The 45,943-nt window shown below is 54.0% G+C and carries 39 protein-coding genes and 1 pseudogene; 14 read left to right on the top strand and 26 right to left on the bottom strand.

The window, feature by feature from the left end; genetic code table 11:
• Positions 1-192: 192 nt before the first annotated feature.
• From FFS57_RS19840 to FFS57_RS19830, 3 genes are all read left to right on the top strand, one after another.
• Positions 193-774, top strand: a complete 582-nt coding sequence (locus tag FFS57_RS19840; protein WP_137939562.1) for a lysophospholipid acyltransferase family protein — start codon at positions 193-195, stop codon at positions 772-774.
• Positions 775-965: 191 nt separating this feature from the next.
• Positions 966-1,610: a Clp protease ClpP gene (locus tag FFS57_RS19835; protein ID WP_137939561.1), complete on the top strand. Its 645-nt coding sequence runs from the start codon at positions 966-968 to the stop codon at positions 1,608-1,610.
• 128 nt (positions 1,611-1,738) lie between these two features.
• Positions 1,739-2,599 carry a class I SAM-dependent methyltransferase gene (locus tag FFS57_RS19830; RefSeq protein ID WP_137939560.1) on the top strand — a complete coding sequence of 287 codons (861 nt, stop codon included), beginning with the start codon at positions 1,739-1,741 and terminating at the stop codon, positions 2,597-2,599.
• 53 nt (positions 2,600-2,652) lie between these two features.
• On the opposite strand, the gene tsaD is transcribed toward FFS57_RS19830, so the two are convergent.
• From tsaD to FFS57_RS19785, 9 genes are all read right to left on the bottom strand, one after another.
• Positions 2,653-3,678, bottom strand: coding sequence for a tRNA (adenosine(37)-N6)-threonylcarbamoyltransferase complex transferase subunit TsaD (gene tsaD / locus FFS57_RS19825; protein ID WP_137939559.1), 1,026 nt, complete (start codon positions 3,676-3,678; stop codon positions 2,653-2,655).
• 80 nt (positions 3,679-3,758) lie between these two features.
• Positions 3,759-4,073 carry a hypothetical protein gene (locus FFS57_RS19820; RefSeq protein WP_137939558.1) on the bottom strand — a complete coding sequence of 105 codons (315 nt, stop codon included), beginning with the start codon at positions 4,071-4,073 and terminating at the stop codon, positions 3,759-3,761.
• A 46-nt stretch (positions 4,074-4,119) separates the two neighbouring features.
• Positions 4,120-4,821 (bottom strand): substrate-binding periplasmic protein, encoded by a 702-nt coding sequence (locus FFS57_RS19815; protein WP_249384080.1) that lies wholly within the window; start codon positions 4,819-4,821, stop codon positions 4,120-4,122.
• Positions 4,822-5,168: 347 nt separating this feature from the next.
• Positions 5,169-7,859, bottom strand: coding sequence for a TonB-dependent receptor domain-containing protein (locus FFS57_RS19810; protein ID WP_137939557.1), 2,691 nt, complete (start codon positions 7,857-7,859; stop codon positions 5,169-5,171).
• Positions 7,860-8,119: 260 nt separating this feature from the next.
• Positions 8,120-8,443 carry a rhodanese-like domain-containing protein gene (locus FFS57_RS19805; RefSeq protein WP_171014087.1) on the bottom strand — a complete coding sequence of 108 codons (324 nt, stop codon included), beginning with the start codon at positions 8,441-8,443 and terminating at the stop codon, positions 8,120-8,122.
• A gap of 62 nt (positions 8,444-8,505) precedes the next feature.
• A complete protein-coding gene (locus FFS57_RS19800) occupies positions 8,506-9,777 on the bottom strand; it encodes an NAD(P)/FAD-dependent oxidoreductase (RefSeq protein WP_137939555.1) in 1,272 nt (423 codons plus the stop codon).
• Between the two features lie 269 nt (positions 9,778-10,046).
• Positions 10,047-10,256 carry a YgaP family membrane protein gene (locus FFS57_RS19795; protein WP_137939554.1) on the bottom strand — a complete coding sequence of 70 codons (210 nt, stop codon included), beginning with the start codon at positions 10,254-10,256 and terminating at the stop codon, positions 10,047-10,049.
• Positions 10,253-13,462 carry an efflux RND transporter permease subunit gene (locus FFS57_RS19790; protein WP_137939553.1) on the bottom strand — a complete coding sequence of 1,070 codons (3,210 nt, stop codon included), beginning with the start codon at positions 13,460-13,462 and terminating at the stop codon, positions 10,253-10,255. The genes FFS57_RS19795 and FFS57_RS19790 overlap by 4 nt, the downstream gene beginning before the upstream one ends.
• A 10-nt stretch (positions 13,463-13,472) precedes the next feature.
• Complete coding sequence (locus tag FFS57_RS19785; RefSeq protein ID WP_137939552.1) at positions 13,473-14,504, bottom strand: efflux RND transporter periplasmic adaptor subunit; 1,032 nt, start codon at positions 14,502-14,504, stop codon at positions 13,473-13,475.
• A 377-nt stretch (positions 14,505-14,881) separates the two neighbouring features.
• On the opposite strand from FFS57_RS19785, the gene FFS57_RS19780 reads away from it, so the two are divergent.
• Complete coding sequence (locus FFS57_RS19780; protein WP_137939563.1) at positions 14,882-15,229, top strand: ArsR/SmtB family transcription factor; 348 nt, start codon at positions 14,882-14,884, stop codon at positions 15,227-15,229.
• A gap of 148 nt (positions 15,230-15,377) precedes the next feature.
• On the opposite strand, the gene FFS57_RS19775 is transcribed toward FFS57_RS19780, so the two are convergent.
• Entirely contained in the window at positions 15,378-16,016 is a 639-nt protein-coding gene (locus tag FFS57_RS19775; protein WP_137939551.1) for a hypothetical protein, read from the bottom strand.
• A gap of 1,208 nt (positions 16,017-17,224) precedes the next feature.
• Here FFS57_RS19775 and FFS57_RS19770 point away from each other — a divergent pair.
• The 9 genes from FFS57_RS19770 to FFS57_RS19730 all read left to right on the top strand — a co-directional run bounded on the left by FFS57_RS19770 (position 17,225) and on the right by FFS57_RS19730 (position 29,374).
• Positions 17,225-17,824, top strand: a complete 600-nt coding sequence (locus FFS57_RS19770; protein ID WP_137939550.1) for an H-NS histone family protein — start codon at positions 17,225-17,227, stop codon at positions 17,822-17,824.
• Positions 17,825-18,762: 938 nt separating this feature from the next.
• On the top strand, positions 18,763-19,230 hold the full coding sequence (locus tag FFS57_RS19765; RefSeq protein WP_137939549.1) for a chemotaxis protein CheW: 468 nt from the start codon (positions 18,763-18,765) through the stop codon (positions 19,228-19,230).
• A complete protein-coding gene (locus tag FFS57_RS19760; protein WP_171014086.1) occupies positions 19,220-20,662 on the top strand; it encodes a CheR family methyltransferase in 1,443 nt (480 codons plus the stop codon). Before FFS57_RS19765 ends, FFS57_RS19760 begins: the two co-directional genes overlap by 11 nt.
• Positions 20,659-21,273, top strand: a complete 615-nt coding sequence (locus FFS57_RS19755) for a chemotaxis protein CheW (protein ID WP_137939547.1) — start codon at positions 20,659-20,661, stop codon at positions 21,271-21,273. The genes FFS57_RS19760 and FFS57_RS19755 overlap by 4 nt, the downstream gene beginning before the upstream one ends.
• 276 nt (positions 21,274-21,549) lie before the next feature.
• The gene (locus FFS57_RS19750) at positions 21,550-23,277 is read left to right on the top strand and encodes a methyl-accepting chemotaxis protein (RefSeq protein ID WP_137939546.1); all 1,728 of its coding nucleotides are present in this window, start codon (positions 21,550-21,552) and stop codon (positions 23,275-23,277) included.
• Between the two features lie 42 nt (positions 23,278-23,319).
• Positions 23,320-25,494: a hybrid sensor histidine kinase/response regulator gene (locus FFS57_RS19745; RefSeq protein WP_137939545.1), complete on the top strand. Its 2,175-nt coding sequence runs from the start codon at positions 23,320-23,322 to the stop codon at positions 25,492-25,494.
• Positions 25,491-26,573, top strand: coding sequence for a chemotaxis-specific protein-glutamate methyltransferase CheB (cheB, locus tag FFS57_RS19740; protein ID WP_137939544.1), 1,083 nt, complete (start codon positions 25,491-25,493; stop codon positions 26,571-26,573). The genes FFS57_RS19745 and cheB overlap by 4 nt, the downstream gene beginning before the upstream one ends.
• 5 nt (positions 26,574-26,578) lie before the next feature.
• Positions 26,579-28,321, top strand: a complete 1,743-nt coding sequence (locus FFS57_RS19735) for a response regulator (protein WP_137939543.1) — start codon at positions 26,579-26,581, stop codon at positions 28,319-28,321.
• Positions 28,322-28,564: 243 nt separating this feature from the next.
• Positions 28,565-29,374 carry a LysM peptidoglycan-binding domain-containing protein gene (locus FFS57_RS19730; protein ID WP_171014085.1) on the top strand — a complete coding sequence of 270 codons (810 nt, stop codon included), beginning with the start codon at positions 28,565-28,567 and terminating at the stop codon, positions 29,372-29,374.
• A gap of 91 nt (positions 29,375-29,465) precedes the next feature.
• Here the strand turns inward: FFS57_RS19730 and FFS57_RS19725 are convergent, their stop codons facing one another.
• From FFS57_RS19725 to FFS57_RS19715, 3 genes are all read right to left on the bottom strand, one after another.
• Positions 29,466-29,954: a hypothetical protein gene (locus tag FFS57_RS19725; protein ID WP_137939541.1), complete on the bottom strand. Its 489-nt coding sequence runs from the start codon at positions 29,952-29,954 to the stop codon at positions 29,466-29,468.
• The gene (locus tag FFS57_RS19720) at positions 29,951-30,955 is read right to left on the bottom strand and encodes a polysaccharide deacetylase family protein (protein WP_137939540.1); all 1,005 of its coding nucleotides are present in this window, start codon (positions 30,953-30,955) and stop codon (positions 29,951-29,953) included. The genes FFS57_RS19725 and FFS57_RS19720 overlap by 4 nt, the downstream gene beginning before the upstream one ends.
• 90 nt (positions 30,956-31,045) lie before the next feature.
• Complete coding sequence (locus FFS57_RS19715) at positions 31,046-32,785, bottom strand: serine/threonine-protein kinase (RefSeq protein WP_137939539.1); 1,740 nt, start codon at positions 32,783-32,785, stop codon at positions 31,046-31,048.
• Between the two features lie 617 nt (positions 32,786-33,402).
• Between FFS57_RS19715 and FFS57_RS19710 the strand changes: the two genes are divergently transcribed.
• The gene (locus tag FFS57_RS19710; RefSeq protein WP_137939538.1) at positions 33,403-33,687 is read left to right on the top strand and encodes a hypothetical protein; all 285 of its coding nucleotides are present in this window, start codon (positions 33,403-33,405) and stop codon (positions 33,685-33,687) included.
• Positions 33,688-33,777: 90 nt separating this feature from the next.
• Here the strand turns inward: FFS57_RS19710 and FFS57_RS19705 are convergent, their stop codons facing one another.
• The 13 genes and pseudogenes from FFS57_RS19705 to guaA form a co-directional block, all read right to left on the bottom strand.
• Positions 33,778-34,215 carry a hypothetical protein gene (locus FFS57_RS19705; RefSeq protein WP_137939537.1) on the bottom strand — a complete coding sequence of 146 codons (438 nt, stop codon included), beginning with the start codon at positions 34,213-34,215 and terminating at the stop codon, positions 33,778-33,780.
• Positions 34,216-34,706: 491 nt separating this feature from the next.
• Complete coding sequence (locus FFS57_RS19700) at positions 34,707-35,396, bottom strand: hypothetical protein (protein WP_249384079.1); 690 nt, start codon at positions 35,394-35,396, stop codon at positions 34,707-34,709.
• Between the two features lie 2 nt (positions 35,397-35,398).
• Positions 35,399-36,529 carry a hypothetical protein gene (locus FFS57_RS19695; RefSeq protein WP_137939535.1) on the bottom strand — a complete coding sequence of 377 codons (1,131 nt, stop codon included), beginning with the start codon at positions 36,527-36,529 and terminating at the stop codon, positions 35,399-35,401.
• A complete protein-coding gene (locus FFS57_RS19690; RefSeq protein ID WP_137939534.1) occupies positions 36,529-37,521 on the bottom strand; it encodes a PD-(D/E)XK nuclease domain-containing protein in 993 nt (330 codons plus the stop codon). Before FFS57_RS19690 ends, FFS57_RS19695 begins: the two co-directional genes overlap by 1 nt.
• A 165-nt stretch (positions 37,522-37,686) precedes the next feature.
• Entirely contained in the window at positions 37,687-38,427 is a 741-nt protein-coding gene (locus FFS57_RS19685) for a type-2 restriction endonuclease (protein ID WP_137939533.1), read from the bottom strand.
• Positions 38,428-40,188, bottom strand: coding sequence for an Eco57I restriction-modification methylase domain-containing protein (locus FFS57_RS19680; RefSeq protein ID WP_137939532.1), 1,761 nt, complete (start codon positions 40,186-40,188; stop codon positions 38,428-38,430).
• Positions 40,189-40,200: 12 nt separating this feature from the next.
• Positions 40,201-40,770, bottom strand: a complete 570-nt coding sequence (locus FFS57_RS19675) for a recombinase family protein (RefSeq protein ID WP_137939531.1) — start codon at positions 40,768-40,770, stop codon at positions 40,201-40,203.
• Positions 40,771-40,889: 119 nt separating this feature from the next.
• A complete protein-coding gene (locus FFS57_RS19670) occupies positions 40,890-42,119 on the bottom strand; it encodes a nitrilase-related carbon-nitrogen hydrolase (protein WP_137939530.1) in 1,230 nt (409 codons plus the stop codon).
• Entirely contained in the window at positions 42,116-42,409 is a 294-nt protein-coding gene (locus FFS57_RS19665; RefSeq protein ID WP_137939529.1) for a hypothetical protein, read from the bottom strand. The genes FFS57_RS19670 and FFS57_RS19665 overlap by 4 nt, the downstream gene beginning before the upstream one ends.
• A 63-nt stretch (positions 42,410-42,472) precedes the next feature.
• Positions 42,473-42,808 carry a hypothetical protein gene (locus FFS57_RS19660; RefSeq protein ID WP_137939528.1) on the bottom strand — a complete coding sequence of 112 codons (336 nt, stop codon included), beginning with the start codon at positions 42,806-42,808 and terminating at the stop codon, positions 42,473-42,475.
• Positions 42,809-42,840: 32 nt separating this feature from the next.
• A complete protein-coding gene (locus FFS57_RS25890) occupies positions 42,841-43,110 on the bottom strand; it encodes a topoisomerase DNA-binding C4 zinc finger domain-containing protein (RefSeq protein WP_137939527.1) in 270 nt (89 codons plus the stop codon).
• Between the two features lie 235 nt (positions 43,111-43,345).
• Positions 43,346-44,002: pseudogene (locus tag FFS57_RS25885) on the bottom strand (tyrosine-type recombinase/integrase); the annotation flags it as partial.
• A 348-nt stretch (positions 44,003-44,350) separates the two neighbouring features.
• A complete protein-coding gene (guaA, locus tag FFS57_RS19645) occupies positions 44,351-45,931 on the bottom strand; it encodes a glutamine-hydrolyzing GMP synthase (protein WP_137939525.1) in 1,581 nt (526 codons plus the stop codon).
• Positions 45,932-45,943 lie beyond the last annotated feature (12 nt).

Below are 45,943 nucleotides of genomic sequence, written 5' to 3'. Positions count from 1 at the left end.
ATGCTGGGAGGGTATGGGGTGGGCATTTACCCGCAAGGCAAATTCAGATATAGTCCAACCCCTTGATTTTTCTTTGATGTCTTCCTGAAAGCAGCCTGCTGGTGGCAACGTACATGTATCCGACATGTGATGTGGTCGCGGTCCTGCATGTTCTGGTCTGCATCCCACCCCACCCATACTGATCATCACAATATGCATTACACCATTTTCGATACGCCGATTATTCGTACGCTGTTTGCCTGGATCTCGATTGTCATGCTGAAGCTGGCGGGTTGGCGCCTGCAGGGCAAGTTCCCGGACCTGCCCAAATATGTGATGATTGCTGCGCCACATACCAGTAATTGGGATTTTCCGGTAACGCTGGGTTTGTGTTTTGCTTCCCACGCAAAAATCTACTGGATGGGCAAGAACAGCCTGTTCCGTGGGCCGCTGGGGCCGATCATGCGCTGGCTGGGTGGGATTGAGGTGGACCGTTCGAAATCCAATAATCTGGTCCAGCAGATCGTGGATGTCTATAACCGGTCAGACCGGCTGGTGGTGACGATTCCACCAGAAGGTACACGCAGCAAAGTTCGCTACTGGAAGACTGGCTTCTACCATATTGCGGTCGGGGCGCAAGTACCAATTGTGCTGGCATTTCTGGATTTCAAGGAGAAGGTTGGCGGATTCGGGCCAGTGTTCTATCCAACAGGGAATGTCGAAAAAGACATGGCAGAGATTCAGGCCTTCTACAAAGGCATTACAGGTAAAAATCCAGATTACCAGAGCGAGTGAGTGCTGGCTGACATGAATGCAGTGAGAATGGGGCGTTGGCCCCATTTTTCATGGTTGATCGGTACTGCGTTCCCATGCTGCCTGTTTGGCCGTACCGATGACAGCCTCCCTCGGTGATGAATAGATTTGCGTTGGCGCAAGTTCAAACGTGGTGTCACCGCCTATACTTCACATTGAAGGAGTAAATACGCATGAACAATATGACTGGCCCGGATGAAGGCACTGCGGTAGAAGAACAGTTGGTGGTGCCCTATGTCCGCTACGAAAATCAGGCGATCGTTCGTCAGATTTCTTATTACCTATTGGATGAAATCCTGCCGCCTATACATTACACAGAATTATTCAATACGCTGCGTAATGCCACCGAAAATGATCTGATCTATCTACATTTGAATACCCCGGGAGGGGATTTTGACACCGGTTTGCAATTGATCAATAACATGCACCTGTCAAAGGCCTGTGTAACGACAGTGCTGGAGGCCAAGGCCTATTCGATGGGCGCGCTGATCTTTCTGGCAGGGGACGAAATTGCGGTACACGATAATTGCCAGTTGATGTTTCATAACTATTCGAGCAGTTTTATCGGCAAGGGGAATGAGCAGCATGCCCAAGTGATGGCTGTTGGCAAATGGTTTGAGAAAGTCATGCACCGGGTATGCGAGCCTTTTCTGACGAGTGAGGAAATTGTCGCTATCTTGAAGGGAGAAGATATCTGGATGGATTCCGATGAAATCCGCAAACGCCTGCAGAAGATGCAAGCATCGCGGCCTAACAAACAGGATAGCTCGGCCATCCGTCGCAAGGCTGACAAGTTGGATGGTGTGTCAGGTACCTAGGCGATGATGATTCCGTTGTCATATGGACCTCACCGGAAGGCCGTGACTTGCGTGAATCTGCTGGCCTGATTATGCTGCAGCGCTCTTGCAAGCCCGTTACAGACGTGAATTTGATTTGATGTTGTGCCATGGACCAAAACGCCCCACAGTACCTCAGCCCTGAAGTTGACTGGGCCACGATTCAATTGCCTGATGCCTGGCCAGACCAGCTCAATTTTCACAATCCCCTGACTTGGTTACAGTTGGTAGCTCATACCTTCCGACGTCGGCAAAAGGTGGCTATTCCGGCTGATCTGCCGGGTGCTGAGGTGATTCCCAAATATGTGTTGCTGGAGTTTCACAACATGCCGAACGGAAACTACTCCAACCGTTTGTCGCATGGCTACCTGACTGGTTTCGACCTGTCGATGTTAAACCTGGTACAGCCGGTGCGGCACTGGGTGGCTGGTCAACTGTCGGGTTGTCAGTCGGTACTGGATCTGGGTTGTGCCGGTGGCAAAACTGCTGCAGCCATCCATCGGCAAGGTGTACCAGAGGTGCATGGACTGGATCCGTCCCCTTATCTGTTACGGCATGCAGCTTGTACGTTCCCGGAAATCAAGGTGCGGCAGGGGGTGATGGAGCGTCTACCCTATCCGGATGCGCGTTTTGATGGCATGTCCGCGGTATTTGTGTTTCACGAGGTGCCACCAAGCTATATCCGACAAGCATTGGCCGAAATCGCACGGGTACTCAAGCCCGGTGGTTTGTTGGTGCTGGCTGAGCCATCGCCGATTCAGTTACGGCAATCGGCATTGGCACTTTGGCGGTGCTATGGTTGGCGAGGGGTCTATTTCAGGCTGCTGGCTCATCGGGTATTCGAGCCCTTTGTTGAATCCTGGCATCAGTTTGATCTCAAACAGGAAGCCGCATTGCATGGCTTGCAGATGGAAGAGGCCATTGAGGGGATGCCGATTCGACGTTGGGTGTTGCGTCGCGTTGATTCGTAAGCGGTAGGGGAGGGCGGTGCCTTGGTCTCCCCGGTGATGGCATGTCTGTTTGATCAGGGTTGGACGGGCGTACCCAGGCTACCCAGGTCCCAACGTGGCTTCACGCCAAAACTACCGAGGCCAATCACGCCTTGAGCCAAACGTTGTGCACCGGCAAAGGCAATCATTGCCCCATTGTCGGTACAAAATTCCAGTGGTGGATAGAACACCTTGAATTTGCGCCGCTGTGCGGCTTCATCCAGTTTTTGCCGCAACTGTTTGTTGGCGCCCACGCCACCTGCAATCACCAGCTGTTTGTGACCGGTGGTTTTCAATGCTTTCAGTGATTTACCGACCAGCACTTCCACAATGGCTTCCTGAAAGGCAGCACAGATATCGGCACGGGTAACATTGTCCAGTTCACCTTGCCCTCGTACCAGTGTCAGCACGGCGGTCTTCAGGCCGGAAAAGCTGAAATCCAGATCCGGCGAGTGCAGCATGGGTCGGGGCAGGGTAAAGCGTTTGGGGTCACCCTGTTCCGCCAGCCGGGATAATGCGGGCCCACCAGGGTAACCTAATCCGAGTAGCTTGGCGGTCTTGTCGAAAGCCTCGCCGGCTGCATCGTCCAGCGTTTCACCCAGCAAGGCATATTGTCCGACACCGGTAACCTCCATCAACTGACTGTGCCCACCTGATACCAGCAAGGCAATGAAGGGGAAGGCTGGGGCTGGATCGGCCAGTAATGGCGACAGCAGATGACCTTCCAGATGATGGACCCCGATGACAGGTTTGTTCAGTGCGAAGGCCAGCGCGTTGGCCACACTGGCACCTACCAGCAGCGCGCCGGCCAGGCCCGGGCCTTCGGTGTAGGCGATGGCGTCAAGTTCCTGCAAGGTTTTACCAGCAGCTTTCAGGCATTCTTCAGTCAATGGCAACACCCGGCGGATGTGGTCTCGCGAGGCCAGTTCCGGCACAACACCACCATACTCGGCATGCATGGCCATCTGGGTGTGCAGGCGGTGTGCCAGCAAGCCTTGCTGCGTGTCATACAGTGCAATGCCGCTTTCATCACAGGATGTTTCAATACCAAGAACCAACATGTACCAACCACACTATCGTTATTGAATGCAGAACCAGTCATTTTACTGCGTCGAGGGGAGGGTGCACAAACAGGGTGTACTCAGTTGGTGAACTTGAACAGCATGTCGACCAGTTCAGGCTGGGAGGCGTCAGGATCTGGCCATTCGCCACAGGCCAGCATGAAGTCGCTGGGACGGGTGGCGGTTTGTGCTCGTCGAATGACAAGCAGGCTGGGTTGATTGGCGTGGTCTCGATATTGCCACACCCACAGTGTGGCGTGGTCGTTTTGGGCGCGGCAGACAAACTGCAGAGAGTCGGCCTGGTAGTCGGTATCTTCCGGGTCAAGGTAGCCATGGATCGCATCGGAGTCGAGCGGGCTGTCGTCGGATTGCTGGGTAAGGAGTGATGTCATCATTGTGCTGATACTGATACAGGGGTGGGGCAAAGCCCACCCCCGAGGTCTACTGGTATTTTTTGCCGATCTTGGCCACAGTACCGTCACTGACCATGGCTTTCAGTGCGTCATTGAGTTTGGTGACAACGGCATCGGGCACACCTTTGTTGCAAGCCAGATACATTTGAGTCTCCTTGAAGGTCAAGACCGGCTTGATGCCGGTGATGCCCTTCTGTTTGGCCAAGTGGGCGCCCAGTTGTTCTCCTGTGGCCCAATAGTCGATGCGGCCGGCCAATAGCTTTTCAGGGTTCTGGCTGTCATTGTTGGTTTCTTCAACTTTATACCCGCCTTCTTTCAAGAAGTTGGCAATGGCATCACCACGATAGCCACCAATCTTGGCGGCCTTGGTATCTTCCAGTTTGCCAACTGCTTTGGCATCTGCCTTTGCATACAGCACCCAGTTGTTGTTCACCAGTGGGCCAACCCACTTGAACAAGGATTCGCGCTGTGTCGTACGGGTGGTGGAGTAAACGCAGGTTTTGCCATCCTGCTGGGCCATATTGTAGGCCCGCTCCCACGGGTAAAGCGAAATGGCGATACCCACACCAGCCCGTTTGGCCATTTCCTCGACAGTTTCAGTCGAAATGCCGGAGATCTTGCCAGAGACCGTCATATTGAACGGTGGGTAGTCTTCAGTGGTGATCACCAGGTTTTCTGCAAAGGCGGGGGCGGTAATCAGGGCAAACAACAGCGGGAAGGATTTCATCATTATTCCTCAATCGAACAGGTCGAACCTTTGAGTGAATTAGTCGCCACCCCTTTGCCTGTTAGAACCTGTTCAATGTGTCATTGTACGACCGCGATCAGGTTCATGTGCTGCTCAAAATCCTCATGTATCACCCATACATTCCGATTTTTGCGCTGCGCTTCACCCCGCTGGCGGCCGCTCACGACAGATCTTAATCAGGTTTTAAGGCTGGGCAGCGCTCCCTTTTGACAGCAGTTTGAGCTTAGACGGCAGATGGCGGAGAGGCAAACTGGAAACGGTATATGGCCGTCGCTCGCTGGAGGAAGCCAGTCCACGAGTTGGCGTGGGCTGGCAGATATGTGGTTGTATCAAATGAAGTGGTAGTTCACCTCAAGCCATGCGGTCCGCCCATGAGGGCTGTAGCTGCCCACGGGGTAGTACGGCCAGCCTTCCGAAGGATCATGCTTGATGCGGTTGAACAGGTTGTTGACGATGACTGTGACACGGCTTTGTTTGTTGAACTGGTAACCCACGCTGAGGTTGGTCAGTGTCGTGCGCGACAGATATGCCGTCTCGCTGCCGTCGGGAATGCGGCCATAGCGCGTCAGTTGCACATTGGACGACCAATCCTTGTGTGACCAGCCCAGACCGGTGATCAGCTTGTCTGGCCAGTCGCTGTTGTCCATTGCATGCAGCTGATCCTGCTCGGCATCCGTTGGGAACTGCTTGTATTTGTGTGTCAGCACCTTGGTGTATTGAGTTTTCCAGGTCCAGCTGCCCAGATTGTCAAGCTTCCAGCGGACAGTACCGCCCAGATCGAATCCACTGGTGCTTTCCATGGCGGCGTTGATCGGGTTGTTCAGAATCTCGACAACCTCATTCGGCCCCTGCACGGCATTGGGTGGGTTGCGACGTACCCGGCGCAGGGTATCGATGCACAGGGCAGAGTCCGGTGATTCCACGCCAGTCCGGCAATCTGCTTCAGTTCGCAGGATACGATCGCTGTCCAGATTGGTCACCAGGTCGTCAATGGTGATGCGCCAGTAATCGGCAGTGACATCAAAGCTGTTGGTGGGTGACCAGACCAACCCAAGGCCCATTGATTTGCCGCTTTCCGATTTCAGTTCCTTGTTGCCGGTCTGAACATAATTGACTCCAGGGGAAACGTTGGCGAAGTCGCATTTGGCAATGGGCTGATTGGCCTGCTTGCAGCGATAGTGGTCGGTGGACGACGAATAATAGCCTTTTGTACTGGATTGATAGATATAGTTCATGTCCGGCGCGCGGAAACTGGTGGCGTAATTACCACGGAACAGTAAGGTATTGAGTGGTCGCAATTCCAGCCCGGCACTGTAGGTGAGCTTGTTGTCGCTGCGGTCGGCAAAACTGTAGTGATCGTAACGGCCGGCCAGTGTCGCCTTCAACGGCTTGGCAATGGGGATGTTGAGTTCGCCGGCGATGGCATAACGGGAACGTGTCCCGCCTACATCTTCAAACGGCCCTCGGTTATAGAACACCTTGTCGTTGTAACGTTTGTCCTGCCGATTGGTATAACCCTGATTACCCCATTCCACCACGCTGGCGGCAGAAATCGGGCCGGCAGGCAATTCCAGCAGGTCGCCATAGGCGCTCAGGCTCACATTCTGGGTCCAGGCGTTGTTCTTGGCGATCGCATGCGCATACCGTGCTGCAAATTCCTGCGGGGTGGCGGGCCGGTTGAATGTTGCGTCGTCCGGCGCATAGATGGCCACGCCACTGGCATCGGTGCCCAGCCGGAGCCCCAGGAAGTATTCGTCAATGCCATTCAGGATGATCGGCGCGCTGGCATAACTGGTATAGGCCGATGCGCTGTAGGCTGCTTCATAGTTCCAACTGCTTTGTCCCAGCCGGCCCTTTACGCCGAAGGATAGATTGCCCGCCGTATCGTCCCACTCACGATTGAATTTTTCGACGCCGCCGATTTCCTCCGGCGCAAAACTGCGCTTCCAAACCTCGTAATGCCCGGTGTTCTGGTTCAGAAAGTAACTCCCCTTGTCAGCCGCCGACACCCAACTGGGGCCGCGTGTATTGTTCTGCGTGTTGTTCAGGGCTAGGAAGGCATCCGCAAACAGTGTGGTGTCGTCGTTCAGGTCGTAGTAGAGGGCGCCATAGACGTTCTGGCTCTGGTTGCGGGTCTGGGTGGTCCAATAGGTCGGGCGGGCCTTGCCGCTGCCGCAATAGCTGCCGGTCCGGCTGTTGACTTGCACCACGCTGCCATCAAACTGATTGGCAAAGGCTGCGCAATTGTCCGTTGGCGCAATATAGCGCTTGGTGGTCAGGTCCTGCCGTGACCAGATGCTGGTTGGGGTTTCGCCATTCAATGTCGATGCGGCCATGAAGTCACGGTCTTTGGCCCAGATCTCGTTGGTACGACTCAATTCCACGCCAAACAAGACACGCAGCGGACCAGCACTGGTTCCACCACTGATCTGGAGGCGTCCGTTGCTGCCACCGCCACGTTGGGTGCCACCCACTTTGAGGTTCACATCTATCCCACGGGCTCGTTTCTTGATGACGGTATTGACCACACCGGCAATGGCATCCGAGCCGTAGATCGCCGCGCCCGAACCATTCAGGATCTCGATTCTGTCCACCAGCGCGGATGGGATATTGGCCAAATTGACGAAGTTGATTTTTCCTTCGTAGGCAACGGGGTATTCCGCCACCCGCCGACCATTGATCAGGATCAGTGTATGGTTGGGCCCCAATCCGCGCAGGCTGATGGTATTGGCTGCAGGGGTGAACGTATTGCCAAAATCCGCACCTTGCGTAAAGCCGGTGTTTTGCGTTTGCTGGTTCAGCGCATCGAATACGTTTTTGTAACCAAGGTTGTCCAGATCCTTGCTGCTGATGACGGTGACGCTGGTGGGGCCTTCCTGGGTGGCGCGGGGAATGCGCGAACCTGTGACCGCGATCCGTTCCGCGGGTTTGGCTGCGGACGGGGCATCAGCTGCAATCAGTGGTGGTGTACTCAGGGATAACCCCAGAATGCCCAGTTTCCAAGCAGTTTCAGTTCTCATTGATGGCCTTTGAGTAACGATACATCGATTGAGGAGCGACCAAGGAAAACCGAAGGCGGGATGGCTTGCCTTTTCCTGGTCACCTACCCACTGGTTTGGCTGCTGGTGGCGCTTTACCAAGCGGGATGTGGCGCAGGATAGCAGTGTTTTTTTATTGCTTAAAAATATGAATTTATATTTCTATATTCCAATATGGAATATATTGGGGCGGGTTGGCAAGGCTGCTGCGTGTGCAGCAGCCAAGTATTTGGGAGATGGATTTATTGACTGAATTGGGGCAGCCATTGCGCCAATTCCAGCATGCTGCCGCCGTTGTGAACATGCAAATAACCCATGCCTTGCAGGATGTGTTCGGCTCGCGCCGAGCGCAGGCCAGATTTGCAATACACCACAATTGGTGTGGTCTTGTCCGGATAGTGTTCACGGATCAGGTCACGTAAATCGTCGATTGGCAACGATACCGCATTTGGCAAGTGGCCAGCCTGGAATTCGCAACTGGCTCGAACATCAACCAGCATGGCCTGGGTAGGAAAACACGAACAGGCTGGCTGCATTTCTGATGGAAACTGGGTAAATCCATTCATTGTATTAGCCCTTTTGAGGTGAGCGACGAGACAGCCAGGTAGCCGTACCATCGCAGGAGAAATTAATGCTCCAACCGCTCAATGCCCAGCATCTTCAGCATGTATTTCTCGTATATCGGTTCTGATGTGCCGTGCTTCATCTTGTAGATGAAGTATTTCTCGAACGCGACTTTGGCGACATGCACCCATCTGCCGGTTTTGAACCAGTTCACATTGCGTGGTGGGATTTGTGGCAGTGCTACAAAGGCGGCACCGGTATTACCCAGGTCTGCCAAGCAAATGGCATTCCAGCTGCCCTTGGCACGGGCAGGCAGCCCGGCGAGTTCGGCTGCAATATTATGCGCAATGGCAGAAACCATGGTTTCGATCATGTAACCTGTCTTGGGAGCGCCAGTGGGTACCGGTGTGACCTCGACGGGTGGAATGGCAATGCAGACACCTGCTGCAAAAATATTGCGATAGGCCAGACTGCGTTGATACTCATCCACCAACACAAAACCACGTGGGTTGCAAAGACCTGTCACACCGGTGACGGCATCTACGCCTTTGAACGGTGGAAGCATCATGCTGAAGGCGAAGGGCAAGGCGTGCTCCCTGACAGCTTGGCCTTGTGGGTCGAGTTCGCTAAGGTGCATGACACCCGCTTCGACCCGCGTCACCTGGGCATTGGTGATCCATTTGATATCATGTTGACGGAAAGCGCTCTCCATCATGGTTTTGGAGTCTCCGACCCCACCCAGCCCTAGGTGTCCGATATAGGGTTCGCTGGTGACAAAAGTGATTGGCACATGTTTACGAAGTTTGCGTCGCTTCAGATCCATGTTGAGGATGAAAGCGAATTCGTAAGCCGGGCCAAAGCAGGAAGCCCCTGGTAACGCACCGATCACTACCGGCCCGGGTTGGGTGAGCAGTGTTAGATAATGGGCATAAGTCTGCTCAGCATGATCGACATGGCAGATAGACTGGGTGAACCCGGCCGGGCCACAGCCCGGGATGTCGTCAAACGCCAGCTTGGGACCGGTGGTGATGATGAGGTAGTCATAATGGACGTGCTGGCCATTGGCTAGTGTCAACGTATTCCGGGCTGCATCAATCTGGCTGACCGACTGTGCAATGAAATCAATGCCTTTATTGGCCAGATAAGGTCGAATAGGAAAGGTGATGTCGTTACGTTTGCGCCAGCCAATGGCCACCCAGGGGTTGGATGGAACAAACTGAAAGTAGTCCACAGCATTGACCACCGTAATGCGGTGTGAGAGGGTCAGCTTTTCCCGCAATTCATAGGCAGCCGGCATGCCGCCAGTACCAGCGCCGAGAATGACAATATGTGCCATGGTTGCCTCCTTTGTCATGAGGGATATGCGCACCATGGTCATATCGACAGATACATCGCATGGTGGTCGCGCTGCTGTCACGTGTATTGCAAATTGCAGCACTTGAGGAGCGAATACAGATCGCCGGCTGCTGGATACCTGACTACGTTGCGCCTTGGTGGAAGACCATGTCACTCAAATGGTCTGGGCGGACGCACACGATACGCTGATTGATCACGCTGGTCAGCAACGTGAGCCATTGCGCAAGCATGCATCCGTGCATGCGCCTTTCAGCAACCTGACTTCACCCCGATTTTGCGGAGTAATGTTTCCATCAGGCACCACTTGGTGACCCCGCTTTGCAGCAGGTTGAACCCGACGAAGGCGGTGAAGGCCAGCCACCACTGGCTGTGAAACAGCGGGCTGCCAGGTATGCCTAAGGACAGTGCTAGCAGGATGAAACTACCAGCAATGAGGCGAGTGATTTGCCAGGATGTCATGTTGATGTTCCTTCTGTCGGTTGAAAAGGCGGGTACGGGTGATAAGCCGCGAAATACAGCAGTGGGATGACCACCAACGTCAACAAGGTGGAAATCAGTATGCCGAAGATCAATGAAATTGCCAGGCCGTTGAAGATGGGGTCATCCAGAATGAAGAATCCGCCAAGCATGGCGGCCAGACCTGTCAACAAGATAGGTTTGGCACGGGTGATGGCAGCATTGACCACGGCACGCTTGAATGGCACCTGCTGCTGAAGTTGCAGATTGATGAAATCCACCAGCAAGATGGAATTGCGTACGATGATACCGGCCAGAGCAATCATCCCAATCATAGAGGTGGCGGTAAAGGGGGCGCCCAGCAACGCGTGCCCTGGCATGATGCCAATCAACGTTAGCGGAATGGGTGCCATGATCACAAATGGGGTTCGATAAGAACCGAACTGTGCTACGAGCAATAAATAGATCAGGATCAGTCCAACTGCATAGGCTGCACCCATATCTCGAAAGGTCTCATAGGTAACTTGCCACTCTCCATCCCACTTCAGGGAATAGCCACGGTAGGGATCATCCGGTTGACGGATGAAATACTCCTGAAGTGGCCCTCCTGGCACGTCGAGTGCATTCAGGCGGCTGCGCATGCTGAACATGCCATACAAAGGACTATCCAGCTTCCCGGCCATGTCGCCAGTGACATAGTGCACTGGCAACAGATCTTTGCGATATATGGGTTGTTCGCGTTGGCCATCAATGATGTCGACCAATTCCCGAATGGGTACCAGCCCGCCTTGCGCATTGCGTACCGACAATTTCAACAGTTCGTCCAGACTGCCGTGGCTGGACAGGGGTAAGCGCAGGGTCGCTGCGGCGGGATATTTGCTTTGATCGTGCAAAAAGCTGACGGTCTCGCCAGCCAGGCCCGCTTGTAAAGTCGTGATGATCGTTTGTTGTGAAATACCAAGTTGGGCCGCTTTGCGGCGATCCACCAATAGTATCTTGCGAGGTGCCATGCTGATACTGGTGTCATCAATGTCAACGACGTGATCGGTTTGTTCGAATACGCTCCGCACGGCCTTGGCGAATTGTTGCCGGCCGACGGCATCTGGCCCGTAGATTTCCGCCACAATGGGAGATTGCACAGGCGGGCCAGGTGGTACCTCCACCACTTTTACATTGGCGCCGAATTGCTGGCCAATTGCCTGCAACGCGGGACGAAGACGAGTGGCGATGGCATGGCTTTGTTCGTGACGATGGTGTTTGTCGGTCAGGTTGACTTGAATGTCGCCAACTTCGCCACTGTTACGCAGGTAGTATTGGCGCACCAGTCCGTTGAAGTTGATCGGTGCGGCAGTGCCAGCATAGGCTTGATAGGTGGTGACAGTGGGTTCGCTGGCGAGGTGAGAACCTAATTCGCGCAAGACGGCGGCGGTCTGTTCGACGGGGGTGCCAGCTGGCATATCCACGATCACCTGCAGTTCGGATTTGTTATCGAAGGGTAGCATTTTTAACTGGACCAGCCCGGCAACCGGTAGGGTCAGGGATAACCCGATCAGCGCCAGAACACCTAACCCCAGCTTGATGCGATTGCGATGGCCAAGCTGCATATCCAGAAACGGCATGAAGAGATGGGCTAGCCAGGTAGCCCAGGCAGGGGTGGTAGTGGCTGGGTGCGAAATGCTGGATTTCAGCCACAATCTTGCCAGCCAGGGGGTAACTATAAAAGCGATGGCCAGCGATAGCAGCATACCCAGGCTGGCATTGATCGGGATGGGGCTCATATACGGCCCCATCAACCCACTGACAAATGCCATTGGCAGCAGCGCGGCAATCACGGTCAGCGTGGCGAGGATCGTCGGACCGCCGACTTCATCCACCGCCTCGGGAATGATCGCGATTAAGGGTTTGCCTGGTTCAAGTTGCTGACGGCGATGGATGTTCTCGACCACAACGATCGCGTCATCGACCAGAATGCCAATTGAGAAGATCAGGGCAAACAGCGATACCCGGTTCAAGGTGAAACCCCATGCCCAGGATGCAAACAAGGTCACAGTCAGTGTCAGGATCACGGCTGTGCCAACAATGGCAGCTGATCGCCAGCCTAGGGTAAGCAATACCAATGCGACCACCGACACGGTCGCAAACAACAACTTCTGGATCAGTTTCTGTGCTTTGTCATTGGCTGTTTCACCGTAGTTGCGCGTTACTGCTACTTTTACATCAGCGGGAATGACCGTATTTTTCAACAACTCAACATTTGCCAGCACGGCATTGGCTACTTCAACGGCGTTTTCTCCGATTTTTTTTGTAATGGCCAAGGTCACGGCCGGATACTCATTGCCTTGTGCGCCGGCGATGCCGTGCCAGACATAACGGGTTGCGGGTGGGGGGCCATCATGGAGTGTGGCCACATCACGCAAGAATATCGGCCGCAGGTCTTTTACCCCGACGATCAGGTCGGCAAGTTCGTTGACATGGTCAAAAAATTGGCCAGCTTCCAACGCGATGGTCGTTTGGTTACCAAGTAGTTCGCCTATGGGTAGTCCAAGATTGGCTGACTGCAACGATTGCCGGAGATCAGCCACAGTCAGTCCAGCGCGGTGCAAAAGTGCGGGGTCGATTTCAATTTGAATGCTGCGCCCTGGGCCGCCAATACTGGTGACTTCGCGGGTGCCGGCGACTCTTTTCAATTCAACTTCCAGGCTATGTGCTACACGTTCTAGATCGTAAGGTCCTTGATCTGATCGGGTTGCATAAAGTGTGAGCGATAGAATAGGTACATCATCAATACCTTTAGGTTTAATGACGGGCGGGAGCACGCCAAGGCCCTCTGGCAGCCAGTCCTGATTGGAACGGATGGTATCGTGTAGTCTAACCAAGGCTTCAGTACGCGGCACCCCCACTTCGAATTGCACCGTGATGATGGCCAAGCCAGGACGTGATACCGACAGGACATGCTCAACCCCGACCATCTGGGACAGCACCTGTTCAGCTGGAATGGCCACCATTTGCTCTACATCCTTGACGGCAGCCCCGGGAAATGGGATCAGTACATTCGCCATGGTGACATTGATTTGTGGTTCTTCTTCACGTGGCGTGACCAATACCGCAAAGCCCCCCAGCAACAGCGCGACTAGCGCCAAAAGCGGCGTGATTTGCGCAGTCTGAAAAAAGGCGGCGATTCGGCCTGATAAACCTATGTGTGTCGACATGGTGGTTTTCTCAGCGGACACGTGCTGCAGCGAGTGGATCCAAGACAACACGCTCGCCAGCGGTGAGTCCGCTCAACACCGTGACGGAATCCCCGATCGGCTGCCCAAGTTTTACCTGTCTCAGCAAGGGCTGTTGTTTGAGATTCAATACATAGACTGCAGTCAGTTCCGCACGGCGTATTACGCTTCCAGATGGTACTGTCAAGGTGGGTGAGGTACGAGTTTGAATGGGAAGCGACACACGGGCGAACAGGCCCGGTGTCAGACCCGTTGAACTGGGTAGATCCAGCCAAATCCGACGAGTATGGGTCTGTACATCGGTACTGGGAAGCACAGTGACTTTGTTTGCTACTTGTCGCGCGGCAGCACCATTTACCGCAGGAATCTCGATGAAAAAGGGTTGCCGAGTTGCCAGATGTTCGGCAACGGCAGGCGGTATACTGAGACCGACCCGCAGCGTACGTGGGTCATACAACGTCATCAAGACTTGGCCAGGCATGGCCATATCCCCCACTGCGACAGGTATTTCTACCAGTGTGCCGGTAAAAGGGGCGGTCAGTTGATGAAAGCTGACTTGGGTATGGCTGAAGCTGGATTGTGCTTGCAAGGCGTCGACTTGTGCCTTTGAGGTTTTCAAGGCGGCTTCAGCTTGATCCAGAGCCGCCTGGCTGATGAACTGTTGCAGGAACAATTGTTTTTGTCGCGTAAATTCCTTTTCGGCAACATTTAGGCTTGCACGTGCAACCGCTAGTTGGGCTTGGCTGGCTACAGCAGTCTGTCCGGCTGCCCGGGCATCAATGCGTACCAACAACTGGCCAGCTTGAACCTGATCACCAATCTTGACTGGCAAAGCCACAATTGCACCTGCAACCTGAGTTGCCAGACGAGCTTGCTGTACCGCTTCCACAACACCGTCCGCGATATAGGTGGGTGGCATATGGTGGACCCCGACCGCGACAGTCGATAGTGACGAAGGTGGTGCGGCTGGTGATGATGTAACCAGACTCAGCAGCGTGAAATAGATCGCATAACGCAACTGCATGCTTGTATCTCCATGAAATCAATTGTTTGCACGATAAGATCTGCTGGTCCTGAATGAACTATTTGTTTATTATTTAGCTAATTAGTTAAATAGTCAATAATGGGTTGGCCCCCTCCATTCTGGCGACTGAAAGTGTTGTCAGGTGTCATTACCTTGGCGCTGGGATATGAGATCAAGTGGTTCAATGTGGGCAGTGCTAGGGTGCGTGGTGACCCATGTTGTCGATTGGACGGGATTGGCAGCATGTCCTGGTATGGCTGGCGTGGCGCACTTGGTCAACCGGCGCTGGATAGATGGCGAGAATCGTCAGCAGAACCTAGGCAAGTTTGCAGGGGCGAGGCATCATCATGACTTTGAAGCAGGGATGTTGCTGGAATATGGAAGACTTATCGGATCAAGCACTAGGGCAAGTGGCCGCGTATTTTCAGGCATTGGCCGAACCGACACGATTGAGAATTTTGAATCTATTGCGTGAGGGTGAGCGCAATGTTGGTGAGCTGGCACAAATTTGTGATTGCACCATGGCCAATATTTCTCGCCATTTGTCGTTACTGGCCAAGCATGGACTCGTGGCTCGACAAGGTAGGGGAACAAACGTGTATTACCGGATTGCCGATCCGACCATTTATGCCTTGTGTGATCTGGTGTGTGGCAATATCGCACGGCGCTTGGAAGAGCAGGCTGCGGTACAGCGTGCGTTTCATGACGGAAAGCAAACGCAATGATTCAAGCAACGTGATGGCTGGTCGACGCTGCGCAAGAATTAAGGGTGGGTGGTCAAATCAAAAAAATGGAACGGCCGGCATTGAATGTTCAGCATGACCGATTCAATCGACGATCTGATTGAATCGGCCTCATCTGCTTGATGAACGGTTACCAGTTCAAAATCTTCGTCCAGGGCTTTTCGCCAATCAGGAAAGTACATTTGTGCTGCTGACCGTTACGTCGGGGGACCGTACTCAGGCTGCCATCTTTGCTCATTCCGGCCAACCAGGTGATGTTTCTGGCGCCAGTCATATCGATCAGGGCAAATTCGGACTGTGGCCCGGTTATCGGGTTGGCGCAACGGCCAAATAACGTTGTGTCGGTCAATGCCGGTACGATCAATACATCTTTGACGCCGTAGCGAAATTGTCCACCACCCTGGCGCGATTCCTGTTGTGCGCTGATCAAATAATTCTCACCATTCTTGTCCAGTACCCAGAAGTCAAATTTGCCGGGTCTAGCCGGGGTGATCGAGAAAAATGGCCGCCAACCGTCCCCAATCTGTGAAGGTAATTTATTGCCGCGAATATAAGTCAGCCCTTTCAATTCTTCGGTGACCGAGCGCTTTTCCGAAATAGTGGAGCCAGACTCGCTACGTGCCGAAGTGACAGGTATGTTGGCTTCCTGATGGCTGGCTTGTGCTGTCGTGGGTTCAGGCGTCGAGACTTCACTGGCAGGTGGCTGGGTGGTGGTGCAAGCGGCCATTGCCAGCAATGCAACTGCGGCGAAAGATGTACGTTGCAACATGACTGCATTCCTTAATCGATATCGGGTGATGAGCTTTGTCTTGCACGGCATGATGGACCGATGTCTGTCCGGTGGCATGGCTGACGGGACTGGCATGTAAGTAATGCTGTCGCAGCCAGCGTCAACAACATGGTTGGCCAATGTGCATGACACTTGAAGCGCAACATTGAACCGCGTACGCCAAGCGACTGGCAAGTATTTTCTAGGATCGGATGGTGATGAGGCTGGCAGGATTTGCGCTTTTGCAACAGTAAATGTCGAATCCCATGTTTAATTGTTGTCATTGGCATGTTGGCTGCCCTCGGCGCAATCAAATGAGCATACGTCCATTTGGGGGCGAGATTGAAACATCTGTGAGTTGGTTGAGTGGGAGCAAGAGTGTGGAATACATTCCCACTGCAACCGAAATTTTGTATCGAACTCAGCCGTTGTCAATTGGTTGTATTTCATGTTTCGACCAGGTTGCCAATTTACCGCTTGGCATTTTTGCGTGGCGATCAAGCCGGTATTAGGTCGAGAATCATCCTTTCGTGTGAAGGTGATTGATAAAATAATCAGGCAGGGTGGCAGGGTTGGGCTTGATTGTCTGAATATATTTACAGTTATTGTGGCGGTAGAGTGGATTAGCATAAGCCGTCATTCATCCCCAAATATTCGTACATAGATTGATCTGAGCTGCTTGTGGATTTCCCTCATTGTATGGATGAGGTATTCAGTCAATTTCGAGGCTTTTGCAGTGGGCCGTCAATCAATTGAAATGATACCCTGGCCAAAGGTTCCCATTCTGGAAAAGTCAATTGAGACAAGCATTTTATGTTGATGGCCAAACAGTGTTACGTCCGATTTGGTAGTCATTTTTCTTTAGATATGAGTATGAGGAATTTGTATTCATCGGCCATGCACGCGATGTGATATCACTGAAGTTAGTCACATGATTCTGCTGATTACTGGTGGAAAGTTACCAATCTTCTGCATAATATAAAGATAGGCGTGTCTGTGTTGTTAGTTACCATACGAAGTGTGAATTAGATTTTTACAAGTTTTCCCACGAAAAATCCGGCATCGCAAAAAAACGATGCTAGAATCAGCGCAGAGTAATGAATCCAACAACTCGGCTCAGGTGAAACAGATCAGTCAAATGACTGCTTCACTTTCCCGTTAAAGTAACGATGTCAATGCGTCAATTCATCAGTGAAAAGGATGAAAGAATGGCAGATCAAGCCCAAAACAATACTGCAAATCAAACCGCTACCACCAAGAAAACTGCTGCAAAAGGTGCCAAGGCCCCCGCTGCCAAACCTGCGGTAAAAGCAGACAAGCCGGCTGCAAAAGTGGCACCGGCTGCCAAAAAGGCTGCACCTGCCGCCAAGCCGGAAAAGAATAGTGATGTTGCAGGTACGTTGGATAGCCTGCGTGCTAACCTGAAGTCATTGACGCAAGATAATGCAGCGGCATTGGCTGAACTGAAACAGCGCTCCATGGAAATTCAGAAGAGCATTGCAGAACATCAGAAGAATCTGCAGCGCACTGTGAAAACCTTCCTGGGTGAAGTAGTGCACGAATTTGGCCTGACCGTTGATGATGTTCAGAGTCTGGTACGTGGTGGTGGCAAGGGTACCAAGGCCAAGGCTGCGGTGAAGTTCTGCAATCCTGCCAACCCGGCTGAAGTGTGGACTGGCCGTGGCCGTCCGCCGCTGTGGGCGCTGGAGCGTGTTGCTCGCAAGGAAAAGGTTGTGATTCAGCCGACCAGCCCGGAATATGCAGATGACGCGGCTAAAACGGTTGCCCGTCTGATGGCAATGAAGTAATTCCGATCGGATTTGGTATGAAAAAGGGGAGCATGCTCCCCTTTCTCGCTGTTGGATCTGACGCCCCTCTGTTCTGTATGGATTGGGAAAGACGATTCAGTCATTAGTGATTGATTCTACTGGGTGCCATTGCTCGATTGATGATTCGTACCGCGATGCTCCGGTGCAGATTTGAATCTTGTTCAGTGCAGGCTTGCGATATCTTATCGTTAGTGGCCTGATGTTACCCCGCCAGTTTACCTACTTTGTAACCTGTTCAAGATCGGTCATGAGCCACCGCTTCGTGGCAGTGGTGGGTTTTTATACGATAACCGACAGGTATCAATCTCCCAGCAAATTCTGTTGAATCAGGTCGTGCCAATTGAGTGGTTACCCGGTCTCGATTTAACTTTCCACTGTTCGTTGATTTTCACCGGTTTGCTTTTCATACACCGTTCATTGCCTAGGCAGACCACCCGAGTGCTTTTGGTTGGTGTCAGGCACTTCGTCAGGGACGTGCCAATGCACGCTGTCCATGGCGCAATCCGTCGTATCTGACTCGTCATTCGGGCTTGCGAATTCCTTTTACACCCAAATGATCTGAAGCCACTGACCAGGTCAACCATTTTGCGGTGATAGGGCCATATTGGTTGTGTCCCGATGGGGGTGCAGGCTTGTTGGCTACTTGGCTAAAGATGGTTCCTGTATCAGGCATTGCTTGATCTTCGATACTTTCATGATTGCGAATATCTTAATATTAAAGTGTTTAAAAATTTAAATTCCAGTTAAGTTAATCACGGTGAAAACAGTATTTTTATCATGGTTATTGTTCTGGTTGGCGTTTTTACTAATTGATACTAATGGTTTTTTAATTAAAGAGTGGGATTTTGCTTGATCTGGGTGAAATTGACTATCAATGGTGCTAGAAAAGAAAGTAGCAGGGTGAATGCGGAGGACAAATGAACGACGTTTGGTCTGTGGTGGTCGTGCAATTGGATCAGCAACTGTACGCGTTGAAGCTTGAGGCGGTGGCACGGGTGCTGCCTGCGATATGGATTACGCCATTACCGGGTTCACCGGAGGTCATCATGGGCATTACCAATATTCGCGGTCAGGTGATACCTGTGCTGGACATGCGACGTCGTTGCGGCCTGCCAGCACGCGACTTATTACCCTCAGATCAACTAGTGATGGTGCATGCCGCGTCAAGAGACTGGTTACTGCCTGTGGATGCGGTAACCGGGACAGCTGTCTACCCGTGCAGTCAAGTGGTTGTCTCGCCGGAGCTGACACGGGGGGAGTGTGCGTTGTCAGGCGTGATCGTGCTGTCGGATGGGTTGATGTTGATCCATGATCTGGAAACGTTTCTGGACGCGGATGATTTACTGGTGCTGGATCATGCCCTGGATACGTTGTATGAAACCTGATTGCGTGGATTGGCTGGTAGATATCGAGATGAATAATCTAGCTCGTGAGCCATTGCCAGCATCGCAAGGACAAACCAGTCAAGACCGGCTGACCCAGTTTGCCGCTTGGGTAGCTGAACATTTGGGCCTGAGTTATGCACCCATGCGGTTGGCGGATCTGGACAGGGTGATGAAGCAGGTGGCAGTGACAATGGGCTATGCTGATTCTGCCATGTGCATGCAGTCTTTGATGGACAGCGCCCCCAGCAATGCACGGCTGACGTTGCTGGCCAGTCAACTGACCGTAGGCGAAACCTACTTCTTCCGTGAACCTGCGGTACTTGACGCGTTGAAGGAGTATGTCTTGCCGGCCTTGATTGCTGAACGGCAGGCATCTGGCCAACGCCACCTACGACTCTGGAGTGCCGCTTGTAGCACTGGCGAAGAACCCTATTCGCTGGCTATTCTGCTGACTCGCCTGTTACCGGTTCAGGCTGGCTGGCGGATCAGGCTGCTGGCGACCGACATCAATCCACAGTCGCTGCAGCAGGCGCGTTTGGCACGTTATTCGCGCTGGTCATTTCGCAATCCGCCGGATTGGTTGATTCCCGGTTATTTCACGCCCGATGGAAACCGGCATTTGCGCTTGGTGGATAGCATTCGCGACCGAGTGGAATTTGCCTGGCTGAATCTGGTGCAGCCCGAATTGCCTGTTGGTTTGGCTACGTTGGGTATGGATATCGTACTGTGCCGAAATGCCTTGATGTATTTCACCCAAGCGCAGGCCAAGCGGGTGGTCGATCGTTTCTATCAAGCCCTCAACCCAGGTGGCTGGCTGATTGTTGGGGCGGTGGAGGCGAACCCGACATGGTTTGTCAATTTCGAAAGGGTCAGGTTGGGCGAGGTCTGGCTTTATCGAAAGCCATCAGCAGAGCGAACGGTCTCCACGCACCAAGCCGAATTCCCACCCCTGGACTTGCCGAGTATCCGACCTTCACCTTCCGCTGATGTCCTGGTACCACCATTGCCACCGGTAGCTGTCTTGGCCCCGCGTCAGCCGATATCGCAGCAGGTGCCTACCTTACTCAACGAAGCACGGCAAATGGCCGATGCTGGCAATCTGATTGCGGCGGAAGCCTGCTGCCATCAGGCAATTGCGATAGACAAGCTCAACCCTGCCAGCCAGTATCTGTTGGCAATGGTCTTGAATGGCCAGGGGCGCAACGCTGCAGCATTGCATGCCTTGCGAGCCGCACTGTTTCTGGATGAAAAACTGATTGTGGCGCATGTGGCATTGAGTGCCATGTATCGATATGTGAACGAGGCTGCCTCACAACGTCACTTGACCCAGGCGTTACACTTGCTGAAACAATGTGAACCGACCGAATTGGTACCCGAAGCGGCGGGCGTCACGGCTTCACAATTGCTGGCCATGATCGGCGGCCACACATGACACAGCCAAACCGGCTGACGACGATTGACTGGCAGAACTTTCATCGGCGTCTTGCACAAGCCCATATTGCCTTGCAAGGTTCACATATACCATCGGCCGACGCCATTCAAGTCAAACTTCAGCAACGAGCAAAAGCACTGGCGGTTGTGCCAGCCCTTGTGGCTGAACAAGCGCAGCAGGAACTGCTGACTTTCATGCTTGGTTATGAGCACTATGGAATCGAATCAAGCTGGATTCGTGAAGTTTGCCCATTGAAAGAACTGACCGTCTTGCCCGGTGTACCGCCCTTTGTGGCAGGCATCATTCACCTGCGTGGGCAGATCGTGTCCGTGATCAACCTCAAATATTTTTTCGAACTACCTGCACAGGGATTGACCGACTTGAACAAGGTCATTGTGTTGCAAGATGACGCCATGTGCTTTGGCATACTGGCCGACCAGATCATCAATGTATGCCAGATTCCTCTGACGGCAATTCAGCCTGCCTTACCAACCCTGACGGGCGTACGGGCAGCCTACTTACTGGGCATCACGGCGGATCACTTGATTGTGCTGGATGCGGGACGACTGTTGCATGATCCCGGATTGATTGTGGACCAAAGCCTGGCCTGACAATGGAAGCGCCGGAGCCTGTTCATGATCTTGATGAAAGGGCTTCAGCGGGGGCGTTGTACCGGAACCAGCGTCCAGCTAGCTAAAGCAGAATGTGGGGTGATGCATGAACCCCAATCAGATACTTGTCGTCAGTTCGCGGCCGGGTTCTGTAACGGATAGCGCCGCAAGGCAGGTGAATACGCCAGGGCCGGGCAACGACCCGTCAATAAGCAGACAAGACCAACCATTTGGCATGCCAATCAAAGGGCGGCATGTCGTATCGCGGGAGTGATCATGCGTTTTTCAATCGGGATGAAACTCTGGGCAGGATTCCTGTCCATCATGCTGGTCATCGCTATCGTCATTGGAACATCGTATCACAGCACGCGTCGGCAGGTCGGCGCCGCCGAATGGGTCAATCATACCAATCAGGTATTGAGCAATCTGGCGACGCTGACATCAGTTCTGCAAGATGCCACACTGGGACAGCGCGGCTTTGTCATTACAGGGGACGAAGAGTACTTGCGACCTTATCAGAGCGCGTTGGCACAGTTGAATGGTCAGCTGAACAGTTTGCGAACCTTGCTCGCGGATAGCCCAATACAGCTGCAGAATCTCGCAGCGCTGCAATTGCTGATTGATCAGCGCATGGCTTATTTAATCAACGTCATTAACACGCGTAAGAGTAAAGGACTGGAACAAGCACGTGACTTGACTTTGATATCGCAAGGCAACAAGAATTTTCAGCGAATTCGCGATCAGATTCATATGATGACCGAACATGAACAAGTGCTGCAAAAAGTGCGTGATCAAGCGGTAGAGCAAAGTGTCAAATCCACCTTCATGGTATTGCAAGCCGGATTGGTGATCTCCATTGTCTTGGTCGTGACAGCCGGACTCGTGCTGACCAGGCAGATTTCGGTCCCCTTGCGTGAGCTGACACACATTGCCGGGCGGATCGGTGAGGGGGATCTGTCGATCAATTGCCAGGCCACGGACCGAACGGACGAAGTCGGCATACTGATGCGAGCCTTCGCCAAGATGACGGTGTCGTTGCGGCAGATGGCAGGAACGGCAGGGCAGATCGCAGGCGGAAACCTTTCCGGCAAGCTTGCCCCGCAATCTGACAAAGACATGCTGGGTAATGCGTTCTCTCAGATGCTGGAAAACCTTCGCAACATGAGTCGCGATGTGAATGAAGGGATCAGTGTGGTAGCCAGTGCCGCTACCGAAATACTGGCTGGCACTACGCAGATCACCAGCGCAGCGGAGGAAACCGGCGTATCGATCACGCAGACATCCAGTACGGTAGAGGAAGTGAAGCAGACAGCGCACCTGGCTAGTCAGAAAGCCAAAAACGTGTCCGAATCCGCTCAGCGAGCGGCACAGATTTCGCAAAACGGGCGTCGCGCTGTTGAAGACGTAGTGGATGGCATGCAACGTATTCATGACCAAATGGCGGCGATTGCCGACAGTATCGTGCGGCTGTCGGAGCAAACCCAAGCCATTGGCGAAATCATTGCCACGGTCAACGATCTGGCAGAGCAATCCAATCTGCTGGCGGTGAATGCTTCCATTGAGGCTGCCAGAGCGGGCGAGCATGGCAAGGGATTTGCGGTTGTGGCGCAAGAGGTGAAAAGCCTCGCGGAACAATCCAAGCAGGCCACTGTTCAGGTGCGCAGCATCTTGGGAGAAATCCAGAAAGCCACCAACGGCGCAGTATTGGCCACAGAGCAAGGTGGTAAGGCTGTGGAGGCCGGGCTTAAACAGTCTTCCGAAGCCGGTGAAGCGATTCGAATGTTGTCGGAAAGCATTGTCGACAGTGCACAGGCTGCTTCACAGATTGCGGTTTCCGCCCAGCAGCAGTTGGCGGGGATGGATCAGCTGGCGGTTGCGATGGACAGTATTCGCCTGGCCAGTTCACAAAGTGTCGCCAGTGCAAGACAAACCGAACAGGCCGCGCAAAATCTTCATGGGCTCGGCCTGAAATTGCAAGACATGGCAGCAAGGTTCCGGACATGACCCTGCTGTCATGGGCTGCCATGCCCAGATGGGAGTGCTGCTATGGCTGAGGATCAGGCCCAATTCATGCGACGCCTGCTGTCCACATTCCGGGCAGAGGCGGACGAACATGTAGCGGCCATGGATGACCTGCTATTGATGTTGGCCCATACCGAACCTGGTCCGCAGGCCAACGGCTTGGTTGAAACCCTGTTTCGTGAGGCCCACAGCCTGAAAGGGGCAGCCCGTGCAGTGGACCAGTCGGCAATCGAAACAATTTGTCGGGATATGGAAAGCTTGTTGTCCCTGGTGAAGCAAGGCCAGCTGGACTGGTCGGCAGCCACGCATAGCCAGTTGCAACTATGGGTGGAGGACATGTCACATCTGTTATCCACACAAGTCATCCCACAACCTGTCAGCGTAGTGCCCGCCGCTGTACCAGCCCGGCGTGTCGAGGTCTCCCCCTATCATTTGCCAGCCAATGACACCGTACGTATCTCCAGCACACGATTGAGCGATATGCTGGCACAGGTTGAAGATCTGGCCGTACTGAAGCAGGGTGTAGCCTATCTGGCAGACGAAATGACGGACTTGTGCCGTGAAGTGGCCGGCTTACGCAATAGCTGGCTGACGGGCGTGCGGGGATTACGGAGCATGCGACGAGCCATGATGGCGGGATCGGTCCAGACGGCGGGTGCAAAGCTGGTCGATAAATTGACGGATATTTTTGAACGGGATGCGATTCAGGTGCAAAACGTGGAATCGCGCATGTTGAGATTATTGCGACAAACACAGCAGGATCGCCACACCACGGTCGGCATGGTCGATGGCATGATGAGCGAAATGAAACATGTGCTGCTGCAACCGTTTTCTGCCTTACTGGAGTTATTGCCCAAGTTGGCATACGACCAGGCACGGGATACCGGAAAAAGTGTCGACATCGATATCAAAGGTGCTGAGATCGAAATTGATCGACGTATTCTGGAGCAATTGAAGGACCCTTTGATCCATCTGGTGCGCAATTGCATCGATCATGGTCTTGAAATGCCCGAAGCGCGGGAACGCCAAGGCAAGCCGCCCACCGGTGGTTTACGGATTGAGGTGACCCCCAAGGATGCTGGTAAGGTTGAACTGTTGGTTGCTGACGACGGTGCGGGTGTTAAGCTGGATCAAGTCAGATCGGCTGCAATCCGCCACGGTTTGCTGACTGAGGCGGATCATCCCGACGACTCGACGCTGCTTGATCTGCTGTTCGAGTCCGGCGTCTCAACCAGTCAGATGGTGACGGATATCTCGGGCCGGGGCCTGGGTATGGCGATTGTCCGGGAAAAAGTGGAAAAACTGGGCGGCGAGATTACTGTCAGCTCGCAGTCCGGGCAAGGCACCTGCTTTCGTTTGTTGTTGCCGGCCACACTGGCAACATTTCGCGGATTATTGGTGGAAGTCGGCGTCGCTGCTTTCGTGTTGCCTGTCGCGTCGGTGTCGCAGGTTTTGAGGATTGTTCCTCAGTTCATTCGTTCGGTAGAGGGTAGGGACAGCCTGGAATGGCAAGGGGTGATTTTGGCCCTGGTCTGGCTGGCCGACGTGTTGGGGCTGCCTCGTGAGCCGGTTGAAGAGGGCCGGCATGTCAGTCTGGTGATCGTCACCTGGCAGGGCCGGCAGCTTGCCTTTGCGGTGGACCGTGTAGTAGGTGATCAGGAAGTATTGGTAAAAGGGCTTGGCCCACAATTGAAGCGGGTTACATATCTATCTGGTGCGACGGTATTGGGTAGTGGCCGGGTGGTACCGATTCTGAGCATCGGTGATTTGATGAAGGGGGCGGTCGGTCTGACGCCAAAGCAGCCGGCCACCGGTCAGATGCCCCAGGGGGCTCGACAGCCGACGATATTGATTGCAGAAGATTCGATCACGTCTCGTTCACTACTCAAGAATATTCTCGAAATGGCGGGTTATACGGTACTGCCTGCAGTGGATGGCGTGGATGCATTGGCGCAGTTGCATGACAATCAGGTCGACTTGGTGGTGTCGGACGTGGAAATGCCCCGCCTGGATGGGTTGGGGCTGACTGCACGTATTCGCAGTGCACCGGCTACCCGCGATTTGCCGGTCATTCTGGTGACGGCATTGGATGCGAAAGAGGATAGAGAACGCGGGGTAGATGCCGGGGCCAACGCCTACATTGTCAAGAGTGGCTTTGATCAGGAAGGCTTGCTGGATGTCATCAGGAGGCTGATATGAAGCCGGCAACCTTGTCACTGCCCACCCTTGACAAGCCACGTGGACAGATTCGCGTGCTGGTGGTGGATGACTCGGTGACGGCACGTGATCTGCTGGCCTATATCGTGAATCGGGATGCCGCGTTGCAAGTGATCGGCGTGGCGGAAAATGGCCGTGGGGCGGTCGGCATGGCTTGCCGTCTGCGGCCGGATGTGGTGGTGATGGATGTCAACATGCCCGATATCGATGGCTATACGGCTACCCAGCAAATCATGACGCAGTGCCCAACACGTATTGTGTTGGTGACGGCCCACCAATCAGTAACAGAAATTGCCAATACCTTTCGGACGGTGGAAGTTGGTGCGCTGGCGCTACTGCGGCAACCGGTGGCGCCAACACATTGTCTTTTCGAGGAGGATGCCAAGCTGCTGGTGGATACCATCAAGCTGATGTCGGAAGTCAGCGTGGTTCGCCGAATCGGGCACCCTGAGTCAGATCGAACGGTCCGTCAGACACCAACGATTTCGCCGTCGAGCGTAACCATCCGATTGGTCGCCATGGGGGCTTCCACGGGTGGTCCAGCCGTGCTGCAAGCCATCTTGGCGCAATTGCCAGCGGACTTCAGTATACCCATTCTGATCGTGCAACATATCGCCCGTGGTTTCGCCGGGGGGTTCGCTACTTGGCTTGATCAGTCTTGTCTGCTGGCGGTGAAACTGGCGGAGCAGGGCGAGCGGCCTAGATCAGGGCATGTTTATGTTGCCCCGGACGATGTTCACCTGACACTGGGTAATGAAGGTCAGATGCTGTTGATGGCATCACCACGTCAATGCGGATTGCGGCCCGCCGTGGCTTGCCTGTTCAGCTCGGTAGCCCGTCACTGTGGTGCGCATGCTGTTGGTGTACTGCTGACGGGAATGGGGCGCGATGGTGCTCAAGAGCTGGGCGACATGAAACGAGCAGGTGCGATCACCCTGGTGCAGAACGCCGAGACCGCGGCCATCAATGGTATGCCAGGCGCCGCGGTTGAGCTTGGTGCAGCCAGTTTCGTCATGGCACCGGATGATATCGCAGCGACACTGCTGAGCCTGCAACGATAGTGTTGGTGACATCGAACAAGGAGGTGTTTGTGGAAGCTCAAGCCAACAACACGTTGCGCGGTACGCTCATTTTGATTGCGGAAGACAGCCCGACACAGGCAGAGCAATTGTCTTTCATGTTGCAACAATATGGTTGCCGTACGATGACCGCTGCCAACGGCCGGATCGCGCTGGAAATGGCGGCACAGCATCGGCCGGCGTTGTTGATTACCGATGTGGTGATGCCAGAGATGGATGGTTACCAGTTATGCAGTGCCATCAAATCCAACCCTGAGCTACGGGATATTCCAGTCCTGATGGTCACTTCCCTGGCTGGCATGCAGGATATTGCCAAGAGCCTGGAGTGCGGGGCTGACAATTTTGTACGCAAGCCCTACGATTTCGAGATGTTGTTGTCGCGCATCAACTATATCCTGCTCAATCGTGAGTTACGGCAAGGTCGCAAGGTTGAGATCGGGATGGAGCTGATGTTGGACGGCAAGCGCCACTTCATCAATTCCGAGCGCGAGCAGATTGTTGATTTGCTGGTATCAACTTATGAAGAAGCAGTGCATATGAATGAGCAACTGGCGGTCCAGCAGCGCGAGATCGCCCGTTCCAATCACATGATCAGGACGTTGTACAGGATTGCCCGTACCTTGAGTGTGGCCAATACGATGCAGGATATTACGGATATCTCATTGCAAGGGTTGGGCAGCTTGCCTCCCTTTCAGTCGGGCTGGGTATGGCTGATTGATTTGGATGGGATGCGTTTGCACGTGGGCCCAGGGTTGACATCGACCGCCATCGCCTATGCGGGATCGGCGGCCTGCAAGGCCGCCTGTGAGGCGCTGTTGGCCGCAGGTGATGCTGGCCTGCAACGTATGGATGATCCAGCCTTGCCGCATGTCATGGTACCGTTGCTGGCAGGGCAACGATGCATGGGGGTGTTGTGTGTCCTGATGACCCAGGGAAGTCAGTTGGGCGGGGAAGAAGAGAAAGCCCTGATCGCCATTGCCGGCCAGATGTCCGTGGCGGTTGAGAGAGTAAATCTGATGATCGCACTGGCTCAGCGCGCCACGCAGTTGGAACTGGCCAACAAGGATCTGGAAAGCTTCAGCTATTCGGTTTCACATGATCTACGCGCACCACTGCGCGCAGTGAGTGGTTTTGCCCGTATGCTGACAGAACAGTTCAGTCAGCAACTGGGGAGCGAGGGGCAGCGTCTGTTAGCCGTGGTGACCGACAATGCAGCAGTCATGAATAATCTGATCGACAGCCTGCTGACGTTTTCCCGATTGGGGCGCGTTACTGTATCGACAGAGTTGGTGGACATGACCGCATTGGTTCAATCCGTTTACCGTATGTTGTGTGACGAAGACCCGCTTGCCGGCAAGGCAACCTTGCATTTGTCCCCTGTGCCAGCCTGCCGTGGTGATCCGGCGCTGCTCAGGCAGATCTGGGCCAATTTATTATCCAATGCGGTGAAATATGCTGGCAAGCAGCCGCAACCTTTGGTGGAGGTGAGTGGGCAAACCGAAGGTGGGGAGCATATCTATCGCGTCAAAGATAACGGGGTCGGTTTTGATATGCATTATTACGACAAGCTGTTCGGGGTCTTTCAGCGCTTGCATGGCGCGGATGAGTTTCCGGGTACGGGGATCGGCCTTGCCAATATCCAGCGTATTATCAAACGCCATGGTGGCAGAGTATGGGCAGAGAGCGAGGTGGGTAAGGGGGCCACATTCTATTTCAGCCTCCCGACCTGAGTGGGGACATCAGCCGTTACAAAGTCAATATCGATATCGATATCGATATTGATTAAGTCTCTATATTCGAATATTGCATATAGTTGCACTGTTCTTATGCCGATCCTATCATTGAAAAAATAGGCTCATATGACTTGCCCGGGCTTGTGCCGTGCCATACGTGCACGCTTCAATCTGGCATGTATTGCCGCTCGATGTATTGCCGCCAATTCAGGCCCGATCTATAGATATCCAATGCTCAGCATGAACACACGAACCTCCTCAACCTATCGGCCACTGGCTATCTTGGTCCTTACCCTGTTATGCGCTGCCTGTGTTGTGCCACCACCAGATGAGTCCGGGCCAGCGGTCAAATCGCCAGTTTTGACCATTTCACCGCCAGAAGCACGCGCACAGGCACAAAGGCAGGCACTGGAGGCCCGCGACCTGCTACAGAATGGCGATGAAGCGTCAGCGCGCGCCTTGTTGGAACACGCGTTGCAGTTGGACCCTACCAATGAGATCGCCCGTAAGTTGATGGAACAGATCAAGGCAGACGCGCAGCAGGAATTGGGTGCCGCTCACTTTGCCTACGTAGTGCAACCTGGCGATACCATGGCCAAGTTGGCGGAACGCTTCCTGGGGGATCGCCTGCGTTTCTATATCCTGTCCAAATACAATGGATTGATCAATCCCAATCGACTTGCTGCAGGGCAGATCATCAACGTGCCAGGGCAGGCACCCAAGCCTGCACCAGTCAGCCGGACGACCAAGCCAGTCGAGCCTGCACCAGCCCCCGCGCCAGTACCGGAAACGGTCGTCAAACCGGCCGAGCCACCAGCGCCAATGCCCAAACCACAGGCTGAATTGGTGCAACAACAAGCACAGCGCAATGCACTGATTCAACGTTATCGCAAGGAGGCCATGGCGGCATTTCATCGACAAGATCTTGACGGATCGATTCGCAAATGGGATCAGCTACTGCAACTGGCGCCGGATGACGCCAACGCCAAATACAACCGGGCCAAGGCGGTGGATCTGAAAGCCAAGCTGCAGAAATTCCCGGTCAAGTAAGGTGTCATCTTCCTACTATGCGCTATCAGCCTGTACCTGCTGGCATATGACGTGTTGAGCAGGTTGAGCCACATATCTCTGCCGGCCCATATCAATCCGGGGATAGATCGCCGGTAGAGGGTTGCATCGGTTGCCGGAACTTGGCCGCCCGTGCCGCCTGGGTGCGGATGGATCGCTGCCGTTCAATGTCTCGTAACGTGGCTAATGCCACGGCGTGATTCGGGTCTGTAACCAGAATGCGTAGCATTGCGCTAGCTGCCTCGTCCAGTTGACCTTTGCGCTGCGCCTGCTGGCCTAGTTGCAGCCAGCGTGCAATAGCAACCGGTATAGCGGCTTCAGCTTGTTCGCGTTTGGTTTGGTAATCCGGATGGGTCGGCGCCAACAAGGTCAGAATCTGCCAATGCGTTACCGCGCGGGGTAAATCATCTGCGGCCTGAGCGCGCCAGGCCAATTGTTCGTGTTGGCGAATGGCCTGTTCGATCGCAATCCGTTCGTATGATTGCCGTCTGCTCTTGCTTGGGGTGCTGCAGGCAACAAGCCCGCAGGTCGCAAGCAGCAATGGGATCATTGTCGGTTTCATGGTTTGCGCGGTGTGTTGACGAATACCAATAGCTTGGCCTTGAAAGTGGCCAGATCATCATCGCCAAAAATCATCGTGCGTTTCAGCATATGAGGGTAAGCAAAGAAGCCATTGCCGCCAGGTGTGACGGTCAGGCCCATTTCAACACCATGTTTGGTTAACAAGCTGGTCACGTGCTCATTGGTGTCACCATAAGGGAAGGCATAGCTGTAGCTATTCACACCCAACTGCGAACGCAGCACGGTGATGGGGGTGGTCACTTCCTGTTCCAGTCTCGCCTGGTATTGTAGTTGACGTTCGCCTGACTGCAGCACCGCCAGATTCCCATGGCTTTTCGAATGCGGCTGCACGTCAATTAAGCCGGATGCCTCCATTGCCTGCATTTGCGCCCAGCTCAGTGCGTCAGTGGCGCCCACAAAATCACTATATAAAAACACCGTGGCCGGAAAACCATGCTGCTTCAAAACAGGGTACGCGATGTCATATACGCTGCGATATCCATCATCCATGGTCAGGATCACGGTTTTTGGCGGTAGGGATGCATGCCCCCTGAGAAAAGGGATAAGCGCGGACAACGGCATAACCTTGAAGCCGTTGTCGGCGAGATAAGCCATTTGGGACGCAAATGCAGACCGACTGACAGTCAGCTTTCCACGATGATCTCCAAACCGGTGATAACACAGAATGGGGATGGTCTGGTAGCCATGACTATACAAACCAGAAGGGGGAGGTGCATTGAGCGGAATCACCAGCACTTTACCTGGCGTGGCCTGTTGGGTGCGATTGAACTCCGAAATACGGGAGGCCAGTTCAGCATCACCCAAATAATCCCGGGCCAAGCTGGCCAGCGAATCCCCCTCACTGGGTAAGACCACCGCAAAATCGGCATCACGGCCAATCAGATTATTGGGTTGGATCGGGCTGGGCAAATGGCCACAGGCCGACAAAATCAAAACCAGCCCAGCAAATAGCAAATAATGTAGATTGAACTGAAAAGACATCAATTTGACCCATCACGTTGACCTGCTGGATGGCCGGGGATCGGACCAGATGGTAAGAGAGGGTACTGTTGGTGCCCTCTCTAATTACTGTTAAACGGTGCTGGTCGCGTTACGGTGTGGCTGTGGTTGCAACGATTGATCGCCTGTCACAATGACGGTTTCCAGATTGCGGGGCGGGGCACCGTCCCCTTTCAATTCGGGGTGATCAAGATCATGCCGTTGTTGCAATGACTGCGCGGCAGCATCAAATGCTTCATATAGCTCACCAAAATCGTCACGACGGGTTTCGCCGATTCGATAGTCATACCGACCCAGTGCCAATTCCTTGAGCGAGTTGCGCAGCACCCGCAATGGCTCTGACAATCGTTGTGCCAAGAAATAGCTCCCGGCTGCTACCGCCAGCGTTGTCACCAGAATCAGTGCGCCCAGCATCAGTAACGTCAGGCGGGAAACTTCAGTCAGCGGCGACAGGAAAATACCCAGATGCACTGTGCCGATAGTGCGGCTTTGAAAGACCACCGGTGCTTCAAAATCCAGGACCTCGCGTTGATTGGGTAGCTGGTAGCGCTGGACCTTGACACCCGACTCGTGACTGGTCAGCACGTCACCATCCTGTGTTACATAACGGGTACCAATTTGCGATGGTAAATTGCTGCCACGAACGATCCCCTGATGGTCGATCACCTGTAGATGGCTGAAGGCCTGCCGGCTGATGGTGTCCTGAATGAAGACATCCACTTCCGTCCATTCCTCCGCCAGAATGTAGGACGAGGTACGTGACGCCATGAATTTGGCCAGCGAGCCGCCATAGCTCATCGCCTGCTGCATCATTGCTTCATCCTGACGTTGATGGATGAAGGCACTGGCCAGCACCATGGTGACACTGACAATCGTCGCCATGATCAAGGCCCAGCGTACCCGGATTGGAATCAACCGGCCATGCTCCTTGCGCTGGCCTGCCTCGGCTATCTCCTTGGCTACACCGATCAGTGCCTGTGCCAGCTCATCCCCGGTCTGAAAACGTTTGTCCGGTTGTTTCCGTAGTGTGCGATCAATGATTCGGCGTAGGCTCAAAGGTAGATCCGGCCGCAATTTATCAAGCGGTACCGGGTCGGACTTCATGATTTTCAGGGCTACGCTGACCAGGGTATCACCTTCAAAAGGCAAAGCACCCGCCAGCAACTGGTACAACACAACGCCGGCAGAAAACAGATCAGACCGAGCATCTACTGCTTGACCACTGACCTGCTCGGGAGACATGTAATTGGGTGTACCCAGCACATCCCCTACGCGGGTAGCCTGTGTGGCATCCCCACCTTCAATGCGACAAATACCGAAATCTGCCACCTTGATGGTTTTACTATCGTTCAGCTGCATAATATTGGCGGGCTTCACATCGCGATGAATGACACCACGTTTGTGTGCATAATCCAGTGCCTTAGCCAATTGAATGCCGATTTCCACCACCGTCTTCGTGGATAGCACCTCCTTTTTCTTGAGGAGATCAGATAGTGTGTGTCCATCGACGAATTCCATCGCAATATAAGGCTGTTCGCCATCCTCGCCGACGTCGTATACGGTCACGATATTGGGGTGCGACAATACCCCGGCCCCACGCGATTCACGTAGAAAGCGAGTACGGTAGTCTTCAACGCGCGACAGTTCCGGTCGCAGTACCTTGATGGCAATGGTCCGATCGATTTCCGGGTCATAGGCCTTGAAGACGCGCGCCATGGCACCTTCACCAATCTTTTCGCGCATTTGGTAACGCCCGACTTTGTCGCTGTCACTTTGTACGGGCTGCCAGGCGAGCATGGTTTGATCGAGCATTGTGTTCTCCGGATTGAATCTGGTTAAACGTTTTCTGTCGGGCAGTACGCACAGGCCAAGCCACTCTTTACACGGTCGGGCTGAATAAAGACTGTCTCATTGCGCCAGTCGATGATGGCAAGCGATACCGCCAAGTGCGGTGGCCGGATATCGAACAGATTGCAATCATCGATATCACGGGCGGAGAAGGGGGCACCGATTACCTGACACAGTCAGGTAACGTTTTCAGCCGAGCGATCAGAGCCGACAGGCAAATCAACTGCAAGTTATGTCGAATCCAGCAACTACTTTTCAGCGTAATCTGAAATCGATAACAGATTGCTTTTGGTGATAACTCTGATCATCTGTCATGCCGATGAATGTGTCCACTACATATGCACTTAGGTAAGTAAATGCCAGGCACGTTGAAGTGAGCAATTCCAATTGGACAGCGCACAATGCTTAAGCTTGGGATGAGGGTATTGAGGAAAAATGAAACGTACTTGAAGGCCTCCAGAAATTGGCCAGATTTAGTTGTCTATCGATGCCCATCACGGTGGCATTGGGATTGGGAAGCTATTTACTGATGTTACACACTGGCTATGCAGTCAAAGGTCAAGAGGCCTGTTTGGAGCCCTGTGCTGTTCGCCTGGGGGCAGGAGAACGGCAAAAGCTGTTCAAGTGGCGCAAAGCGCCACGATAAGCCAAGTCCTTGGTTTTCCTCTTACCGGGTGTGCAGAGGACTTGCACTTCATGGCCACGGCCACCACCAGTCGGTTGTGCTTGCGTGCGACACGCCCGGCCGGGTGCACATGAAAAAAGCCTGCATTGATGCGGGCTTGATTGAACTGGACAGTATTTTCAATGAGTCTGACGTCACAAAAGTATTTCTGTTTGATAGTGCCTTAATTGTCTGCGCCTGATCCGCTGAGCGGATCGTGTAATGGGCATAGAAATTCCCTATATCTCTCCCTCCGTACTATTGCGCCCAGCGATTGAATTAAAGGGCTGTCTCAGGTTGTCCCGTTGAATGAAGCGTTAGACCTCGCTGATGAATCGGGGAGTGCTGCTGCAGATAGCAGTTCTTCGCATGACCAATTGCGAGAAAGCCAGATCGTGAGCGCGGTTCCGGACAGATGCCACCAAATCATGCCACGGTGCCGTTGGTGCTCAAGCAGATAACCGGAAGCAACCCACCATGCAACCAATTCACCGGGATCTGTGCGGTTCGCGGATGGTGAAAGCAAGCCGATTACTACTGAATACGGGTTCATTGCATGGACTTTGGGACTGCCGATGCCTCGAGCTTTTCGCCAGACAAGCAGTTGCTGTTCTTTCGAGGCCAACAGCACTGGTTTAGCAGGCAAGCCTTGGGCACCGCTTAATCCAAGCCAATACAGCACTGGCGGTGAAATCAACAATGCCGTCAAAAACACCGTGACAAAGGCCATGACAAATTTTTGGAGGCGGCTCATAAAGGTCTAATGTTGAAAATAGTCAGTACCAAGCACAGCTTTGGGCTATCCAGTTGACTGATGGGATGGACCCCCTGAATTTGTGGCCCAAAGTAGGCGTAACTGATCTGCATTGTTAAATGGGGATCAGCCTCACTCAACAAGAGGAATCTGCCATGAATGCTACTACGGTTGCAGTTGAGCAGGCCAAGTCCTGCGGTTGCTGATTTTGCATGGCGTGTCGTTGAACAACACTGGCTTACGCGTAGTCAATTAGTTCTTTGTCATGCTAGATGACGCAAGCAGCAAAAAGCCCACAGCGATGCGGGCTTAGGGCTTATTTAGTGCATTGAGGTGCCAAGTGATGCCGGAACCCAAATCATTCCCACTCGATTGTATTTTGAGTGAAATTTTCTTTTAAAAACAACAAGTTGCATATAAAGCAACAATTGATGCCATGAAAAATACCATGCTAATTCCAAGCAATCTTACTTCGCTCGCTGCATCGCGTCGGTTAGAGCTAGACGCAATGGCTCCAACAATTGCTCGATAGTGTCCTCAGAGCTAAGTGCAGCAGTCCCCGCTGACGACAGCACCACCGTCCCTTTGTAAGGACTGGACAGTCGAAGCTGGATCTTCTCCATCGCGAACTTCCTGTCCTGGGTAAGTGCTGCACAGGCGACACGCACGTCCCGCTCACCCTTGATTACAACCTTCGCGACGATGCCTGCATCGATCTCCAAAGCACCGATTTGGAGAGAGTCCACAACCGATGACACCCCGCCGACGTTCTGGAGCACAGCCGACCAAGACAAAACATCGACCACCGCAGGCGTTATGGCAACCTCAAAATCTACCGCCTCAGACAGCCTATTCATCAGCGCCTGGACATTGCGCGGCGGGTCAATTAGTTCCAGACCAGGTGCCGCTAAAGAAGCTCTAAACAGCGTTTGACGGAACTCAACTCGATCAAAGGTCAGCTCTTTCCCGAAGGGATCAACGACGACATCGGTGTATTCCACCCGCTCCACGTAGCGGGCCTCAAGATAATCGTCACGCACTCGGTCAATGAAAAATCCGTGCCCCGATTCGCCTTCGAATGTACGCATCTTGATTCGCTTCGCCAATGTGCGAATCGAAGTGGGCCATTCAACTTGGAACCAGCGAAATCTTTTCATGGTCACTCCTTGGAATCACCGGGTTCGTCATCGGCAGCTTCTTTCAGCAGGTCAGCTAATACCTTCCTGGCGGTTTCTTCAACGAGCGAAAATAGCTGAGCTTTCTCTGCATCAGTCACATGCACAATCGACTTTCGGTGTGTTCCTTTGTGCGCTCGAAAGGCGCCTTGCGCTTGATACCGAAAGCCAGTGCCCGTCTTACGATCTTCGAATCCAGCGTCAAACTGAATAATGTCATTCGGTTCGCGCTCATGCTCTGAGCGCCATGTAATTGCCGTAATGAAAAAACCGCGAGCAGTAAGGTCTTTGTATTCCTGAGACTGCACAAGGTTTTGCCCTGACAACGCCATGCTATGCACGACTGCTGCAAACATCTCCTTTGCAGCTCCATCCTCAAGGTCATCTTCCAAATCAAGGTTATCTTCGTCGTCCTCGCCCTTCGTTTGCAGCGATGACACCTTCAAGTTCATTACGTTCTTGAGTTTGTATCCCGGCAATGATGAGATCAAGCGCGTAAAAAACTTGGATCGCAACGCAGGGGTGGTGAGGCCGGTCAGTTCAATCGTTTCCTCAACGATCTTTTCCTTCCGTTTCTGCTCGACCGTCTCCTTGATCGCGGCCACAACGCGCTTTGCCTTGTCGGTTGCAGGGAGCCTGACCACGGTCTGGCCATTTTCCACAAAGAACTCAATACCGGCTTCATGGCGCTCGCGCTGAAGCAGCCGGGTTCGCGTGTGGTTGAATTCCTCGTAAGAAATGTTGACTGCGTAGCCCGTTCCACCCTTTGGCCGATGCGTGACGTTCTCACTGACCCCAACGGCCTCGGCGTAGGCTGTAGCCGCTTCTTTCATCTCCTCAACAGAGAGCTGAGAGCCCAGTCGCACGAAGGTCGTCCTTTCACGCCGATGGGCTGGTTCTCGCTTTTGGACAATACCTGCGATGTCATGAAAATCATGCGGCAACAGAGATAGGCGATCAGCCAACTCTTCCCGAGAGTCCTCGGGCGAGTAGAAAATCCCTCTGTCTCGTGCCAATTCACGTAGCACGGCGGCCGTTAGCCTTTGCTTGCCTGAAATTAGCAAGTCGTAAATATCGTTATCGTTGGCGCTCAGGTGATCGAGAAACTCAGCCATTACCATGTCCCCAAATCAATTGCCGAATAGGTGCTCTTGACCTTATTCATAGGCTCGTACTTGATTGCATTCACATAACCTGCCAAATCAGTCTTGCTGGCGTCAACATTGATGCCTTCAATATATTGCTGCTGCGCACGCTGGAAGGTAGGCGATGAAATTGGCGATGCGCCAAGTGTTTTGATGGTGACTGCCGTGTTGTCGTCCAACAGTTCGTACTTGCGAAGAGTATCAATCAGATACATAAACTCGTCCGCAGTCTCCCCTTTTCTGGAATAGAAGACCACAACACCCCGCTTCGCACTCCCTTTCGGATCGCGATGTTCGAGAATAATTATGGGGGATGTCAGCATTTCCAGCGTGGCGGCTTTGGCGGTTCTCGCCTGAAGATTCGCACGACGGTTCAACTGCGGATGAAAGTATGTGCAGAACTCATGCGATGGCAGCTCGGCAGGCCGCTTGCCTCGCATTCTCTGCACCTCATCACGGATGTTGTCTAGCCAGAATATTTCTTTCGGCCCAAGCACGAAGAGCTTTGCACTCCTGGGAAGATGTAAGGATTCTGGGTTTATTCCGATTAGATTCTTCTGAAAATCTGCTTCGTATTCCCCATCGTGGTTATATACAAACAAGAGCCCACAGATTGAAGCAGTCACATGATCGTGGCCATGAAGTTCCCGCCAGCGATCACTCTTGTCAGCGCACGCAACCTGCTTTGCCAGACTCTCGATGGCGGATTTAACCGAAGCGGGACGAATCGTCCCTTTGGCATAGCTTTTCAGGTCGCAATGGACGTAGGTTCTGATCGGAGAATATGGTTCGTCGTAGTAATAAACGACATCACATGGATGCGTTTTAACGTCGTGCCGCTCTTGATCTTCACACGGCCAGTCATGGTTCGTCGGGCCACTACGCTCCCAAAAGAACTCGCTGAATAGCTCTGTTGCTGCGATCTCAGCAAGTTTTGCAGTATTCTCATTCTCCGCTGACATTTACGCTCCCTGTCGGTTAACCCACTTTTCTAGTGTTACGGATGACTTGCGTCTAAAGTATATCGGCGCACTGTGTAAATTTGCTTATCATGCGTTGCTCTCTACTGCCAGGCTAAGCATCACATTCGCACAGATCGCAAATCGAGCACTTGGCCCCTTTTGTCATCAGCCTAACCGTGCTGCCTCTGCTGCGATGTGACCAGCCAGCGCTGCCACAAACGTCCTGAGACTCGTCATCGACGATAGCTCGGTGAAATCGCCGGTATCCACCGCACTGCGCTCCGCAGCGATGACGGCTGCGGTGGTGTAAAGCTGCTCTTGCACCAGGCGCTGACACAGCAGGTCATACCGCTTGAGGTATGACGCTCCTTTGAATTCCTCGAACACAGGGAAATGCGGCGATGAGTCACGTACGGGCCTGCGTGATTCCGGGGCATCCTCGACCATCATGAGCCATCCGACAAAGGGGCGCGGCTGCTTACCAAACGCTTCTTCTCGGAAGGCCGTCCAAAGGTCATGCGCTGTTCCGATAGCTTCCTCTGTTCGGTTGTTGAAGTTATTTCCGAACGATGGGCCAACCTGACTCTTTAGTTCAATGGCTGCGATCAGTTCACCCTTGTAGATCACCAGTAGATCCCATAGCTTCGTGGGGCGGAAATAGCCTGGCAAGGTCAGCATCGCCTTGTTCTGGTGAATCTCTGCATGGGCCAGCCCGTTGGCCTTGATGATGTCGAGTACCAAAGCCAAGAACCCGTCCATGTTCTTGCCACCGGTGACACCGGCGCGTTCACCCTGGTCAGCCTTTCCGGACTCAACCTGCTTCTGCCGCGCAGCTTGGCGATTCCCCCAAAATGCCTTCACGGCGTCACGGGCTTTTTGTTCGTAGTTGACGAGATCAAGTGCCATTTATTCTCCATTGCCTCCAAGGGCAGATCGTTCTTCGTGGTTCAGGCCATAGAGTTTGAACACAGCCCGGTTGCAGGCTTGCACATCTCGTTTAATGGCAGATGCGGCCAACTCACGACGCAGCGGCCCAGGCACATCTGCCCAGTGTGGGATGCGGATGCGACGCAGGTACTGCGCCTGGAAGCGCAAAAATCCTCCCCGCATTTTCGTTGAATAGGTCGCTACGAACAGGCGAGTGACGGCGGACAGCAGTACCGCCTGCAAGGCTCGCAAGTCCCAGTCATCTGACGTAACGTAGTAGAGGTTGTGGTGGGGATACAGCCCACCACTTTCAAAGACGACGTGCGCCTCTCCCTTGATATCCGGGATCAGGAGCTTCGGTCTTGCGGCCAACGCAGGCGTAATGCGGTCAATCGTGCGATACCAGCTGGCCGGTGCTTTCTGTGCGCAATGGCGTCCGGCAATCACCCCTCGACGAGCCTCAAGGTAGCGCCGTAGGCGTGGATATTCAGCGAGATCAACCAGACCACCCGGTTCGGCAAAGGGATTAATGACGCCCTGCCCACACCATTGCACCTCGCCGGTCATAATGTCCTTGGTTGTCACCAGCGGTAGCTTACGATCCGGCTCGACATCGAGCACTTTGAAGTCCCCGATGAATGCTTTATCAGCGCCAGTTGCGACACCTATGCCGATCTTGCACCCCACTTCTTCCAACAGGGGAAAAGTACCTTCAAGTCGGCGAATAAGCGCCATCTGGTCGGCAGATTCCAGCAGCCACGGCTCTGCGCCATTGGTGACGCGGGCGAGTTCCCGCACTGGCCCTGCGTCCTTCGGCAGCGTCGGCGCATGCAGTAAGCCCGCCAGTGTGGTTAGAGTCTCCCGGTCAATGGCTGGACGGTGAGCAATGCGTGTTGTCCTCGGCTCTTCACGGCTGATGATGGTGATAGCCGGATAGGCGATCACATCTGATTGGAAAGCCGGTGTATCCACCATATCGACATAGACCTTCAAATGGAACCGCTCGGCCACAAGGCTGCGCAGCGGCCCACCATAGCGGTTCTTCATCCAGCGATCAGCGCAGATGAAGCCCAAATTACCGCCAACCGACAAGGCCGACAGCGACCGCTCGATGAAGGGAATGTAGATGTCCGCCCGGTCATACATTGTCTGGTAGCGACTGCGGTACGCGGCCAATAATGGGGCGGGAATCAACTCCTGTCGGACATAGGGTGGATTTCCCACCACGAAATCGAATTCCCCATCCAATGGGGCCAGCAGGAAATCCCCTTGCAACAACCAGCGGCCAGCCAAAGCCGTTGCAGTATTTGCAGCTATCCCCCTGCGCTTGAGAAGCGCAACAACGCTGGCATAGGTATTTCGGAAGGTGTCATGGTGCAGCTCGACCGCCCGAATCGCGTCGCTCAATGAGTCAAGCACAGACCCGTTCGATCCCGTGGCCTGCCATGCATTCAACAGTCGTTCAATGATCGGCAGCAGGAAGTCTCCACCACCGAATGACGGCTCTAATAGCCGCTTTGTGTGAAGCGGCTGATCCTTCGTATAGCCTGCAAGGTCAAGGATAAAATCAACCACTTCGGGGCGGGTGAAAATTGCCCCGCGAGCCTCGAGCCCGCCCTCTGTTGCCAGCACCTCAGTCGCAGCACTTACAGGACAAGCAACGGAGGCACTTGGCTCTCTTGCAACGCGAGCCACAACCTTATGGTTCGGGCTGTCGATGCGATCTACTTGTCGGAGCATTCCGTCTCGTCCTCATTGGCGCGGCGTTATGACGCCGACGTGTTTGTAAAGGGTGGTGCGTGACACGCCATAGCGGCGAGCCACGTCTGCCACCTGAATGTCCGGGTCGCGCAAAAGCGCCTTGATTTCCCGCACCTGCTGCTCATCCAGCTTCGGCTTACGGCCACCAGCCCGACCACGGGCACGGGCAGCAGCTAGACCGGCCTGTGTGCGCTCGCGAATCAAGTTCCGCTCGAACTCTGACAGGGCAGCGAACACATGGAAAACCAACCTGCCCGATGCGCTGTCCGTCTCAATCTTCTCGGTCAGGCTCTCAAAACCGATGCCGCGCTGTTCCAGTTCGGCCACGACATGCACCAAGTCCGGCAGGCTGCGCCCGAGTCGATCCAGTCGCCAAACCACGAGGGTGTCACCCTCTCGCAGCGCCTTTCGGCACTGCTCAAGCTCAGGTCGAGCGGTCGATTTCCCGCTGGCCGCTTCCTCGTAGATGATGCTGCAACCGGCTTTCGTCAGCGCGTCCCTCTGCAAATCAAGGTGCTGGTCATCCATCGAAACGCGGGCATAGCCGATGCGTTGTTTCATTGACAGTACCAAAACATAGAAAAATTGACGCCAATATTAACAGATCGAATGTCTCAGGGATAGATCAATCGGCGATTCCGCAGCGTGTCCAGAAAACGACCGTTTGTTGGACAACCCGCTCAGATGTTCGTGGCGCGTACCACCGGCAGGCCAAACAAAGCCCCCCAAGCATCCAGCGCCTGTCCTTGGATCGTCGGAATGCTTGTCTCACGCGCCCACCAATCGTTCGCAGCACCCACCAGCACATCGGGCGAGTGCGCAAGGCTGACCAGCATGGGATAAACAAGGAGCTGTTCATAGCAGATCGAGTACGCAACCTTACGGCCGGCAACCAGAGCGATGCCGCTGGCTAGCGGATCGGCCGCGATGGATTCGGCAGACCAGGGCCGCCACATGCCAATCGGCACCGGCACCCGCTGGACCAGTGGCGCGGACTCGTCGCCGAGGACAACCAGGGCATTCTGCAATTGATGCCCTGCTGGGCCAACCACTTCCGCGCCAATCAGGACCGCGCTACCTTTGGCCTTCAGCTGTGCCGACAAATCAGCCAACATTGAGGCGTTGAAGTCATTGACCTGGCGCACACGCGGCAGGACGGTTTCCGGCATAACCAGAACGCGACCAGGTTGCAGCTGGCTGGCGATCATGAGAACTTGCGCCATGCGCTGACCTTCAGCCAGGAAGTTAGGAGCTGCGGCAGTCTGCAGCCGTGCAAAGGCAGTGTCTTGCCCTGACCAGGCCGAAACCCATGGTTCAGGTTTTGCCTGAAGCGCGACAATGTTGGAGGCCACTGCAACGCTGGCCAGAATTGCGACCGCTGGCCAACGGCGTAACACAGCCAAAACAAGACTGGCCACCAGGCAGGCCAAGCCGACAAAGCCAAGACCAGGAAAGAGAACGCCGGCGGCCGTCAGCGGGTTCACCCAGCCGATGAATCCCACTGGAGGCAGCGCCGTCAGTGCGAGCGCTGCCGGCATGGTCCACGCCTGGCGGCGTGGGTGTTGACTCCAAAGGAGAAGCCAGGGCAGCGCGTTGACCAGACCGGCGGCGAGCCATAGCGCCCAGCTGAACCACAAAGGAGCCGATTCCGCGAAGAAGATGCCGGCACCGAACGGCAGGCCACGACTGGCAGCCAGGTAATAAGCCAGCGCGATCATGCCAGCCCACCAGCGAGAGCCAGCCAAGCTCCACAGCAGGGGCATAGCGGCCGCCAGGCCGGCAAGCGAGTGCAGCCCCTCATGCCCCCACGCAAAGCCGCACAAGGAGCCGCCCGCCACCAGAAGCGCCATCCTGTCGCTCAGCTTCAGCCAAGAACGTGCCCACCCCGAAACAGCCATTTCGGCGCTCAAGATGTTGCATCCTGGACAGGTACAGACTTCAACTTTCGCCGGCGTCTACTGCGACTAGTGAGGGCGTCCACGTCGAGGTTGAGCCAAAGCCACCAGCCGCCCCGATAGCTAGCGTCGTCTTGCCAGTCCTCGATATCCAACGACTCTGGGACAGGCCCTCGGTATTGCTCAGCCAGTGCCTTCTGCAGCTGTTCGGGCACGTCACGAATCGCTTGAGCGAACACGTACAAGTTGAAATCCGGCAGGGTTGCGTGAATTCTGCCCTGGGCCTCGCTGCGAACATGAGTCACGAAGAAAGCCATCTTCAGCCTCCCCGATTCTTGGTGTATCGTTGTTGGGTCATGGCAACTCTCTCAATGGGTCGTCGTGGCAGGCAGTGCGAACGCCGCAATCGTTCGTGCTGCCACCTTTTCCAGAGACTTGCTGTCCAGTTCCCGAAGCGACAGTACCGACAACGGATCGTCAATTGCTTCCAGCAAGTTTTCCAGCTCCCAACGGTCAACCGGCACTACGATCATTCTCTCGGTGTCGTCATCGTGGCACACCAGATAGAGCTGGCCATCAAGTTCAATCGCGTAATTCACCGGGCCGCAGCCCAGTTCTTCAGCCCCCTCATCGAACACATGATTGATGGCCGTGGCCTGGGTCAGCATTGCCATGGCCGAATTCATCTTGATTTGGTTTCGCATTTTCAATTCTCCAAGTCTGTTGAGTTGCACGTTTACTGCTGGCTGGCTTCGGCGCTGGGCAAAAGTGGCCGGCCGCCGGCATCCTGAAAAGTCGCCTCGCACTTGGGCGACGACTGCCAATTGCTGCAGTACCAAAACAGCCCTTTCTTTCCCTCCTTCAGGAAGAGCGAACCGGTGTGACATTTCGGGCATGGTTGCGCCTGCCGGGTGTGTCCCTCCATGAAAGTCGTGACCTTGGCTTTGGTACTGTTCGTGAATTGCAATGGCAATCGCTCCAAGAAATTCTTGTTGCGCTCACGCATGAGGTCGTTGGCTTGCTGCTTGTCCGCCGGCGTCGGCAACGTGAACCCCAGCCATTCCCGCAGGTAATCCACCATGCCGACGAGAATTTGCTGCTCGGCGCGGTCCTTTTCGACCTGGCGGCGAAGCCGGTTGATAGCGGTCGCTATGCGCGCCTCCACGTCTGCCAAATAGTCCTTCTCTTCCTGCTGTCGCAGGAAGTCGGCAATCGCCGACCGAATGACGTGCCCGGTGGGCAACCCGATCCAGATAGGCATACATCAAACCAATCTCATCAGGGGAGAGGGCACGTTCGCGTGGTGTAAAGCGGGCAATAGAGGTTGGCCGGACCAAGTCTGCGGGATTATCCACTTTTTGCCCACGCTCAATGGCCCAGCGGAACACTTGCATCACCACTTCCCGAGTATGGACTGCTGTGGCTGGTGCGCCGCGTGCGGCAATTTGGCTGGTGAGATTGCGTAAGTCTTCGTGCGTAATTTCGTTCAGGTGCTTGTTACCAAACGTAGATGCAAGTTCGCGTTGATAGCAGGCACGCCGCATATCGCGTGTCGAATCAGCCATTTCAAGCCCGTTTAGCCAAGCCTGGGCCCAGTCATCAAAGGTTTGCGCATCTTTAATCCGCTGTTTGACACGTGCTTTCTCGCGAGCAGAGGAGATACCTTGGGCGATGATGCGTTTTGCTTCGATCAGTTTCTGCCGAGCTTCAGCCAGTGAGATGCCGGCCGGGCCAAATTGACCAAAGGTCACGGTTTCTTGACGACCACAGAATTGGTAGTTGTAACGGAAGGAGATGGTGCCGACTTTCGAAACGACAACGTAGAGGCCGTCGCGATCAGTGACTTTATAGGGTTTGTCTTGGGGTTTGAGGTGGCGGAGTTTTGTATCAGTGAGCATAGAGCGTTTTTGGGTAGATGCCCCAAAATACCATTCATGGTATTGGAAGTGGGGGCATTAAGTGCGAATTGGGTTGTTGTTCTAGGTTGTATTACCTTGTTTTAAATGGCTATTTACTTGATGGGGTTATGGGGAAAGCGCCATTCCGATACCATGAAAACATGCATCATCAATGAATGGTATTGGGCGATAGATAGGCTAGGGGTGTGCAAATACCATGAAAAGGATGTGCTTGGTTGTCGGAGGGGGTGCTAGGTAATGAAAATCGAAAGTATGAAAAAAGCCCGCATTGACGCGGGCTTGAGGGTGTTTCGTGCTTGCAGATGCGAGCTATTTTTAGTGTTCTGATCATTCCCACTCGATGGTTGCTGGTGGCTTGCCGCTGACATCGTAGACGACGCGGTTGATGCCACGTACTTCATTGATGATGCGGTTGGAGGTGCGGCCCAGCAGGTCATAGGGGAGCTCGGCCCAGTGTGCGGTCATGAAGTCGGTAGTGACGACAGCACGTAATGCAACCACATAATCGTAGGTGCGGCCATCGCCCATGACGCCAACAGATTTGACTGGCAGGAACACGGCGAATGCTTGGCTGGTCAGATCGTACCAGTTCTTGCCTTCGGTATTCTTGGTGTTGCGCAGTTCTTCAATGAAGATCGCATCTGCACGGCGGAGCAGGTCGGCAAATTCACGTTTGACTTCACCCAGAATCCGCACGCCCAGGCCAGGGCCAGGGAAGGGATGGCGATACACCATGTCATGCGGCAGGCCCAGTGCAATACCCAATTGGCGGACTTCGTCTTTGAATAGCTCGCGCAACGGCTCCAGCAACTTCAGATTCAGCGTTTCTGGTAGGCCACCAACGTTGTGGTGACTCTTGATAGTGTGTGCTTTTTTGGTTTTGGCGCCAGCGGATTCGATCACATCCGGGTAGATGGTACCTTGCGCCAGCCATTTGGCATTGGGTAGCTTCTTGGCTTCGCGTTGGAAGACTTCCACGAATTCGCGACCAATGATCTTGCGCTTTTGTTCTGGGTCAGTCACGCCTTCCAGGTGCTTCATGAACTCGGCGCTAGCATCGACATGGATAACCTTGACGCCCAGGTTGCGGGCGAACATGTCCATGACCATTTCACCTTCGTTCAGGCGCAACAAACCATGATCGACAAATACGCAGGTCAGTTTGTCGCCAATGGCGCGGTGGATCAATGCTGCCGCGACAGAGGAGTCAACGCCACCGGACAGGCCGAGAATAACTTCTTCATCACCTACTTGTTCGCGAATCTTGACGATGGCTTCGTCAATGTAGTTCGGCATGGTCCATGACGGCTTGGCATCACAGATATGCAGAACGAAGCGATGTAGCATCTCAGTGCCACGTTTGGTATGGGTGACTTCCGGGTGGAACTGTAAGCCGTAGAAATGCTTGTTTTCATTGACCATGGCAGCTACTGGGCAAGATGGCGTTTCTGCCATGACTTTGAAGCCATCTGGTAGTTGGCTGACTTTGTCGCCGTGGCTCATCCAGACATCCAGCAAGCCGTGGCCAGCATCATTGGTGCGATCCTGCAGGCCTTCCAATAATTTGGAGTGACCACGTGCACGAATTTCGGCGTAGCCGAATTCACGTACGGTACCCGCTTCGACCTTGCCACCCAGTATTTGCGCCATCCACTGCATGCCATAGCAGATGCCGAGTACAGGCACACCAAGTTCAAACAGGGCAGGGTGCGCCTGGTAATCACTTTCGTATACTGAATTGGGCCCGCCGGACAGGATGATGCCTTTAGGATTAAACGCGCGGATTGCGTCGATATCCATATCGAACGGGTGCAATTCGCAGTAGACGTGGGCCTCGCGCACGCGGCGGGCGATCAGTTGGGTGACTTGAGAACCGAAGTCCAGGATAAGGATTTTGTCCATGGGCATTCCTTGCGGGGG

This window comes from Chitinivorax sp. B, from assembly GCF_005503445.1.
GTDB lineage: Bacteria > Pseudomonadota > Gammaproteobacteria > Burkholderiales > SCOH01 > Chitinivorax.
This window is presented reverse-complemented; position numbering and strand designations above follow the sequence as displayed.

What these genes read in the sequence shown, in the direction of transcription:
- FFS57_RS19840 (WP_137939562.1), top strand. Translation starts at nt 193, where the DNA reads ATGCATTACACCATTTTCGATACGCCGATTATTCGTACGCTGTTTGCC.
- FFS57_RS19835 (WP_137939561.1), top strand. Translation starts at nt 966, where the DNA reads ATGAACAATATGACTGGCCCGGATGAAGGCACTGCGGTAGAAGAACAG.
- FFS57_RS19830 (WP_137939560.1), top strand. Translation starts at nt 1,739, where the DNA reads ATGGACCAAAACGCCCCACAGTACCTCAGCCCTGAAGTTGACTGGGCC.
- tsaD (WP_137939559.1), bottom strand. Translation starts at nt 3,678, where the DNA reads ATGTTGGTTCTTGGTATTGAAACATCCTGTGATGAAAGCGGCATTGCA.
- FFS57_RS19820 (WP_137939558.1), bottom strand. Translation starts at nt 4,073, where the DNA reads ATGATGACATCACTCCTTACCCAGCAATCCGACGACAGCCCGCTCGAC.
- FFS57_RS19815 (WP_249384080.1), bottom strand. Translation starts at nt 4,821, where the DNA reads ATGATGAAATCCTTCCCGCTGTTGTTTGCCCTGATTACCGCCCCCGCC.
- FFS57_RS19810 (WP_137939557.1), bottom strand. Translation starts at nt 7,859, where the DNA reads ATGAGAACTGAAACTGCTTGGAAACTGGGCATTCTGGGGTTATCCCTG.
- FFS57_RS19805 (WP_171014087.1), bottom strand. Translation starts at nt 8,443, where the DNA reads ATGAATGGATTTACCCAGTTTCCATCAGAAATGCAGCCAGCCTGTTCG.
- FFS57_RS19800 (WP_137939555.1), bottom strand. Translation starts at nt 9,777, where the DNA reads ATGGCACATATTGTCATTCTCGGCGCTGGTACTGGCGGCATGCCGGCT.
- FFS57_RS19795 (WP_137939554.1), bottom strand. Translation starts at nt 10,256, where the DNA reads ATGACATCCTGGCAAATCACTCGCCTCATTGCTGGTAGTTTCATCCTG.
- FFS57_RS19790 (WP_137939553.1), bottom strand. Translation starts at nt 13,462, where the DNA reads ATGTCGACACACATAGGTTTATCAGGCCGAATCGCCGCCTTTTTTCAG.
- FFS57_RS19785 (WP_137939552.1), bottom strand. Translation starts at nt 14,504, where the DNA reads ATGCAGTTGCGTTATGCGATCTATTTCACGCTGCTGAGTCTGGTTACA.
- FFS57_RS19780 (WP_137939563.1), top strand. Translation starts at nt 14,882, where the DNA reads ATGGAAGACTTATCGGATCAAGCACTAGGGCAAGTGGCCGCGTATTTT.
- FFS57_RS19775 (WP_137939551.1), bottom strand. Translation starts at nt 16,016, where the DNA reads ATGTTGCAACGTACATCTTTCGCCGCAGTTGCATTGCTGGCAATGGCC.
- FFS57_RS19770 (WP_137939550.1), top strand. Translation starts at nt 17,225, where the DNA reads ATGGCAGATCAAGCCCAAAACAATACTGCAAATCAAACCGCTACCACC.
- FFS57_RS19765 (WP_137939549.1), top strand. Translation starts at nt 18,763, where the DNA reads ATGAACGACGTTTGGTCTGTGGTGGTCGTGCAATTGGATCAGCAACTG.
- FFS57_RS19760 (WP_171014086.1), top strand. Translation starts at nt 19,220, where the DNA reads ATGAAACCTGATTGCGTGGATTGGCTGGTAGATATCGAGATGAATAAT.
- FFS57_RS19755 (WP_137939547.1), top strand. Translation starts at nt 20,659, where the DNA reads ATGACACAGCCAAACCGGCTGACGACGATTGACTGGCAGAACTTTCAT.
- FFS57_RS19750 (WP_137939546.1), top strand. Translation starts at nt 21,550, where the DNA reads ATGCGTTTTTCAATCGGGATGAAACTCTGGGCAGGATTCCTGTCCATC.
- FFS57_RS19745 (WP_137939545.1), top strand. Translation starts at nt 23,320, where the DNA reads ATGGCTGAGGATCAGGCCCAATTCATGCGACGCCTGCTGTCCACATTC.
- cheB (WP_137939544.1), top strand. Translation starts at nt 25,491, where the DNA reads ATGAAGCCGGCAACCTTGTCACTGCCCACCCTTGACAAGCCACGTGGA.
- FFS57_RS19730 (WP_171014085.1), top strand. Translation starts at nt 28,565, where the DNA reads ATGAACACACGAACCTCCTCAACCTATCGGCCACTGGCTATCTTGGTC.
- FFS57_RS19725 (WP_137939541.1), bottom strand. Translation starts at nt 29,954, where the DNA reads ATGAAACCGACAATGATCCCATTGCTGCTTGCGACCTGCGGGCTTGTT.
- FFS57_RS19720 (WP_137939540.1), bottom strand. Translation starts at nt 30,955, where the DNA reads ATGTCTTTTCAGTTCAATCTACATTATTTGCTATTTGCTGGGCTGGTT.
- FFS57_RS19715 (WP_137939539.1), bottom strand. Translation starts at nt 32,785, where the DNA reads ATGCTCGATCAAACCATGCTCGCCTGGCAGCCCGTACAAAGTGACAGC.
- FFS57_RS19705 (WP_137939537.1), bottom strand. Translation starts at nt 34,215, where the DNA reads ATGGCCTTTGTCACGGTGTTTTTGACGGCATTGTTGATTTCACCGCCA.
- FFS57_RS19700 (WP_249384079.1), bottom strand. Translation starts at nt 35,396, where the DNA reads ATGAAAAGATTTCGCTGGTTCCAAGTTGAATGGCCCACTTCGATTCGC.
- FFS57_RS19695 (WP_137939535.1), bottom strand. Translation starts at nt 36,529, where the DNA reads ATGGCTGAGTTTCTCGATCACCTGAGCGCCAACGATAACGATATTTAC.
- FFS57_RS19690 (WP_137939534.1), bottom strand. Translation starts at nt 37,521, where the DNA reads ATGTCAGCGGAGAATGAGAATACTGCAAAACTTGCTGAGATCGCAGCA.
- FFS57_RS19685 (WP_137939533.1), bottom strand. Translation starts at nt 38,427, where the DNA reads ATGGCACTTGATCTCGTCAACTACGAACAAAAAGCCCGTGACGCCGTG.
- FFS57_RS19680 (WP_137939532.1), bottom strand. Translation starts at nt 40,188, where the DNA reads ATGCTCCGACAAGTAGATCGCATCGACAGCCCGAACCATAAGGTTGTG.
- FFS57_RS19675 (WP_137939531.1), bottom strand. Translation starts at nt 40,770, where the DNA reads ATGAAACAACGCATCGGCTATGCCCGCGTTTCGATGGATGACCAGCAC.
- FFS57_RS19660 (WP_137939528.1), bottom strand. Translation starts at nt 42,808, where the DNA reads ATGCGAAACCAAATCAAGATGAATTCGGCCATGGCAATGCTGACCCAG.
- FFS57_RS25890 (WP_137939527.1), bottom strand. Translation starts at nt 43,110, where the DNA reads ATGCGTGAGCGCAACAAGAATTTCTTGGAGCGATTGCCATTGCAATTC.
- guaA (WP_137939525.1), bottom strand. Translation starts at nt 45,931, where the DNA reads ATGCCCATGGACAAAATCCTTATCCTGGACTTCGGTTCTCAAGTCACC.